Annotated in this window: 39 protein-coding genes (2 of these 39 running past the window's edge); 13 read left to right on the top strand and 26 right to left on the bottom strand. The window is 42.9% G+C overall.

What is annotated here, in order from left to right; all coding sequences use genetic code 11:
• Both L990_RS04965 and L990_RS04960 read right to left on the bottom strand, forming a co-directional pair.
• On the bottom strand, positions 1 to 1,926 hold the 5' portion of the coding sequence (locus L990_RS04965) for a SusC/RagA family TonB-linked outer membrane protein (RefSeq protein ID WP_052180743.1). The gene continues 1,176 nt to the left of window position 1, outside the view; the window shows 1,926 of its 3,102 coding nt (coding positions 1–1,926); its start codon is at positions 1,924 to 1,926; its stop codon lies off the left edge, out of view.
• Between the two features lie 237 nt (positions 1,927 to 2,163).
• Complete coding sequence (locus L990_RS04960) at positions 2,164 to 3,153, bottom strand: FecR family protein (RefSeq protein ID WP_052180742.1); 990 nt, start codon at positions 3,151 to 3,153, stop codon at positions 2,164 to 2,166.
• Positions 3,154 to 3,324: 171 nt separating this feature from the next.
• Between L990_RS04960 and L990_RS04955 the strand changes: the two genes are divergently transcribed.
• Positions 3,325 to 3,918 (top strand): RNA polymerase sigma-70 factor, encoded by a 594-nt coding sequence (locus L990_RS04955; RefSeq protein WP_047446095.1) that lies wholly within the window; start codon positions 3,325 to 3,327, stop codon positions 3,916 to 3,918.
• Positions 3,919 to 4,138: 220 nt separating this feature from the next.
• Here L990_RS04955 and L990_RS04950 read toward each other — a convergent pair whose 3' ends face one another.
• Both L990_RS04950 and L990_RS04945 read right to left on the bottom strand, forming a co-directional pair.
• Positions 4,139 to 6,409, bottom strand: a complete 2,271-nt coding sequence (locus L990_RS04950; protein ID WP_047446093.1) for a GH92 family glycosyl hydrolase — start codon at positions 6,407 to 6,409, stop codon at positions 4,139 to 4,141.
• Positions 6,410 to 6,860: 451 nt separating this feature from the next.
• Positions 6,861 to 7,643 carry a class I SAM-dependent methyltransferase gene (locus L990_RS04945; protein WP_047446091.1) on the bottom strand — a complete coding sequence of 261 codons (783 nt, stop codon included), beginning with the start codon at positions 7,641 to 7,643 and terminating at the stop codon, positions 6,861 to 6,863.
• 569 nt (positions 7,644 to 8,212) lie between these two features.
• Between L990_RS04945 and L990_RS04940 the strand changes: the two genes are divergently transcribed.
• On the top strand, positions 8,213 to 9,301 hold the full coding sequence (locus L990_RS04940; RefSeq protein WP_081981598.1) for a TolB family protein: 1,089 nt from the start codon (positions 8,213 to 8,215) through the stop codon (positions 9,299 to 9,301).
• 247 nt (positions 9,302 to 9,548) lie between these two features.
• Here the strand turns inward: L990_RS04940 and L990_RS20330 are convergent, their stop codons facing one another.
• From L990_RS20330 to L990_RS04905, 7 genes are all read right to left on the bottom strand, one after another.
• Positions 9,549 to 9,719: a hypothetical protein gene (locus L990_RS20330; protein WP_231562244.1), complete on the bottom strand. Its 171-nt coding sequence runs from the start codon at positions 9,717 to 9,719 to the stop codon at positions 9,549 to 9,551.
• A complete protein-coding gene (locus L990_RS04935) occupies positions 9,716 to 10,462 on the bottom strand; it encodes a DUF6261 family protein (protein ID WP_047446087.1) in 747 nt (248 codons plus the stop codon). Before L990_RS04935 ends, L990_RS20330 begins: the two co-directional genes overlap by 4 nt.
• Before the next feature lie 1,414 nt (positions 10,463 to 11,876).
• Positions 11,877 to 14,141, bottom strand: coding sequence for a GH92 family glycosyl hydrolase (locus L990_RS04925; RefSeq protein WP_047446083.1), 2,265 nt, complete (start codon positions 14,139 to 14,141; stop codon positions 11,877 to 11,879).
• A 732-nt stretch (positions 14,142 to 14,873) separates the two neighbouring features.
• Entirely contained in the window at positions 14,874 to 18,170 is a 3,297-nt protein-coding gene (locus tag L990_RS04920) for an alpha-amylase family glycosyl hydrolase (protein ID WP_052180741.1), read from the bottom strand.
• Positions 18,171 to 18,411: 241 nt separating this feature from the next.
• Complete coding sequence (locus tag L990_RS04915; RefSeq protein WP_047446081.1) at positions 18,412 to 20,016, bottom strand: SusF/SusE family outer membrane protein; 1,605 nt, start codon at positions 20,014 to 20,016, stop codon at positions 18,412 to 18,414.
• 21 nt (positions 20,017 to 20,037) lie between these two features.
• Complete coding sequence (locus L990_RS04910; RefSeq protein WP_047446079.1) at positions 20,038 to 21,657, bottom strand: RagB/SusD family nutrient uptake outer membrane protein; 1,620 nt, start codon at positions 21,655 to 21,657, stop codon at positions 20,038 to 20,040.
• A 10-nt stretch (positions 21,658 to 21,667) separates the two neighbouring features.
• Positions 21,668 to 24,670: a SusC/RagA family TonB-linked outer membrane protein gene (locus L990_RS04905; protein ID WP_047446078.1), complete on the bottom strand. Its 3,003-nt coding sequence runs from the start codon at positions 24,668 to 24,670 to the stop codon at positions 21,668 to 21,670.
• Positions 24,671 to 24,918: 248 nt separating this feature from the next.
• Between L990_RS04905 and L990_RS04900 the strand changes: the two genes are divergently transcribed.
• The 7 genes from L990_RS04900 (at position 24,919) to L990_RS04870 (ending at position 34,262) form a co-directional block, all read left to right on the top strand.
• Positions 24,919 to 25,923 (top strand): LacI family DNA-binding transcriptional regulator, encoded by a 1,005-nt coding sequence (locus tag L990_RS04900; RefSeq protein ID WP_047446076.1) that lies wholly within the window; start codon positions 24,919 to 24,921, stop codon positions 25,921 to 25,923.
• Between the two features lie 559 nt (positions 25,924 to 26,482).
• Positions 26,483 to 27,817: an MFS transporter gene (locus tag L990_RS04895; protein ID WP_047446074.1), complete on the top strand. Its 1,335-nt coding sequence runs from the start codon at positions 26,483 to 26,485 to the stop codon at positions 27,815 to 27,817.
• A 123-nt stretch (positions 27,818 to 27,940) separates the two neighbouring features.
• Complete coding sequence (pgmB, locus tag L990_RS04890) at positions 27,941 to 28,603, top strand: beta-phosphoglucomutase (RefSeq protein ID WP_052180740.1); 663 nt, start codon at positions 27,941 to 27,943, stop codon at positions 28,601 to 28,603.
• A gap of 88 nt (positions 28,604 to 28,691) precedes the next feature.
• Positions 28,692 to 30,992 carry a family 65 glycosyl hydrolase domain-containing protein gene (locus tag L990_RS04885; protein WP_047446167.1) on the top strand — a complete coding sequence of 767 codons (2,301 nt, stop codon included), beginning with the start codon at positions 28,692 to 28,694 and terminating at the stop codon, positions 30,990 to 30,992.
• 377 nt (positions 30,993 to 31,369) lie between these two features.
• A complete protein-coding gene (gene trmD, locus L990_RS04880; RefSeq protein WP_047446072.1) occupies positions 31,370 to 32,047 on the top strand; it encodes a tRNA (guanosine(37)-N1)-methyltransferase TrmD in 678 nt (225 codons plus the stop codon).
• A gap of 186 nt (positions 32,048 to 32,233) precedes the next feature.
• Positions 32,234 to 33,409: an MFS transporter gene (locus tag L990_RS04875; protein ID WP_052180739.1), complete on the top strand. Its 1,176-nt coding sequence runs from the start codon at positions 32,234 to 32,236 to the stop codon at positions 33,407 to 33,409.
• Between the two features lie 154 nt (positions 33,410 to 33,563).
• The gene (locus L990_RS04870; RefSeq protein WP_047446071.1) at positions 33,564 to 34,262 is read left to right on the top strand and encodes a head GIN domain-containing protein; all 699 of its coding nucleotides are present in this window, start codon (positions 33,564 to 33,566) and stop codon (positions 34,260 to 34,262) included.
• Between the two features lie 30 nt (positions 34,263 to 34,292).
• Here L990_RS04870 and L990_RS04865 read toward each other — a convergent pair whose 3' ends face one another.
• The 6 genes from L990_RS04865 to L990_RS20185 form a co-directional block, all read right to left on the bottom strand.
• Complete coding sequence (locus tag L990_RS04865) at positions 34,293 to 34,844, bottom strand: 2-oxoacid:acceptor oxidoreductase family protein (RefSeq protein ID WP_047446069.1); 552 nt, start codon at positions 34,842 to 34,844, stop codon at positions 34,293 to 34,295.
• A 29-nt stretch (positions 34,845 to 34,873) separates the two neighbouring features.
• The gene (locus L990_RS04860; protein ID WP_410488761.1) at positions 34,874 to 35,644 is read right to left on the bottom strand and encodes a thiamine pyrophosphate-dependent enzyme; all 771 of its coding nucleotides are present in this window, start codon (positions 35,642 to 35,644) and stop codon (positions 34,874 to 34,876) included.
• Between the two features lies 1 nt (position 35,645).
• Positions 35,646 to 36,734, bottom strand: a complete 1,089-nt coding sequence (locus tag L990_RS04855; RefSeq protein ID WP_047446068.1) for a 3-methyl-2-oxobutanoate dehydrogenase subunit VorB — start codon at positions 36,732 to 36,734, stop codon at positions 35,646 to 35,648.
• A 27-nt stretch (positions 36,735 to 36,761) separates the two neighbouring features.
• Complete coding sequence (locus tag L990_RS04850; protein WP_047446066.1) at positions 36,762 to 36,992, bottom strand: 4Fe-4S binding protein; 231 nt, start codon at positions 36,990 to 36,992, stop codon at positions 36,762 to 36,764.
• Between the two features lie 28 nt (positions 36,993 to 37,020).
• Positions 37,021 to 38,364, bottom strand: coding sequence for an aminotransferase class I/II-fold pyridoxal phosphate-dependent enzyme (locus tag L990_RS04845; protein WP_047446064.1), 1,344 nt, complete (start codon positions 38,362 to 38,364; stop codon positions 37,021 to 37,023).
• A 463-nt stretch (positions 38,365 to 38,827) separates the two neighbouring features.
• On the bottom strand, positions 38,828 to 39,028 hold the full coding sequence (locus L990_RS20185) for a hypothetical protein (protein ID WP_047446062.1): 201 nt from the start codon (positions 39,026 to 39,028) through the stop codon (positions 38,828 to 38,830).
• Positions 39,029 to 39,197: 169 nt separating this feature from the next.
• Between L990_RS20185 and L990_RS04835 the strand changes: the two genes are divergently transcribed.
• Complete coding sequence (locus L990_RS04835) at positions 39,198 to 39,566, top strand: helix-turn-helix domain-containing protein (protein WP_047446060.1); 369 nt, start codon at positions 39,198 to 39,200, stop codon at positions 39,564 to 39,566.
• 83 nt (positions 39,567 to 39,649) lie between these two features.
• On the opposite strand, the gene L990_RS04830 is transcribed toward L990_RS04835, so the two are convergent.
• Positions 39,650 to 41,266, bottom strand: a complete 1,617-nt coding sequence (locus L990_RS04830) for an ABC-F family ATP-binding cassette domain-containing protein (RefSeq protein WP_047446058.1) — start codon at positions 41,264 to 41,266, stop codon at positions 39,650 to 39,652.
• Between the two features lie 294 nt (positions 41,267 to 41,560).
• Here L990_RS04830 and L990_RS04825 point away from each other — a divergent pair, with 294 nt between their 5' ends.
• Positions 41,561 to 42,802, top strand: coding sequence for a hypothetical protein (locus tag L990_RS04825; protein WP_047446057.1), 1,242 nt, complete (start codon positions 41,561 to 41,563; stop codon positions 42,800 to 42,802).
• 62 nt (positions 42,803 to 42,864) lie between these two features.
• On the opposite strand, the gene L990_RS04820 is transcribed toward L990_RS04825, so the two are convergent.
• The 6 genes from L990_RS04820 to L990_RS04795 all read right to left on the bottom strand — a co-directional run bounded on the left by L990_RS04820 (position 42,865) and on the right by L990_RS04795 (position 52,882).
• Entirely contained in the window at positions 42,865 to 46,830 is a 3,966-nt protein-coding gene (locus L990_RS04820) for a Pls/PosA family non-ribosomal peptide synthetase (RefSeq protein ID WP_052180738.1), read from the bottom strand.
• A 273-nt stretch (positions 46,831 to 47,103) separates the two neighbouring features.
• Positions 47,104 to 48,153 (bottom strand): AMP-binding protein, encoded by a 1,050-nt coding sequence (locus L990_RS04815; RefSeq protein ID WP_047446054.1) that lies wholly within the window; start codon positions 48,151 to 48,153, stop codon positions 47,104 to 47,106.
• Between the two features lie 69 nt (positions 48,154 to 48,222).
• On the bottom strand, positions 48,223 to 49,263 hold the full coding sequence (locus L990_RS04810; RefSeq protein ID WP_410488760.1) for an o-succinylbenzoate synthase: 1,041 nt from the start codon (positions 49,261 to 49,263) through the stop codon (positions 48,223 to 48,225).
• A gap of 36 nt (positions 49,264 to 49,299) precedes the next feature.
• Positions 49,300 to 50,214: a 1,4-dihydroxy-2-naphthoate octaprenyltransferase gene (menA, locus tag L990_RS04805; protein WP_047446052.1), complete on the bottom strand. Its 915-nt coding sequence runs from the start codon at positions 50,212 to 50,214 to the stop codon at positions 49,300 to 49,302.
• Between the two features lie 118 nt (positions 50,215 to 50,332).
• Positions 50,333 to 51,391, bottom strand: a complete 1,059-nt coding sequence (locus L990_RS04800; RefSeq protein WP_047446050.1) for a mannose-1-phosphate guanylyltransferase — start codon at positions 51,389 to 51,391, stop codon at positions 50,333 to 50,335.
• A 144-nt stretch (positions 51,392 to 51,535) separates the two neighbouring features.
• On the bottom strand, positions 51,536 to 52,882 hold the full coding sequence (locus L990_RS04795) for an amino acid permease (RefSeq protein ID WP_047446049.1): 1,347 nt from the start codon (positions 52,880 to 52,882) through the stop codon (positions 51,536 to 51,538).
• Positions 52,883 to 53,213: 331 nt separating this feature from the next.
• Between L990_RS04795 and L990_RS04790 the strand changes: the two genes are divergently transcribed.
• Entirely contained in the window at positions 53,214 to 54,203 is a 990-nt protein-coding gene (locus L990_RS04790; RefSeq protein WP_047446046.1) for a zinc-binding dehydrogenase, read from the top strand.
• Positions 54,204 to 54,234: 31 nt separating this feature from the next.
• On the opposite strand, the gene hutH is transcribed toward L990_RS04790, so the two are convergent.
• Both hutH and hisS read right to left on the bottom strand, forming a co-directional pair.
• Positions 54,235 to 55,746 carry a histidine ammonia-lyase gene (gene hutH, locus L990_RS04785; RefSeq protein ID WP_047446045.1) on the bottom strand — a complete coding sequence of 504 codons (1,512 nt, stop codon included), beginning with the start codon at positions 55,744 to 55,746 and terminating at the stop codon, positions 54,235 to 54,237.
• A gap of 36 nt (positions 55,747 to 55,782) precedes the next feature.
• On the bottom strand, positions 55,783 to 57,141 hold the full coding sequence (gene hisS / locus L990_RS04780) for a histidine--tRNA ligase (RefSeq protein WP_047446043.1): 1,359 nt from the start codon (positions 57,139 to 57,141) through the stop codon (positions 55,783 to 55,785).
• 288 nt (positions 57,142 to 57,429) lie between these two features.
• Here hisS and L990_RS04775 point away from each other — a divergent pair, with 288 nt between their 5' ends.
• Positions 57,430 to 57,671 carry the beginning of a hypothetical protein gene (locus tag L990_RS04775; protein ID WP_047446041.1) on the top strand. Its footprint extends 433 nt past the window's final position, so only the first 242 of its 675 coding nucleotides appear in the window; the start codon lies at positions 57,430 to 57,432; its stop codon lies beyond the right edge, outside the window.

The following is a 57,671-nucleotide window of genomic DNA, read 5'->3' as shown; positions in this document are numbered from 1 at the left end:
AAAATCTAACCACTCTGGATTAAGGTTCATATTCTTCATTAGCTGCGAAAAAATCAAAGAAGTTCCCACAGAAGGGTAAAAGTAGCTTCTGTTTTTTGCAGGAAGCGTAGAAGACCAGTCGTTTCGTGCTGTAACATCTAAGAAGGCAATATCAGCATATCCCAAAGAGAATGTACCAAAAACAGATTGCAGCGTCTTATGCTCCTTCTTATTATTTACATTCCCTTTCCCTACAAAATTGCGAAGGTCAAATAAGTTAGGAATTGCTAAATCTCCTAGATCATTATTAACCACATACAGCTTTGTATCATTTACGCTTGAACCAAGAGTTGCATTTACAGAAAACTTGTTGATCTCCTTATTTAGCGACAACAACATATCTCCATATGCCTGTGTGTTAGAGTTTGTCTCATGGTTGTATCTTCCTCCACGACCAGCAACGGTAGTAATACCCGAATATACCTTACGCTCACTTAAAATATTTGTTTTGTCGTAGCTACCTCTAACCTGCAAATTCAGCCAATCTGTAAAATTAAACTTCACATTTGCCTTTGTAATAACCTTATCAACTCCCACTGAATATAAATGTCTATTTACCAACCAGTATGGATTTTTGTTTATATCACTTTCGTTAACCCAGTTTTGCTTCATCAAACCATTTCTGGATGGATCAGGAACTTCATAGGTGTTCTTATACGTATTAAAATCTGAAGCTCCATTAGGAAATAAGAAAAGACCAACTAGTGGGTTAAAATACTGACCTGGAGCAGCTGGTGCATTTTCGATATCCTGTTTTGTTAATGCAATACTACCATCTACCTCTACAAATTTATTGAAGAAGGTTGATGAGTTTCTCAAGCTAAAGTTATGCTTAGTAAATTCGTTGTCAGGCACAATACCTGAAGCAGAAGTATTTTGGTACGAAATAAAGTTTTGAGAAGTTTTATTTCCGCCACTAATTGAAATCCCGTTTTGGTACATCACTCCGGTATTGAAGAAATCGCTAACAAACGAGTTGCTTAAATCCTCTCCTGCACGTTTTGTCCCCCATGCATCGCTAGATGCTTTCTTTACACCATCGACACCCATAGTATACCTATCTTGAAACTTATAGGTCATGTATGGGATATCTGTTTGGATAGTAGAGGTAAAGTTCACCACTGTTTTCTCAGAGCTACCACGCTTAGTTGTAATTACAATTACACCATTAGAAGCTTGGCTTCCGTACAATGCAGCAGCTGTTGCTCCTTTTAGAACGTTAATACTTTCGATATCATCTGGGTTGATACCTGCAAGTCCACCACCTGCATCAACGCCACCACCGTAGCCACCTTCTGCTCCAGTCTGAGAGAAGTTTCCGCTACTAATTGGAGTTCCATCAACGATATATAAAGGTTGGTTATTCCCTTGGATAGAACGATTACCGCGTAGCACAATCTTCACTGAACTTCCGACACCAGAGCCAGAACTTGAAACCTGCATCCCCGATGTCTTACCAGCAAGATTACCCAAGAAGTTAGACGAAGGAACTGCGGTCAACTCCTTACCAGATAGCTTCTGAGTTGCGTATGCCAAGCTCTTTTCCGAACGTTTGATACCCATTGCTGTTACAACAACTTCATCAATCCCAACATTCTTGCTTTCGAGCTTAACTTCTAAGTACGTTTTCCCATTTAGAGCAACCTCTAATGTTTTCATTCCAACAAAAGAAAACTGTAAAACCGCATTTTCGTTGTTCACTTTCAATGCAAATTTCCCATCAAGATCAGTTGTTGCTCCCGAAGTGGTTCCCTTCTGAATTACAGATACGCCAGGGATCAGATTCCCATCGGTATCTTTTACTGTTCCACTCACCTTTATTTGTCCCATAGCGCTGGACAAAAAAGCAAGCAGTACAATCAAAATAAGACTAGTTTTTTTCTTCATAACGGTGTTGTTATTTAATTAACAATAAACAGAATGGTACAAAAGACCACCTGTATAGCTTCATTTTCGTAGCTACATTCACTTTCAAAAAAATATAAATGAGTTATCTAGAAGACTGGGAAAATGCCTGTCTCCCTAAAGAATCTTTAAACCGTGCTTGTTATTCCCATAGTTAGGTCCCTTTAAAAGTCCAACAAACTATTTTAATCTACCTGTAACATAATGTTCTTTCAATCGCTACTTACTAGGCCTGCTGATGTAAACGGTCTTCCCCTTTCTGATGTAATCAATGCTACGGGTCATCTTTAATATTGAAAGAATTTTACCCAAGCCTTCATCCTTATAAAAGTCGCAGGTAAAGCGCTCCGTTTTTAGGCTACTGTCGTTAAAGACGAATTTTACACCATAATACTTTTCGAGAGCCAGCGTTATCTCCAGCAGCGTAGTCTGCTCAAAGTGAAACTTACCCCTTATCCATATTGGGTATTTTTGCCCTGAGATAGACGAGAGTGCCACTGTTCTTGTCTTTGTATCCACCTCAATCCTATTTCCGGGTTTCAACAAGTACTCGCCATTTACCGCATTGGGAAGGCAAACAGAAACAGAACCACTATAGAGAGTCGTTGAAACTATCGCATCTTCCAACCTTGCCTTTACATTAAACTCAGTTCCAAATACCTTTGTACTAATCCCCTTGCTGTTAACAATAAAAGGAGAATGCTTATCCTTGGTTACGTTAAAGTAGGCCTCACCCGTTAGCGTCACATTTCTTGTAGACGAAAATAGCGATGACGTATAAGTTAAAACAGAGGAAGAGTTAACCCAGACCTTTGATCCATCTGGCAAGCAAACCTGAGATTGCTCTCCCGCATCCGTTATTACAGTATATTTCGACTGCCTATTAATCATTGTCAAGAAAAATGCGCTAGTCACTATTATCCCAACAAAAAGAGCAGCAACAGAGGCTACCTTACTGCCCCACCATTTTTGCTGTTTGCTCTTTCTATTTCTCCTCTCAAGCATCGTTTTAAAATCCTTCAGCGATTTCTCTACATCTACGCTTGCCATATCATTCAATCTATCACCTATAAAAACAGTATAGTAAAGCTGCTCCAGCAGCTTCTTATTATCAAGAGACTCGTCATACCATTTTTCTACTTCAGCATCCTCAAGCGGCGTCGTGTTTCCTCTTAAATACTGCAGAAGTAAAATTTCATCTATTTTCATACTATTTTCGACTAATCACAAGTTATACATTTCAGAATGCAAAGATACTAATACATCCTACTGTTAATTAACTCTATTTTATTTTTGAGCGTTTTGTTTTTATGATTTGTTAGCCTTCTTTTGTACCAAAATTAACTTCACCACAGTTAATAGACAAAAAAGCAAAACCGTATGGTAGCCAATACCCTATCAAAGGATAACACCGACAATCGGAAAATCGTCGAAATGCTAAAAAATGGCGACGAGGAGAGTTTTGATGCGGTATACCGGTACTATTTTCAAAAGTTATACGCCTTCTCTTGCCAATACTTATGTAAAGATGATGCCGAGGAGGTTGTACAAGACTCCATGATTTGGCTTTGGGAAAATAGGGATAAGCTAATTGCAGAGCTTAACCTCAAAACCCTACTATTTACCATCGTCAAGAATAAATCGCTCAACAAAATATCGCACTACAAAGTAAAGCAAAAAGTACATCAGGAAATTGTTGACAAGTTCGCATCCAAATTTGAATCTCCCGATTTTTACCTAGAAACGGAGCTCTTTGAGCTATACCAGGAGGCGCTAAAAAAGGTGCCCGAAGATTTCCGGCGTACCTACGAAATGCACCGTAACGATAACCTCACCCACAAGGAGATTGCCGAAAAGCTGAACGTATCGCCTCAACTCGTAAACTACCACATAGGCCAAGTGCTTAAGATTCTCCGCTCGGAGCTTAAAGATTACCTCCCAATTATGGTTGCACTTGGAATCATCAAGCTATAGCTGCTACAAGCATAAAGTATAGTGCCAACAACACCTGTTGGGTTTCATCGTTTACATACCTATCTACCATTGAATATAGGCCTCGCTCTACTCGCTATAATCGGATGCTGGGCGCATCCTCGCCTAGGCGCTGGCGTTTTAAGGAGCGAATCTGCAAGCAGCGGTCGCTGCCAATACAGCTATGCTAAAAAAGAAAGGGAGACCGAAGCCTCCCTTTTTGCTATTTCTTATCTAACGAATACGGTAAGTCGGAAACTTTTGTTCCTCTAGCCTTATTAGGCTTGCTCGACATCTTTACCTTTAAGGTTCCTCCATCCACAATCTGCTTGTGGGTTAGGAAGTTTTTGGTAAAGGTCTTACCCTTAAGCTGCGCCGATTCGATATAAACGTTGGCATTGCTATTATTGTCGGCCTCAACAACAAATTTCTTGCCGTTAGAAAGGCTTAGGGTCATCTTCCTAAATAAAGGAGAACCCATAACGTACTCTGGCTTACCTGGTGTTACAGGGTAGAATCCCATTGCGGTAAATACGTACCAAGCCGAAGTTTGTCCGTTATCCTCATCGCCACAGTACCCCCTACTTCCTGCATTGTACAGCTTAGCCATTACATCGCGGAGGTGGTATTGCGCCTTCCAAGGTTGTCCTACGTGGTTGTACAGATAAATGGCGTGCTGTATGGGTTGGTTACCATGCGCGTACTGTCCCATATTCAACGCAACCATTTCGGCAATCTCGTGGATTACAAAACCGTAGGTTCCCACCTTGTAGGTATTAGGAGCGGTAAACAAGGAGTCCAGACGTTTGCCCATAGCTTCATGTCCGCCAAATAGCTTCGACAAATCCTCCACGTTGTGCATTACGCTCCAAGTCCAATGCCACGAGCTACCTTCGGTAAATGGTCCACCCCACTCTACGGCATCAAATGGTTCTATCCATTTTCCATTCTTATCCTTGCCTCTTACAAAACCTAGCTTGGTATCAAAAACATTTCGGTAGCTGTAGCTGCTCTTTTCGAAACGCTTGCTGATATCCTTCTTGCCAAGCGATGCGGCAAACTGAGACAAGCACCAGTCGGCATAGGCGTACTCTAATGTTTTGGCGGTAGACTCGTTATAATCTGGGTAGGGAACGTATCCTAGCTTAAAGTAGGCAGGCGCTCCGTGGCGACCTACCGAATGAATTTCATTTTCGGTGGTAGCCTGATGTACCATTGCCTCCAACGCCTTATTCGCATCGAAGTTGCGGATGCCCTTCATCCAAGCATCGGTGATTAGCGAAAGGGAGTTGTTTCCAATCATACAGCCGCGATGGCCTGGACTTGCCCACTCGGGTAAAAAGCCGCTCTCGTTGTACACATTAACCAACGACTGCATAATTCTTTCCGATACTTCGGGGTAAACAAGGGTAAATAGCGGGTGAACGGCACGGAAGGTATCCCAAAAGCCGTTGTCGGTATACATGTAACCGCTATGAATCTTACCATCGTAGGGGCTATAGTAGGTAGGCATTCCTGCAGCATCAAACTCGTAGAATTCGCGAGGGAATAGCAGCACCCTGTACAGGCAGGAGTAGAACGTTCTAAGCTGCTCGTTGCTTCCGCCTTCCACCTTAATGCGTCCCATTAGCGAGTTCCACTTATCGGAGGCCTCCTTCCTTACGTTCTCAAACGACTTGTTGGCCACCTCCTTCTTAAAGTTGAGCTCCGCCTGCTCGGGCGAGATAAACGACGATGCCACACGAACGGTTAGCACCTCGCCATCCTTTACATCGGGTTGAATGTAGGCTGCCGTCTTAGCGGCCTCGGCTGAAAGCTTACCATCGGCAAGCACATCATCGGCAGAGGTTCCGCAAGCAAGGATTGGCTTGTCGAATTCGATAACAAAGTAGTTGGCAAAGTTGGCAGGAACACCGCCGCTATTATTTTTTACGTAGCCGGTAATGCGTCTACGATCCTTGCTGATGGAAATGGCACTTCCGCCATCGTAGGCATCAACCACCACATACTTCTTTTGCCCTGGAGCAAAACGAATGCTGAATATAGAGCCGCGCGAGGTTGCTGTAAGCTCGGTGGTAGTTCCATTATCGAAGGTTACCCTGTAGTAGTTGGGTTGTGCAAGCTGGTTGGCCTGCTTGTAGGTTGCGCCGCGCTCTTTGGCAACCATCTTTAGGTCGCCCGAGATGGGCATGATGGCGAATGTTCCGTAGTCGTTAATCCAAGGACTTGGCTGGTGCGTTTGACGAAACCCACGGATCTCCTTATCGTTGTAGGAGTACATCCATCCACTTCTATTATCTCCGGTTTGTGGGCTCCAAAAGTTCATCCCCCAAGGGACAGCCACCGCAGGATAGGTATTCCCATTAGAGAACTGGTAGGTCGATTCGGTTCCCATCAGCGTGTTAACGTACGAGATGGGCTCCTGTGCAAATGCCGATCCGCTTATCTCTGTTAAAGAAAGGGATAGCAGAAGCGCAATAGCTGCTTTCTTCATGGTTATGTGCTTAAAAGTAGTGTTTAAATTGCCCTTAAAGGTATAATAATTTGAAATATGAGCCACAACCGCCACCTATTAGGGAAATAGGATGGCAGGCCAAGCAGCGATATCCATAAAGCAGTACAACGATAGCTTAAACGACCACGAAGCTCGTTCTGGCACCATCAGCGGCAACAAAAACAGGCACACACTACATTTGTAATAAACTGATAACAAAAGCACTATAACCATTAATAATTCCATAAACGAAAGGTTTGCTTCCGGTATTTCGGAAGCAAACCTTTCCTATAAATACGGTATGGCTTGGGTTGGCATCAGCAATCTGCCGTCCTACGAGTAGGGTATATTTCGAAAAATTAACTTCACCCTACTAGTCGGATAGAATAATCCCCTCACTACAGCACCCTATAGCGGACCTTCGGCCAACCACCATTGCTATACAAAGCACCTAACCCAAAAAGTTTACCTTACCAATATAAAATACGTAGCCATAAAACTCCTTATACTTATGGTAGAGCTCGGCCTCGCGGCGTTCGTTGGCAACAAGATCCTCTGCGGTCTTATTCCCTTGGTGTCTACGCAAAAAGTCGGGCTGCATTGCTGCCTGAGGAACATAAAAATGCTCTATCCAGCAGCTTTCGGGCAGCGTAAAGCAGGCTACTGGCGTATAGCCAGCACGCTCCATCTGAGCAAGCTTATTCGAAATGGTATCTATCTCAGGGTAGGCATCGAGCCAAAACTGGTTAATCTCATCGGGACGCTCGTTAGTAAACCACGATGCCTCCGTAACGGCAATGTAGCCACCTACCTTAAGAAAACGTCGCCACTCGTTCAATCCGCGCTCAAAGCCAATGTTGTAGATTGCTCCTTCCGACCATATTAAGTCGAGCTCGCCATCGCCAAAAGGAAGGCTATCCATGTTGCCAACAGCACCGGTTACCCGACTATCTAGCCCCATCCTACGGGCGTTAGCGTTGAGCCCATCTACAAATAGGGGAAAAAGATCGATCCCGACTATGCTACCCGGGGCATTCTGCGCAAGTACAATGGTTTGACCACCTGTACCACAACCAACATCCGCAATGCGCGATTGGGGCGTTAAGCCATCTATAAAGCTTAATGCCTTAACGGTAACCTCCGGACTGCCGGGCCCTTGACGCTCTATACTCGAAAAGTATTCGCAGATTAGGCTGAAATCGAACTCGTGAATTGATTTATTTTCGTTACTCATGATATTTAATTTTAAAAGTCGAACTCGAAGCACAGGGATTTGATGTAGCCCCCTTTTTAGCCTCAAGCTATGAAAGATATGGACATGAAAAGAACTCGGGCAAAATATGCCAGAGCCTAACTAGGGGATAACCTTGGCAGAACACCAAAGGTTATTTACCTCACCAAATCCTTCTTTAAATTAAACATCCAACGTTTTTAGAGAGAGTAAAGGTAGCTACTTAATTTGAATTGCGGCCTATAAAACGATGAAAAATAGACGTGTAAATTCAACTTGTGTGGCTGTTTTGTTTATTAAAAATTGCTTGTAGCTTTAGGGAGTAAGTAAACCTACAGGTTTGAAGGTTTCGTAAAATATAAAGTAGCCAGAGCGAGCACCAAAACCATAGCGGCATAGTAACGGTCTGCCAACCTCGCAAAGATAGAAGCACCTTATGCGGCAGCGCAGCACTGCATGGAGAGGCGACCATCTTTCAAAACGTGACAGTACCCAACATGTAAGCGCTGGCAGGTGCCATGCACTCGTTAAGTACTAAATAAAACAAATTGTTGCCCACTAACTATCAACCAATGAAAGCCTACCCTATTCGTACCATCGCCCCCTGTAGCCATAGCACAGCACGGGCAACGACCAAGATTGCGCCATTTTCGGCAATGCTACTGCTGCCTATTCTGATATTTTGCCTCGCCTCCTGTACCAGCATGCCCAGCAGCTTGGGCAACCCATCGATACAACGGGGCGATTATCTTGGCGAGCATACCCCAACTGATAGCGCCCTGCTTTTTGCCCCGCATTTAGTGTCGACAGGTGCAAACGAGCGCGACTTGGTAGTAGCCCCCGATGGTAAGGAGCTCTTCTTTTGCCGCGAGGTGGGCGGCTTTAGGTATAACGCCATCCTCCACACCACCCAAACAAACGGAAAATGGACAAAGCCGGAGGTTCTTCCCTTCTGTAGGGATGCAGCATACAAATACCTAGAGCCTCATCTTTCACCAGATGGTAGCAGGTTGTACTTTGCCTCGAACAAACCGACAGGTACCAGCAAGGAGGAGAACTTTGATATATGGGTATCGGATAAAAAGGACGGACAATGGGAACAACCAACCAACATTGGGGCACCTGTAAATACCAGCAGCAGGGAGTTCTTCCCATCGGTAACTGCAGATGGCACCATCTACTTTACCCATTTAGACACTGCAGCAAAAGACGAGTACATATACCGCTCGCGCTACGTTAATGGCCGTTACCTGCAACCCGAAAAGCTGAGTCCTAATGTCAACATGGGTAAAGGCCGATTTAATGCGCTCGTAGCCCCAGACGAAAGCTACATTATTGTACCCGCCTTTGGCATGCCCGACAGCTACGGAGGTACCGACTACTACATCGTATTTAGAGATTCGCTAGACAGGTGGAGTAAGCCAATAAACATGGGCAACAAGGTAAACAGCGACGATGGGAAGGAGTGGTCGGCCTCGCTATCACCCGATGGAAAGTACCTCTTTTTTATGTCGGCACGCAGAGGTAGCAACCACATAGATGAGCTAAGCGCCGAAAGTATCGACCGCTTTTACCGCTCGCCACAAAATGGTAATACCGACATCTACTGGATAGGCACCGCCTTTATAGAGGAGCTTCGCAGAAAGGCTCAATTCGAGTAGCAAAAAAAGATGGTAAGCTGCTAGCATGGCAATATCTGCAGATACCACACACGCCCTAGCTCCCCTATCGCCTACACCTGTACATCCTACGGTTTAGGTATAGGGGTAGTAAAAGGAGACTAGTTACACCCTACTCCCCACAAGTAGCCACCAAAAAGGCAGAAGCATAAAGAACAAATACAGTTTCTGCGCTATTGTAATGGCAACGGTCTGCCATGCCAAGCCCCTCTTTAGTACATCCCCCTTTTCAATTAATCGGCAGTACCCCATCACCAAGTGGATTTACTCTCCCAATCCGTAAAAGGCGGCATTCGAGCACCAAAGCAGGTAGCCAACCTCCTGCAGCACCACCTTCAACGTAAAAAAGGGGGCAAAGCCCCCCTCTTCCTAAGTCCCCATTGCATAACATCTTGTTCACATAGATCGCTTTTTCTTTTCCTCACGTTTTTTCTTAAGGTTAGCCTGACGAACAGCCTCTGCCCTTTCGAACTTAGCATTATGAATAGCTACCTTACCATTCAGCTCGACCCACTTACCGCTTTTGTCCTCGCTAGCCTGCGTCTCTATAAAGGTGATAACGTTACGAGCTGCTGTAATAAAGTTGTTACGAATGCTGGAGGCCGATACGTGCTCGTCCTGCTCCATATTCTTAGCAATACACTGAAGGTAGCTAGCCTCGCAGCTGGCATCGTCGTCGAGGAGCTGCTGAACCTTGTTTTCCAACTTCAGAACAGCTATCGCATCCACATTCTGCTTCTGCTTTAGCTCCTGAATAAAGCTGGCTATCATACCTGTTGCACCGCTGTACGACGTTCTGGAGAACTCGGGGCTATACCTCAAAAATAGCATATTAAGCAGGGTAGCCGCATTTCGTTCAGCATCAATATTAGAGTTAAGATTGCTTTTAATGGCAAAATTTATAGCATGGTACGATTTACTGCGTGCGCGAACATTGGCGCCCAACTTCACAGTAAACGGATTCTTACGGGCCTGCATGTGCCCTTCGTCTAGTAACATGGAAACATCCAGATACCTCTTGTATGCGTTAGATGCTTCCAGCTCGGGAAGATTTGCTGCTTTAAGGATGCCTCTAAGGTCCTTATTAAAACCCACCAGGGAGTTTAGCAAGCATTTACGTAAAAACGACTGGAATTTATTCATTCGTCACGTTTTAAAAAGATGAATACAAAAAGAATGGTATACAATGGGAACAAAGTTGCAAACGAAAGCGGCATAAGCCCTTTTACATGGCGCCTGCACCTACGTGTAGGATACACGTGGCAGCCTATGGAGCAAATTTCCTCGTAGAGAAGAAATGGTAAGCTGGCCGTAAGGCCAACATCAGCTAACCGTACATTAGAAGCCATAGCACAAGCTCGACAATTAAAAGTTTATACCCAGTAAGACCATAACGGCTAGCGATGCGGCGGCATGCGCCAAGCCCTACGGTTTAGCGGTAGCCCAGGCAGAAGGAGCCTTCTGCAACAAAGCCCTTCGCCATGTAGAATCACCTTTAATGGAAATCTCCGGCTCCCCCGTTCGGAACGTACTACCGATGCCGGATCTACAAAAAAAGAAATTCCTTAACCGAGACTAACCAACGTCTTACTATATAAATAGCTGTTTTACCTCAATATGAGATGCAAATCAGACCTACTACATCACTTTTACCCTTAAGCAGCGTTGCAAGAGTACCTTGCTCCTTCTTTTTACCTACCTACACCGTTGCAAGTAGACATTTTGTCATGAATTGGCCATTTACTCTGTTGCAAATAGCCCGTTGGCTACCTATTTACCCATTTGCAACGTTGCAAATGGCGCAACCGCCTCCGTTTTTCGATTTGCAACGTTGCAAATCGTGCTTTTGCCTCCATTTTACCTATTTGCATTGTTGCAAACGGATATTTTGTCAGAGTTTATCCATTTGAACCGTTGCAAATGGCCCGTTGGCCATCCATTTACCCATTTGCAACGTTGCAAATGGTGCTACCGCCCCTCTTTTGCCTACTTGCATCGTTGCAAACCCCAATACAAGTAGTACGAAAGAACTTTGAACGCCTATGCTTGGATGCTTTTGCCTGCCAACCGTTCTTTGCTGGGTAACAAAACCATCTCCGACACCTCGGCTATGGGTAGGTAGCGGATAAAGCCTCACTCCTACCACTTCTAGCCTACAAAAGTTTGCTGCATTTAAGCGTTGCGGCAGCCAAATGTGCCCTTGCAATCCTGATAGTTGGCCTACTTACTGATATAAAAACCCAAGAATTTAAAAGATGGTAATTTTTGTTTTGTGAAATTTTATTAAACATATTATGCCCAAAGGTTCCTCATAAACCACTATTGCTGTAGGCATTATAAAAGCAGGCAGGCAGAACAAAAAGCTGTAAACAGCCGCATCAAAAGAATAAATTAACTGCCTTTTGGTATGCGAAGCTATTCGAGTAGCACATTCCCCTTTGCAGCGAGCCAAAATCCGGTGCCATAAAATACGACGAGAGGCTTTCGCCGCCAGCAAACGCTGACGAAGAAAGCCTCTCGCGGCTATTTGTACCGAGGCATACGCCTCGAAGTGTGGCTACTTAAAGGTTTGGTAGCTTGGCTGGCTTCCCATGGTAACCTCCAGCGTGCCTCCTGCAACCAAATCGGCATGGCTAAAGAATGGCTGGCTTAGCGGCTTGCCGTTAAGCGTTACCGACTGGATATACTTGTTTTGGCGGCTATTATTCTTGGTAACAACGCTAAACTTACGGCCGTTGCCTAAGTTGATGGTAACGTTACGAAATAGCGGGCGGCCAATGGAGTATACCGGCTTACCGGGACAAACCTGATAGAATCCGATGCTATTGAGAATGTACCACGACGACATCTGGCCGCAGTCCTCGTTGCCCGCCAACCCGTTTGGCGCGTTAAAGTATAAGCTCTGCATTACGCTATCGGCCAAGGCCTGAGTCTTCCAAGGCTGTCCCACGTAGTTGTACAGATGCGTAATATGGTGGCTGGGCTCATTACCGTGGGCATACTGGCCAATAAGCCCCGAAATGTCGGCCGATACGGCATGTCCCTCTATTTTTGATTTGGCAGCAAACAGGGAGTCGAGCTTACCAGCAAAGGCCTCCTTTCCGCCCATTAGCTGCACCAGCCCATCTACATGGTGAGGTACAAACCATGTCCACTGCCAGGCATTTCCTTCGCAGTAGTCGTCGTTGCGGTGGTTAGATGCGGCAGGATTGAATGGAGTACGCCAGCTGCCCTGCGAATCCTTGCCTCGCATAAATCGGATAGAAGGATCGAAGTAGTGCTTATACCCTTCGGCCAGCTTGGAGTACTTGCTGTGCACCTCCTTGTCGCCTAAGCTATCGGCCAAGACCGAAATACACCAGTCGTTGTAGGCATACTCCAGCGCCTTGGCAACCGACTCGTTATCCTTATCGCAGGGCACGTAGCCAACCTTATTTTTCCAGTACTTGGCCTGCGGCATCAACCGAGGAAGCACCAAACGGGGGCAGTTTATATTCGAGGTGTCGTATTCGGCAGTACGAACGCCTGCCTTTAGCGCCTCCTTGGCATCAAAGTTTCGGTATCCCTTAACGTACGAGTCGGTAATAACCGATACGGCGTGGTACCCAAGCATCTCGCCCGTTTCGTTACCGCCAAGCTCCCACATGGGGAATACTCCCTCCTCCTTATACTTCTGGATAAGCGAGCGAATGAACGCCTGGTTAATCTCCGGATCGATAATTGTTTTAAGCGGATGGAAAGCCCTAAAGGTATCCCAAAGCGAAAAGACCGTGTACATCGGATCGTTGGCATTGCTCTGGCGCACCTTCAAATCCATACCCAAGTAGCGGCCATCTACATCGCTAAACAGGTTTGGGCTTATTGCTGTATGGTATAAGGCCGAGTAGAATATTGTCTTCTTGTCGTTATCGTCTGTTTTAACATCCACCTTCGAAAGGTAGTCGTTCCACATGGCGCGGGCGGTTGTCTTTACCCCATCAAAATCCCAGGCAGGGATCTCTGCCTCCAGGTTCTTCTGCGCTCCGTCCATGTCAACCGCCGATATGCCAATCTTGGCATACACCACCTCATCCTTCGAGGTGTTGAAGTGCAGCAGCACCTTGGCCGTAGGAAGCAGGCGTCCGCCCTTGTCTAAGGGCATAGAGTCGGTAACCATGGTATAGGTAAACGGCTTCGAGAACTTTATGTAGAAGTTGATATACTGGTCAAAGGCCCAGTACATTGTTTTCTTTCGGCCCCTAATCTCGGTATCGCTAATCACCTCCAAGGTCATTTCCTTGTTGGTTTGGCGCTGTAGGCTGTAGTCGAAGTCGAGGATAAAGCCGGCATCCTTGCTGGCGGGGAAGGTATAGCGGTGGATTGCCGCCCTCTTGGTGGCGGTAAGCTCTGCCATCACCTTATACCTATCGAGGAATACCGAGTAGTATCCCGGTTCGGCCTTCTCGTTGTTATGCGAGAAGGAGGAGGCGTAGGCCATCTGCTGGCTTTGCGAGCCCATCGAGTGGTACTCCTGCTTCCCAACGGTGGGCATCAGCAGCACATCGCCGTAGTCGCAGCAGCCCGTACCGCTTAAATGGGTATGCGAAAATCCGTTGATGGTGGAGTCGGGATAGTAGTAGCCCGAGCAGGAGTCCCACTCAAAAATACGCGTATCCGGACTAGGTTGAATCATTCCGTAGGGAACCGTAGCCCCCGGAAAGGTGTGCCCATGCCCGCCCGTCCCGATAAACGGGTTGACATAATCGGCATACTCGCTCTTAACTCCGGCGCATGCGCTCAGCGCAACAACCGTGGCAGCGACATATAGTCTTCCAAACTTCATGGTATATAGATAAGTATTATTTCAATCTACTAGTAGTACATATATCGAGCTATTGCTACTAACGTGAAAGAGGTTTTTATTTCAAAAAAATCAGCAGAGGCTTGCCCTGCATGCACAAGCAAGGCATAAGGCCTTGCATAGCGAGCTTAAAGATATCCATTACCACAAAAACTACAATAACATAAGTTCGATCTTATAAAACATGCGCAAAACAAACGCTACCATACCCGCGAAAGCGAATAGCCCATTAGATTAGCAGTGCCAAGCCTTATGAGATCCCGGCCTTCGCCGGGATGACAAGCAGTAGCTGCTCCCAGAATTTTCAATATCAAACTCGATCTATAACAACAAGCCCCCAACATGCGGCGGCAGCAGAAACCACAGCCCTCAGCAGTAGCACAAACGTAGCATCACCACATTAGATGGGCAAACCTACGTAACCTATAGAAATGCAAGAGATTGAAATAAGGAGAAGGTAAAAAAATTGGGAAACGTAGCTCTATAAGTATCGTATTAATTTAAGGAGCATAAAAGGGAATACACCTAAGATGAATAAGATTAGCAATAGCGAATTTCGAAAAGCAGCTCTGATATATCCTACTATAATAAAGCAAAGGGAAGCCTCCGCAGTGGTAAACGCATTGCAATGCTCCATACCACCTTAAAGACTTCCCTCGCCCCTATTTTTGCTCTAATGTATGTTTAACGATAAGCCATCGAATGGCTATCCGTTTAAAGAATTACCAGCTTCTCCTTTAGGTTAACTCCGCATCCTGAAATGCGAATCAGGTATATTCCACCACCTGCTGCCAGCTCTGCCGTATTTAAAGGAACCAAGTTATCTCCCTTAGCTACGCTTACCTTTTTATTGGCAATAACGCTTCCGTTGGTATTAAGCACCTGTATGGTTACTGCACCACCCTCGGCTGCAACAATGTTGAAGCTAACGACGCCCCCTGCAGCTACTGGGTTTGGACCAAACTTGTTGGGCAGCATCTTATACTTCACCTTAACAGTAATGGTAGAATCTACCACCAAAGTGGTGTTTGATGCCACAAAGCGAAGCTTTAGCACCTCGGCTTTAGTGGTGTTATAGGTGTAGGAAATGCTACTTACACCTGTAGCCACCTCTGTTCCATTTAGAGATAGCGCTATGGCCGAAGAGTTGGCCGATGCCGCCACCTGAATCTGATCTCCAACAAAAAACTCCTGCTTATCAGCTGGCGATACAATCTTCAAGTCGACAGGATTATCGGTTACGGTAATGGTACGCGTCTTTTCTTCGACGTTACTACCCAACGTGGCCACCACCTTTATGGTGTAGGTCCCTGCCTTAACTACGGTGTAGCGGTAGTCTACATTTGCACCAAAATCGGCCACCTTAACATCATTCACAAATAGCGTTACCTTCGATGCGCTAGAGGTTGCCTTGATGGTAATAACGTCGTCTACCTTGTACGACGAAGCCTCGGCAGGCGATAGTATTGACAGCTTTAATGGAACAAACAACCGCTTGCTAGTAAGCACATGGAACTGCCCTGGCTTTAGCATAGTGGTAATCCGACCATTTGCTATTTGAATAGAATCCTTTGCAAAATGGCTGTAGTAGTAACCGCTGCCAGCAACTGCCACCTGAATTGGACGCTCCACCACATCGAAGTTAGCCATGGTGATAACATCCATATCGCTATCATTCAGCTTTACGTACTTAACAGCCCCAGCTAGGCTATCCTTAAAGCTGCTAGTCGAGAATGCGGGGTAGGTATTTCGAAGCTGATTCATCTGCTCGAATACCGACTTAAGCTCCATTCGTGATTTGTTCTCAGCATTCTGGTTGTACTTTGTCCAAAATGTAGGTTTTGGGTTAGTTCTACAATCGTTGCTTATAGAACCATTTTCGCAGGTATTAATCGAATAGTCATAGCCCAACTCCTGCCACTGCCAAATCATTTTGGGCCCGGGAATGGAGAGGAATATGGCCGCTAATGCGGAATGTCTTTGGTTGGCTGTTGCCAAATTCTTTACGTTGTAAGCACCGTTGGTTGCCCCATAAGCCTGCTGCTTAAAGGAGACGCGCTCCTCGTCGTGGCTTTCCATATAGGCAACAACGTTAGGTTTACTCCATCCTCTTTTGGCATATGATGCCCACGAAAGATCAGACTTTGTGCCCTCGTTATACCCCATAGCCGCCTCGCACGAGCTGTTATTCATATTTCCCCAAAGCAGAATGCCTGCATTTGCCAGCTCCTTTTCCTCCGAGTTGTCGGTTAAATGCTCCAGTATCACAAAGGCATTAGGGTTGCGCTTCTTGATCTCGGCATCCATTCTTTTTAAAATGGCAATACGAGAGGCATCGTAAGCCCATCCGTCACCCGCCTTTTGCGTAAAGCCCTTTGTGAAGTCGAATCGGAAGCCATCTATCTTAAATTCCCTCATCCAGTAGGCGTTAACCGAATCGACAAAATTTTTGGTATACTGGCTTTCGTGGTTAAAGTCGTACCCCCAAGCGTAGGCGGTATTGGGAGAGTCGACATTATACCAAGGGTTATTTGGGGTAACCTTGTTGGTTGTATTATCGTAGTAAAGCTGCACAAGCGGAGATAATCCGAAGCTATGGTTCAAAACCATATCCATTATAACGGCTATTCCCTCTTTGTGGCATTCGTCAACAAATCGCTTAAGATCGTTTGCTGGCCCATAATACTTATCGACGGCAAAGTAGAAGCTTGGGTTGTACCCCCAGCTGTTGTTTCCTTCGAACTCATTAACGGGCATCAGCTCTATGGTATTTATGCCTAGCTTTTTAAAGTAGCTAATTGTATCGGTAAGCGCCTTAAAATCGTGCTTGGCTAAAAAGTCCCTCAAATGCACCTCGTAAACATTTAGCTTAGCAGCTGCTGAAGGGGTAAAGCTCTTTGTTTGCCAGGTATAGCTGGCTGGATTCATCCTAAAAGAAGAGACGATGCCGCTAGTTAATCCTGCTGGATATGCGGGCATATTGGGGTACGTTTGGCTGTCGATATACTTATCGTTCCAAGGGTCTAGCACTAAGCTTGAGTAGGGATCTGCAATCTTCACCTTTCCATCAACCAAGTACTGGTAGCTGTAGTCCACATTATTCCTTAACGTATCAACTGAAATCCAGAACTTGGTCCCATCTGGGGTTCTTTTCATCGCAAAATTACCTGTTGCAGCAAAGCCGTTGAAACTGCCAATTAAAGAGCAGAACTTCTTATAGGGAGCTTCGAGCACAAAAGTCGCCTTTCCATCGGCAATATTTAGCCCCGGACGGCAACCCGCAGGCAGCTCCTCTACCACCGGCTGACCTACCACATTTACAGAAATAGACTTTTCTTCGGTCAAGTTCCCTTCCTTAGCAACCGCCTTTAAGCTATACTGCTTTGCGGCATTAGGAATAAAAGAGTAGGACAATGAAGATGTAGAAGAGGATTTTACAAGCATATTATCCACAAATAGATCGATAGATGATGCATTGGCCGTTGCATTCACGGCTATTGACTCCCCCACTAAGAAGGTTGCCCCGTCGTTCGGATTGCTCAACTTGAGGGCTATCGCATTTGTAAAGACATCTACAAAAATATCTCCACCAGAGCTAGTCTTTCCAGTTTTAGAACCATCGGTACTTCGAAACACTATTGCCACCTGCTTAATCTGCTCTCCTGCAGGAACCCCAAAAAACGAACGAATGGAAGGTGCTATATCCAAAGAGTAGGTAGTAGAGCCAGTTCGTGTCATCTTGCACTCTGGCTTATTGGTTGCCCAATCAGCCTTCACGTACTTCCAATCCGATCCGCTAGTACTCAGGTTGGTGATTACACCAATATGCGCGTATACATCGCCAGCATAGCCATTAAGGCCACCGTTACCTTGCGATGCATCAAACACTATTTTCACCCCTTGAGATTCGATGGCTGGTGTAGGAATAGTGGTAACCTGACCAGATGCTGCCTTAACCAGTACAACAAGTAGGGCAAGCACTAAAAATCTGATTCTAAAACAATATTTCATAGTTGATAGAAAATGTAAGTCCGCGTTTCAAATGAAAATTGCAATGCAGCAGCAAAGATGCTGCAAGTACAACTTGTGCATCAAATTGTACGTCATAAAGTGTAAAAGAGGCCAATGTTGTAAAAAAGTACAGGCAGCCCATTACATGACTGCCTGTGATAGTTTTTTTACATTAAAATGTTTACCTGCAAAAAATATGGAGTTAGATATCTAAAAGACATACCATTGCAGCTCTATTTATTTACTTTTTAGTAACAGTTGCCGTATTATTGGCAGGATTAAGTACTACGGTATAAGTACCTGCTGTAATTTTTAGATTATCGCCTCCTTGAGTTAAGCCTGAAAGTGCACCACCTAGATTTATCTCCCAAGATGCATCCCAACGGAATTTAAACTCGCCATCAGTAAGCGTAATATCTATACTCCACAACTTGGTTACAGGATCGTAGTTCATAATAGTACCCTTATCCCAACTTCCAGGAGTTGCACTACCAATTATTTCCCAACCTGACTTCACAAAAGTGCTAGTCAACTTCTTTGTATCAACATTAACATGATACCAACCAGCGTAAGCGATGGTAATATCTTTAGAATCCTTAGCATTGATAGTAAACGAAGCATTAGAATGATCTGCGTTCCAAGCAACATCTGTTGACGATGGAATACCAATCCATGTACCACCATCAAAATACTTAAACTGAGTATTAGCAGGGAAGTAGAATACACCACTATAGGTAAAGTCCCTAGCAGGAGATGTTACCTTATAGCATGTAGCAGCAGCAGGATCCCAACCTTGGTAGCTACCAGGTAAAAACATCTCTGCACTAGATTGCTCTACGGTGGTTTCTACAAGCGTATAGGTAGGCTTATCGGCATTACATAAATCAAGAGTTACAATGTAAGCGTGAGCTTTCATTACTTTGATATTAGAACCATTAGGAACAACGGCTCCTGCAATTTCTCCTTCTTTATCTTTTAATGCACCTAAATTAATCCCCCAGTTAGAATTAGCTCTAAACTTAAACTCTTTATTTAGAAGCGTAGTAACCACCTTCCAAACACGGGCATTGGCATCATAATCCATCTTAGTATCACTACTCCAACCTCCTGAAGTCGCATCTCCAATAATAGCCCAAGATAGTGGTTCAGATTGAGTCAGATTACCAGAAGCATCAACAGTAATTTCGTAAAATCCCTTCTTTGCAACAGTACCTGTTGTTTTAGAAAGCACTTTAGTAACATCCTTACCATCTACAACCTTATAAGATAAACGGTCAGCATCAAAATAAGCGTAACCATGATAAACTCCATCGGCATCTGGATCACCAATCATGAAGGCAGACGTATAATCCCAATCAGGGTGGGAAACTGCTATATAGGCAAAATTCCAATCGACAGCTTTAGGATCGTAAGGTTTCGCTTTAAATGACAAACTATTAGAGGCAGGACCATTTGCATAGTCGTAAGCCTTAACATCTAAAGAAATAGTAAAGTTGTATGTTTGACCGGGGTAACCACCAACCTTTGCCATCCATGCATTCATCTGAGCATTAGTAAGCTGAAGTTCTGCATTACCAGTTTCTCCAATTACCACGCTTTTTTTGCTATCGGTATTAGTTAAAACAACGCTGTAATTCACCACAGCAGAAACCCCAAAATCGGCACGAGCCCACTTTATAGTTGGAAATGCTTGGGTTGCATTATCTTTATTAAAAACAAACTCCGTTTTTGCTAGAGGCTGAAACTCTGCAGCCTTTCGAAGCTCCAAGATAGGATTAGTTTCGTCATCACAAGATGCTAGGGCAAACAACCCCAACATAAGCGTATATAAAAATATCTTCTTCATTTCTTGTTCTGAATTGTGTTATTAATTGTACCCTTCGTTTTGAGTCAAATTGGTATTTGTACCCATGTCGTCAGAAGGAATTGGGAATACCTTAAAATAAGACTCTACGGCTTTCCCGTTTTTAACTCCACCCTTCCAAGGCCATAGATAGTCTGCAGAAGTGTATAGACCAAAACGAACCAAATCAGTACGACGCTGAGCTTCGAAAAACAACTCACGGCCACGCTCGTCTATAATAAAATTCAAATCAAACTGAGAGTCTCCAATAGGAGCGGCAAACTTATCGGTATACGCTCTTTTACGAAGATCATTTACGTATCCAAGAGCAATTGCTCTACTACCACCTTGTCCACCTCTTAGTACAGCCTCAGCATAGTTTAAGTAGATCTCACCTAGACGGAACAGCGGAAAGTCAACGTAAGCTTCTTTTGAAGCAGGTAGTGACTTATCCTTATTTACATTATAGAATTTAGTTACAGGAATACCATTATTCTTGAAGGTATTCTCATCGTCTATTTCAATGTTAGTTGTATGCTCTACGCGAAGCATTGCCATACGAGAGTCAGATGCGCTCGCATCCTCTTTTGTAAACAAACGGTATAATGACGACTTTGCGCGTACCCCTTGCCAAGCACCTTTTGCATTGGTTTCTTCTTGGGTAGCAGCAGCACCCCAACATAAGAAGGCTGTCATCCCCCCCCAAGTCATCGTTTGATCACCATCGTAACGAATAGGGAAAATCATCTCCTTCGAAAGATGGTTGTCGGCCTTAAACATATCGCCATAAACTGGCTCTAGAGCATAACCTACCTCAATTACTTTCTTTGAATAGGTAATACTTTCTGTATACTTATCAACACCTACATAGGTTTTTGCATTTAAGTATAAGCGAGATAGCAAAGCCCAAGCAGCAGCCTTATTAGCATGCCCGTAGTTTGAGTTAAAACCAACTACTGGATCACGAAGATCTTTTTCGCAAGCAACCAGCTCCTTTTCTATCCATACAAAAAGATCAGCCGCCTTAATTTGCTTAGGAAGAATACTCCCAATAGGACTATTTTCATCCACAAAAGGAACGTTACGGTACAGATCTAATGCATACTCATAAGTCATTGCACGAAGAAAACGAGCTTCAGCCCTATACGTTTTAATTGTAGCTTTAAGTTCATCACTACAACCTCTAGAGTTCAACTTATCGTCGCTTGTTTCTCGAAGAAAAGCGTTAGCAACATTGATTTGATAGAAAAGACGATAATAAGATCCCTTAATCCAAGGGCTAGAAGAACTCCATGTTATATGATTAAACTCAGGAATTCCAACATCGTTCCATGCACAATGCGCCATATCAGATGACAGTTCCTGCATATTCCAAAGCACACGTAAAAACGATGCTTGGCTACCACCATCAATTCCTGCTACATCTTGATCTGCATCTCCGCCACTGTTTCCTCCTATTGCCATGCCTGCATATATTTTAGCAAGACTTTGATCGTACGCACTCTGCGTATTACCGAAAACAACTTCAGAAACTAGTTCGTCTTTATCAAGCGGAATTGTATCGAGATCGTTCACGCAAGAAGAAAATCCCATCATTACAAGTAATGCACCAGGAATAAAATATTTAGATTTTATAGTATTCATGTTCTACTGATTAGAAGTTAAGATTAATCCCAAGTAGGAATACACGAGGACGTGGATAAATGTTATTATCAAGACCGCTACCACTGATTTCAGGATCTAATCCGCTATATTTAGTAATGATGAATGGATTTTGAACCGTAGCGTAGATACGCGCACGTTGCTTATCATTAAATAACTTTGTAAAGTTATAGCCCAATGTGATATTATCCATCCTTACAAAAGAGCCATTTTGAACATAATAGCTCGAACGATACTGAACATTTTTAAAGTTAGTTGATGATGCTGAGTTGAGACGGTTCTTTAGGAAACCTGTTTGATCGTACATATTAGCACCTGAATAAGCTTCACGATTTGACTGAACATTATTGTAAACATAATTTCCAATGCTTGCTCGCACAGCAAATCCGAGATCCCAGTTTTTGTAAGACAACTGAGATGTTATCCCCATGTAAACATCTGGAGCAGATTTCTTAAAGGCAATAAGGTCTTTATCATCAATCTTATTATCACCATTCTGGTCTACATAAGCACCTTCTATTGCTTTTCCATCTTTTGAATAGAGTTGTTCAAATACATAGAACGAATTGAAGGGCTTTCCTACTGAGTGAATCATTACATTCGTGCCTGTTGCACCATCGATTCCGCCATGAATAACCCCCACATAATTAGGGTCATCATTTCTAGTCATCTTTGTAATTTTGTTTTTGTTATAAGATATATTATAACCGATAGTCCAGTTCAACTCCTTCGAGTTAATGGCATTCGCATTCACAGTAAATTCGACACCTTTATTTTCTAGTGTACCAACATTTGTTAGCAGTTGATTACTAAAGTTTGTTCCAGCAGGAGCTGTTACTGTATTTAAAAGATTGTCCGTTTTACGGAAATATACATCCAGAGTACCAGAAACACGTCCCTTCAAAAAGCCATAATCCACTCCTACGTTATAGGTTGTAGTTTCTTCCCATTTAAGATTTTCATCAAAAGCCAATGGAGCTATTAATGGATATTTTGTATCTCCAAAATAGTAGTTTGCACCAGCTTTAGAGTACATATAACGAGCCATATATGGATAGTCTCCATTACCTAAGTTTTGTTGACCTGTAATACCATAACCTAAACGCAACTTTAGATCTGATAGAACTGATACATCTTTAAGGAACGATTCTTCATTAAGTTTCCAAGCTAAAGCTGCTGAAGGAAACAAACCCCATCTATTATCTGGGTTAAAGCGAGAAGAACCATCATTACGAACCGTAACTGTCAAAAGATATTTACTTAACAATGTGTAATTTAGGCGTCCAAAGAAAGAAACAAGGTAACTTTCACTCTTATAATCATCACCCAACTTGTAAACCTCTTTACCTTTTGCTTCAGCCATAGCTGCAGAATATGGGTAGGTATTATCTGTTGAATTGTAGAAATGCTGCCAAGAATAGCCTGCCATTACATCTACATTATGTATCCCGAACGTGTTAGCATAGTTAAAGTAGAAATCGAGTAGCGTATTGCGCTTCGACTGAGAATAATGACTATTCTCTCCAAATCCTGTTTTAAAATTACCAGATGTCCAAGTCATTGGTGCATTATCATCAATAATAATATCGCCTTTACTCTTTGACACATCGTATCCCATATTAAGATTAGCTCTCAATTCTGGAAGAAAGTGGAACTTATAGTCAGCCTGTATATTTCCAATACTTCTATAAACAGTTGATTCATCGTGCTTCTGCTCAAGCATGGAAACTGGATTTGTTAAACCAATATCAATTGGAGTTCCATCCTTTTTCAGATACATAAAAAAGCCATTACCATATTTGCTGTTATCCACACGAATAGGCTGTGTTGGATCAAATTGAGTTGCAAGTCCAATAGCACCTTTATCTGCAAAACGATTCGTGTTGTAAACTCCCTTAGCGTTTACTTGAATATTAAGCATCTTGTTAAAAAAGCTAGGACTTAAACTTACTGCTCCGGTCACACGCTCCATATTAGACGTTCTAAGAATACCATTATCATTGGTATAGGCAACTGAAACTCTATAAGGCATTTGAGGAATCGATCCAGAAAGGCTAACATTATGATCAGTACTATAAGCAGTACGGAATATTTGATCTTGCCAATCTGTATTCTCAGCACCTAGCGCTTTTGCTTGAAGACTATTCGCACCAAATTTTTCTACAACAAATGATCGAAATTTATCAGCGCTCATAACATCTACCGTATTCGACTTTGTACTAATTGAAAAATTTCCACTATAATCTACCTTTACTTTTCCACTTTGCCCTTTTTTAGTTGTGATAATAATTACACCATTAGATGCTCTAGATCCATAAATAGCAGTTGCAGAAGCATCCTTTAATACTGTAAATGTTTCGATATCGTTAGGATGCACTGTAGCCAATGGGTTTGCCATCCCGCTAATTCCTCCATTATCAACAGGAACACCATCAATAACAATTAATGGGTCATTACTTGCAGACATAGAAGAACCTCCACGAACACGAATGGTTGCTCCCGCACCAGGAGCACCTCCATCTGTAATAACACTTACACCAGCAACCTTACCTACAAGCATGTCAGAAGCAGAACTAGCAGCCCCTTTAACCATCTTGTCAGCACTAATTGCCGTTACCGATCCTGTAACATCATTTTTCTTTACCTTTCCATAACCAATCACCACAACCTCATCGATTGTCTTAGAGGCCTCCACCAACCGAATATTCAACGTTGCTCCCTCAGCCTTTGCTGTTGTAGTTGTATAACCTACAAATGAAAATTCTAAAGAAGCACCTTTAGGCGCATTAATAGAGTAAGCCCCATTAATGTCTGTCGCGGTACCATTTTGGGTACCTTTTACTATCACACTTACCCCTGGAAGACCTTCTCCAGTTTTACTGTCCGTTACTTTTCCCGTTACCTTTACAGTTTGTGCTAGAGCACTTACGGTAAATAGGGAAACTACCAGTAAGGTCATAAGGGTTTTCCTTAATGCAGAAATGGGTAGTTCCATAATTCAAATGTTAATTTACGTTTTAGAAATTGACCTTTTTGCTGCGCTAAATTACCATAACTTTAGTTACATTAACACATATTATTGATACACTGCAGGTAGCAATCGATTGTGCAATCGATTGCGGTTGTGTAAAAATGTTATACAACATATTTTTAACTATTTTTATTCTCTCAAATTGAAACAAGTTGCCATCATATTTTTTATTTTGGTATCATTGCAAATCGCAAATAAAATATTGTATAACAATGAAAAGCAACCGAGTAACCATAAAGGATATCGCAAGAGAGCTAGGCTTATCTGCGTCAACTGTATCCAGAGCGCTAAAAGACCATCCAGACATTAGCATCGAAACAAAGAAGGCGGTTGTAGAATTATCGCAAAAACTTAAGTACAAGCCAAATATGATGGCTCTAAGCTTAAAAAACAGCAAAAGTAACGTTGTTGGAGTCATTATACCCGAATTAGTCCACTACTTTTTTTCGTCAGTAATTGCGGGAATTCAGGAAGTGGCAGACAAGCATAAAATACGCGTAATCGTACAGCAGAGTAATGAAAGCTATATCAAGGAAGGGGAAGCGCTAGACGCTTTTGCTGATGGGTGGATTGACGGTTTGATAATTTCGATATCTAAAGAAACCTCCTCATACGAGCATTTAGACGAATTGGAGCTTGATGGGATACCAATTGTCTTTTTTGACAGACCAATTGAAAGAGAAAACGTGGACTGCGTCGTTTTTGACGATTTTAAAGGTGCCTACGACGCCGTTGAATACCTAATAAAGCAAGGTCGACAATCTATAGCCCATTTCGCGGGTCCTGCATCTACCCATGTGGGAAGAGAGCGACTAAAGGGCTACAAAAAGGCATTAGAAAATAATGGTATCGCCTTTAACGAAAACCTACTCCTACATGCTGACTCTTTTGAAAAAGGATTTTCGGGAGTAGAAACTTTGATTAGCCAAAACATCCCATTCGATGCCATCTTTACATGCAACGATTATACGGCAATTGGAGTACTAAAAGCGCTTAAAAAAGAAGGACTATCAGTTCCGAACCAAGTCGCCGTTGTTGGCTTCGGAGATGAGGATGTATCAAAGATGCTAGACCAACCGCTAACCACGGTTAGGCAACCAGGAAAGGAGATGGGACGAGTCGCAATGCAAACCTTACTCGATAAAATAGGCAAAAAATCGACCCAAGAGCGGGAGCATAAGCTTGAAGCGAATATCGTCGTACGAGAAACTGCGTAGGAATTTAAAAAAGGGGCTACAGATATGGTAGTCCTTTTTCATTTTCCCAACTCCGAAACAAAATTTTAATATTGGCTCTTTCTTACCAAGTTTCTCTCTTCAACTCCTTCCCTTCGAAATAACATCAAAGGCTTACATATCGTCACAAAAATCTACGAATCGAGACTTTTTACGCTTTTTTTAGCCTTTTTAGATTTCAACTACCTCCCCTTTCATTTTTCAAGGTCTATCTTAAACATCCCTTTTTAGACGTAATTCACAGGGCAAAAATACAAGGATAACAATCTCATTTTATTGAAATTATCACAACAAAACAAACCCGTATAAATACAGAGGTTAACATCCTTTTGGTTTTAATGAGCTTCTTTAAAATTTAGATGTTATATAACATGGATTTTGTTTTTTTTAGTAAGATTTGCACGATCGCAAACGTTTGATTTGCCCAAAGTGCTTTTAATCTACTTTTTATAGCATGATTCTTGTTGCTATTCCGATACTCTTTTTCCTATTTTTGGAGTTAGTTTTAAGCAATTTTAACGTACCATAAAGCAACGATATAATGAAGACGAAACCAAGACTGTCTTTTTGGCAAATTTGGAACCTAAGCTTTGGATTCTTAGGAGTTCAGGCTGGTTTTGCATTACAAAACGCAAACGTATCGCGCATACTCTCCAACTTTGGAGCAGACCTTCATCACCTCTCCTTTTTTTGGCTATTGGCTCCCATTATGGGGCTAATAATACAACCATGGGTTGGGGCCGCTAGCGATAGAACGTGGAATCGTTTAGGACGAAGAAAGCCTTTCATTTTTGGAGGCGCAATTGCTGCTGCCATAGGAATGTTTCTTATGCCAAATGCCAACTGGCTAATCCATATTATCCCACCAATTGCATTTGGTGCTCTAATGCTCGCACTGATGGATGCTTCGTTCAACGTAACCTTCCAGCCATTCAGATCATTAGTTGCTGATATGACGCCAGATAGCCAAACCAATATTGGTTACTCAGTCCAAACTCTTCTTATTAACCTTGGAGCAATAATAGGCTCACTTCTACCATATATTCTCACCAATGTTATTGGAATAGAAAATACAGCCGAACCTGGGCATGTTCCACCTTCTGTTATTTGGTCATTCTATATTGGAGGTGCAATTCTACTCGTATCTGTACTTTGGACCGTTTTCAGGACGAAGGAGTATGCCCCCAAAGAGTTCGCAGAATATCAAGGAAAATCACTGGAAGAAGAAAAAGTTTCGGAAAAAATCAGCTTCTGGAAAACGCTAGCAAGCATGCCTCTAGTCATGCGTCAGCTCGCCGTTGTTCAATTTTTCTCATGGTTTGCCCTCTTTATTATGTGGGTCTACACCACTCCTGCCGTAGCACAGCACATTTGGGGAACAGCGATCGGAGACTCTTCATCAAGTGCATACAACGATGCAGCAAACTGGGTAGGCGTACTATTTGGCCTTTACAGCGTTTTTGCAGCCGTATTTGCCATATTTATGAATAAGATTGCAGATAGCTTAGGCCGAAAAAAAACCTACGCATTTGCATTAATAATGGGAGCTTTAGGATTTCTTTCGATATACCTATTTAAGGGTGAGTACGCGCTGATTCTATCTATGGTCGGAATCGGAATTGCATGGGCTGCCATACTAGCCATGCCTTATGCCATTTTATCACGCTCGCTACCAGCCGGTAGAACTGGCGTTTATATGGGAATCTTTAATATTACCGTAGTAGTGCCTCAAATTATCAGCGGACTACTTACCGGACCTTTACTAAAATACCTTTTCAACGACCGTGCTATCTATATGATAATCCTTGCAGGCATTTCGATGCTCATTGCAAGCTTATTTGTATTCGTTGTAAAGGATCAAAAAACTACGGCCTAAATCGTTTGCGTATACATAATTAACGAACGCAAAAGAACATTAACTAACAACTTGTTATTCAATCAATTTAGAGGCTGTATATTGCAGCACTCCAGTAATTGTTTTATCTAGATTTACGACAAAATGAAAGATGTTAAAGCCTGTATTTTCGACTTAGATGGTGTAATAGTCGATACCGCAAAGTATCACTATCTAGCGTGGAGAAGATTAGCCGAAATGCTTGGTTTTGAATTCACTGAAAAAGACAACGAACGTCTAAAAGGCGTGAGCCGCATGCGTTCGCTCGAAATCCTGCTTGAAGTGGGAGGTAAAAGTGCCTCTAACGAAGAGATGGATACGTGGGCTCGAATGAAGAATGAGTGGTATGTAGAGTATATCACCAAAATGGGAAAAGAAGAAATTCTTCCTGGGGTAGTTTCATTCCTATCTCAAATTAGGGAAAAAGGAATTAAGACTGCTCTTGGTTCTGCAAGCAAAAATGCTGACTTAATTTTAGATCGATTGGAGCTAAAATCTCTCTTCGATGTAGTTGTTGATGGCACAAAAGTTAGCGCAGCAAAGCCAGATCCGGAGGTTTTCATTACCGGAGCTCAAATGCTTGGAATTGCTCCAGAAAATTGCGTTGTATTTGAAGATGCAGAGGCAGGCATAGAAGCCGCAAAAGCAGGAAATATGTTTGCTGTTGGCATTGGAAATCAGGAAATGCTCAAAGAAGCAGATGTTGTAGTTGAAGGCCTATCAGTGCTAGATTACAATAAGTTCGTGAGTTTGTTGAATTGTAAATAACATAGTAAAGGAAGCCCACATTTTAGAAAGCCAACAGGCAAAATATAATATGGGGGATACATCCAACCTTTTTAAAATATTTAGTCGGATGAAAAAATATAAAGTTGACGAGTGGAAAATTGTAGAAGAAGGTTTTGATCCACATAGGGTTGAAGGTTCTGAAAGCATTTTCAGCATTGGCAACGGAATGATGGGCCAACGGGCCAATTTCGAGGAAGATTACACAGGCGAATCGCTTAGAGGAAGCTACATCGCGGGGGTCTACTATCCAGACAAAACCCGCGTGGGTTGGTGGAAAAATGGATATCCAGAGTATTTTGCAAAGGTACTTAACTCTGCCAACTTCGTCGGTATTCGTGTAAAAGTTGATGGAGAGAGCATTAACTTAGACAAGAACAAGATTGTTAGCTTTAGCCGAGTTCTTGACATGCAGCATGGTTTGCTTCAACGTAATTTTGTAGTCGAACTTACAAATGGAAATAAGATAGAGGTTATTGCAGAACGCTTTATGAGCATGGCTCGTCCCGAAGTGGCTGCAATATCTTACTCTATTCGTCCTTTGAATTCTGATGTCAAAGTAGAAATTGAGGCCTACATCGATGGTGATGTTGTCAACCAAGATTCGAACTACAACGAAAAGTTTTGGGACGAAGTTTCGAAAGGAACCACAACAAAAGGTGGCTTTTTGACAATGAAAACCAAAAAGTTGGACTTTAACGTATGCTGGAACATGGAGGTTTGCTACAGCATCAACGAAAAGAGTACCAACACAAAACTTGTTTCTGCTGAGCACGAAAAATACGTGTCTAACGCCACAGAGGTTGCTGTAGCAAAAGAAGAGACGCTAACTATTCACAAGTATGTTGCCGTAACCTCTACGCTTAACCACGATCTTGACAAGCTGGTTGAAAACTCATCTGAAATTCTAAGTAAAGCTGTTGCCGCTAAATATGCCACTCTAAAAAGCGAGCATACCAGCAAGTGGCTCGAAAAATGGCAGCATGCAGATATTATCATAGAAGGCGATGCGGAAGCTCAGCAAGGAATTCGCTTTTGCACCTTCCAGCTATTCCAAACTTACACCGGTGATGATGCCCGTTTAAATATTGGCCCCAAAGGGTTTACTGGTGAAAAATATGGTGGATCAACTTATTGGGATACCGAAGCTTACTGTCTTCCTTTCTATATGGCAACCGCAGGAGAGCACGTGGCAGAACAACTCCTCATCTATCGCTATCGCCAACTAGACAGAGCAATAGAAAATGCTGCTAAACTCGGATTTAACAACGGAGCAGCGTTATATCCAATGGTAACCATGAATGGAGAAGAGTGCCATAACGAGTGGGAAATTACCTTCGAGGAAATTCACCGTAATGGCGCCATCGCATACGGTATCTACCGATACATCGGCTACACTGGCGATAAAAGTTACTTAGCAAAATATGGACTAGAAGTACTTATCGGGATCGCCCGATTCTGGTCTCAGCGTGTAAATTGGTCGGAAAAGCGCCAAAAATACGTTATGCTCGGAGTTACCGGACCAAACGAATACGAAAATAACGTAAACAACAACTGGTACACCAACTATATTGCAACCTGGACTATGAAGTATGCTGCAGAATGCATTGCATACGTTAAGGAAACAGATGCGAATAAATGGGCTGAAATCCAAGAAAAAATTTCGTTTAACGAAGCCTCCGAGCTTTCTAAATGGGCGGATATTGTTGAAAAAATCCATCTGCCATACGATGAAAAGTTGGGCATTATTCTACAGCAAGATGGATTCATGGACAAGGAGCAGATTCTCGTTAAAGATTTAGATCCAAGTCAGCGTCCTTTAAACCAAAAATGGAGCTGGGATCGCATCCTGCGCTCAGTTTACATCAAGCAAGCAGACGTTCTTCAAGGAATTTACTTCTTCGAAGAAGATTTTGATATGGAAACCATTGCCAAAAACTTTGACTTCTACGAACAACGCACGGTGCATGAATCTTCGCTATCACCATGCGTACACTCCATCCTTGCTTGTAAAATAGGAGACATGGAGCGTGCCATGAAGATGTACCTACGTACGGCACGTTTAGATCTCGACGATTACAACAAGGAGGTTAATGAGGGGCTTCACATTACCTCAATGGCAGGGAGCTGGATGTCTGTTGTTGAAGGATTTGGAGGACTTCGTATCAAGGAAGACACCTTATACTTTAATCCATTTATCCCTCAAAACTGGAAGAGCCTTTCGTTTAAGACAATCTTCCGTGGACGTACCATCAAGGCCAAATTCGAAGGAAGCAAAACCACTCTTACCAACGAAAGCAACGAGCAGCTTACAGTGCTTGTAAGGGATGCAAAAGTGACCATTCCGGCCAACGGAACCGTAGAGGTTTAAAAATCTAGTAAACCAAAATAAGGAAAGTCTGGATCAATAAATCATCCAGGCTTTCTCTTTTTTATAGATTTTTATGCTATATTCGTGAGTTATGCCTGCTCAAATTCTTTTTATCGAACAGGATGACGCAGCAGAGATGATTTCTGTTATCTTTGCAGCCTACTAAATTTGAATTGCTTAGCAATTGATATACGTTTTTTTATGTGGTTTTAGAAAAATCGGCCATTGCTGTGAAGCTCTGGCCGATTAACTTTTACAAAGCGCATATTGCCAAGAACTACTCTAGCAGCAGCCTATTTTAACAGGTTTTACTCCTGCATTATTCCTCCTTTTTGCCGATTTCGCCGAGTCTATTAACTTTGCAAAAAATTCATCCAATGAGAATTGACATTCTAACCATTCATCCAGAACTTCTCGAAAGTCCCTTCAACCATTCCATCATAAAAAGGGCAAAGCAGAAGGAGTTGGTAGAAATACACATACATAACATCCGCGACTACAGCACCGATAAGCACAAGAGTGTGGACGATTACGCATTTGGTGGCGATGCAGGAATGGTTATGACATGCGATCCGATTTTTCGCTGCATCGAAAAACTAAAAAACGAACGAACCTACGACGAGGTAATCTACGTAACACCCGATGGGCAAACCCTAAAGCAAGGCATCTCCAACCGCATTGCCACTTTAGATAATATTATCATACTCTGCGGTCACTACAAAGGTGTCGACCACCGTATTCGTGAACATGTAGTTACAATGGAGCTTTCTATTGGCGATTTTGTACTTTCGGGAGGAGAACTCGCGGCGGCTGTTATTGTAGATAGCGTTGTACGCATCGTTCCAGGCGTTATATCCGATGAAACCTCAGCCCTAACCGACTCCTTTCAGGACGGGCTTTTAGCACCTCCTGTATATACACGCCCTGCCGTTTACAACGGATGGGAAGTACCTCAAGTTCTAATGTCTGGAAATTTTAAGGAAATATCCAAATGGCAGGAAGAACAAGCCTATGAGCGAACAAAACGCCTAAGACCAGATCTTCTTGATGAATAGTATCGCATAAGTCATCTCCGTAGATGGCTTATGATGCCCTTATAAGCTATCTATCAAACATTTTCACGCCATCTCATTACGGCACATCAATCTTAGTAACGTTAATATTTGTCGACTGGTATTTTATATTTCTTAGGGTTATTTATCTTCGTACGTTATATTTAACCTTAATAAAAAAGAAACACCATGGGACAAGCCACTAAGGCAAACAAACTTGCAGCTCTTCCGATCTTTTTTGCATTCCTGTGCATGGGATTTGGAGATGTTGTAGGGCCGCTAACAAGCCAAGTTCAAGAAGCATTTAAACTATCAAATTTCGCAGCAGGTCTACTAACCTTTATGGGTTTTATCATGTTTGGTCTGCTTTCAATTCCAATGGGTCTTATCCAAGATAGAATTGGGAAGAAGAAGGTTCTAATCTACGGATTGGTAATCGCCCTAGTAGGGCTTATCCTTCCTATTATCGGACAGTTCTCTAGCTTTGTAATTCTGCTAGTTTCTATCCTGCTTTTAGGTGCAGGAGCAACCTGCCTTCAGGTAGCTGGAAATCCTATCATGCGAGATGTATCGCCAGAAGGAAAGTATTCGCGCAACCTTTCTCTTGGACAGTTTGTAAAGGCTATCGGTTCTCTATCTGGATCGCTCATCCCTCTAGTTGCTGGCCGCTACTTTGGATTAGACTGGAAAGTTCTTTTCCCAATTTATGCCGTACTTATAGCACTAACCATCGTGTATATCCTTCTCACTAAGGTGGAAGAAAAAAAGAGTGATGAAAATGCAAAACCAGCAACTCTAAGTTCTTGCTTGTCTCTTCTTACTAACGGATACATACTTGCAATGGTAATGGGGATCTTCCTTTACGTGGGTGCTGAAGTTTCAATGTCATCTAAGCTACCGAACTACCTAGCAGATGTATTTAACTACGACATTACCAAATTAGGACTTCTGGGAACCCTATTTTTCTTTATTTCTGTAATGGCTGGCCGCTTCTTTGGCTCTATCATTCTAAACTGGATGTCTCCAAAGAAATTTTTAGTACTTACCACCATTTTATCTATTGCAGGAAACCTGCTGCTATTCATTGCCCCAAGCGAGATGGTTGCATTTATTGCCATTTTCATTGTTGGATTTGGATTTGCAAACATCTTCCCGCTTATTTTCTCCATTACCGTAGACTCACTACCCGAAAAGGCAAATGAAATCTCAGGGCTTATGGTTACCGCAATTATAGGTGGAGCATTTGTTCCGTTGGCATTTGGAGTGGTAGCAGATATGACAAACAATATTGTAGCCGGATTCGCGGTTCCTCTAGTTTGCCTCCTTTACATCTTGGCTATCGCATTCAACAAAAGAAAAGCCTAACTTTTTTTGCTATATTTGCAAAACCAATTTATACCCCTGATATCTTAGGATATCGATCTTGCAAGCCCGAATACCTAGTCCGTATTCGGGCATTTTTTTCACCATTAGCTTTTCTAGTATCCTTTTTTTACTAAATTTAAAAAAATCCTTAGCCATGAAAAGGATACTATCCATACTGCTAATTCTGTCAGCAAGCCAGCTACTTTGGGCTACAAAACCGACTACCAAAATTTTCAAAACATTACCTTTTGAAAAGGTTGCTATTACCGGAGGGTTTGAGATTAACATCAGCCAATGTAAAAATAGCGCTCTACAAATTATCGGAATGCCATCCGTTGTAAACAGGATTAAGGTTGCCGTACGGGAAGGGCTGCTGACTATCGAAATGGCGAAAGATCGAGACCGTAGGCTTCATCTAAGAAACGATGAAATTCCAACAATAAACCTCTACGTAACCAACCTAAACAACCTCCAGATTGACGGGTATGCCAACCTAAAATCGCAAAACGAGCTGAAAGTAAAAGCGCTATCCGTAAGGTTGAGCGGCTCTAGTAAAATTGATTTAGCTTTAATCTGTCAAACCTTTGATATAACATCGGGAGGTGCCTCCTATATAAGGCTAAAAGGGGAAAGTGAGAAAGTCAAGCTTACGATGAATGGAGCCGGAATGTACGACGGATTTGGCCTAAACACGAGCAATACAAACGTCGTTATCAACGGAACAGGAAAAGCCCAGATAAGCGCAAAAAAGCAGCTTATTGGCAGCATTAATGGGTTTGGAGCAGTTTACTATAAAGGAAAACCCACCGTCGAGATCAAAAAAGAATTCGGAGTTGTGAAAAGAATACCTTAAAATAAAAAAGCGGCACTAGGCCGCTTTTTACTATAGAGCATTTAATGTAACTACCTTTTCCATTCCCTTTTTGATTGCCTCCTCATTCATTGGAATTAAATGATGGTGACGCTCAGGAAGCGATTTTTCCAAACCTTTACGGATATTTTCCATCTTCACAATTGGCTTAACGCTCAAGAAAGCACCTAGCACAATCATGTTAAATGCCTTCGCATTATTCATGTTTGCAGCCTCTTCGGCAGCCTCAATCTTGTAGATATTGATATCAGTACGTGTAGGATGGTTTATTATACCATTTGGATCGTAAATAAGCACACCACCAGGCTTTACATTGGCAGCAAACTTATCCATTGATTGTTGATTTAGGATAATCGCCGTATCGTACTCATGTACAATTGGGGAGCTAATCCTATCATCGCTTAGTATTACGGTTACGTTAGCGGTACCACCACGCATTTCGGGACCGTAAGATGGCATCCAAGTAACTTCTTGTCCCTGCATAATGCCAGAGTAAGCAAGAATCTTGCCCATTGATAGAACTCCTTGTCCTCCAAATCCGGCTATAATGATTTCCTCTTTCATTGCAATTCTCGTTTTGATAATTGGTTAGGCTATTCGTCTTTCAAATCACCAAGCGGATAGAATGGGAACATATTCTCCTCCATCCATTGGTTAGACTTAACGGGAGACAGTTTCCATCCAGAGTTACATGTTCCCACAACTTCAACAAAAGAAGTACCCTTGCAGTTAGCTGCATTTTCGAATGCTTTACGAATGGCCTTCTTTGCCTTACGAACAGCAGCTGGTGTTTGAGCGCTCTGACGAGTTACAAACGAAGCACCTGGAAGCTGAGCAATAAGTTCAGTAATACGCAATGGGTGTCCATTCAACTCAACAGTACGTCCGTAAGGAGTCGTAGCCGTCTTTTGTCCGATAAGCGTAGTTGGAGCCATTTGCCCCCCAGTCATACCGTAGATAGCGTTGTTTACAAAAATTACCACGATGTTTTCACCACGGTTGCAGGCGTGTAGGATTTCGGCTGTACCAATAGAAGCCAAGTCTCCATCACCCTGATAGGTGAACACGTGCTTTTCTGGGTTTAGACGCTTTGCTGCTGTTGCCAACGCAGGAGCGCGACCGTGTGCAGCCTGTAACCAGTCAATATCAAGGTAGTTGTAGGCCAACACAGAACATCCAACAGGTGATACCCCAATGGTATCTTCCTGAATATTCATCTCCTCAATTACCTCAGCAATCAATTTATGAATAACGCCGTGGGTACATCCAGGGCAGTAGTGCATTACATTATCAGTAAGCACTTTTGTTTTTTGGTAAACCAGATTTTCTGGCTTTACAATATCTTCTAGTAAAATTTCAGCCATACTATTTTCCTCCTAAGAAGTTAGCCTTAATTGCATCAACCACTTCATTTGGTGATGGAACAATACCACCGTAACGTCCAAAATGGTGTACTGGAATCTTTCCGTTTACAGCCAAACGAACATCTTCAACCATCTGTCCTGCGCTCATCTCAACGGCAAGCATACCCTTTGCATGAGAAAGATGCGAAATGATTTGCTGAGTTGGGAAAGGATATAAGGTAATTGGACGAAGCATACCAACCTTAATGCCTTCAGCACGGCAAAGTTCAACAGCTTTAGAAGAGATACGAGCAGAAGAACCGTATGCAATGATGATGTAGTCAGCATCCTCGCACATCATTTCCTCAAAACGAACCTCATTCTCCTTAATTACGTTGTACTTAGCCTGAAGCTTGTGGTTGAACTTTTCTTGACGCTCAGATTCTAGCTCAAGTGAGGTAGAGATATGACGCTCACGGCTGGCTGGTTTGCCAACACAAGCCCATTCACCATTCAGCTTAACAATTTCTTCCTTTGTCCAACGTGGCTTAAATTCGCTTAGGTAAACCTTTTCCATCATCTGACCGATAACGCCATCGGCAAGAATCATAGCTGGGTTACGATACTTAAATGCGAGCTCAAAAGCTAGGTCTACAAAGTCGTACATCTCCTGAACAGAAGCAGGGGCAAGAACGATTAGATGGTAATCGCCATGTCCACCACCTTTAACTGCCTGAAAGTAGTCAGACTGTGCAGGTTGAATTGTTCCTAAACCGGGACCTCCACGAGAAACGTTCACCACCAAGCAAGGAAGCTCTGCTCCTGCCAAGTAAGTCAAGCCTTCGCACATCAAGCTCACCCCTGGAGATGAAGATGAGGTCATCACTTTTTTTCCGGTTGCTGCTCCACCGTACAGCATGTTTATTGATGACGTTTCGCTTTCGGCCTGCAAAACAACCATCCCTGTTTCCTCCCATGGCTTACGAACCATAAGAGTTTCCATAATTTCCGATTGAGGGGTAATTGGGTATCCAAAATAGCCATCGCAGCCACAACGAATCGCAGCTTCAGCGATAGCCTCATTTCCCTTCATTAGTCTTAGCTCTTTCATATTGCAATGCTATTCTAGTTAGGGTTATTAGGCCTCTAGTTTGACCTTGTACACAGTAATTACACTATCAGGACAAACTAATGCGCAGTTAGAACATCCTATACAACTCTCGGGATTCACCATTCGAGCAAAGTTATAGCCTTTGCCATTCACCTCATGCGCAAGGCCAATGGTTTTAGTTGGACAAGCAACCACGCAAAGAGAACACCCTTTGCACTTTTCGGCGTCAACAACTATCGCTCCTCTAATTTTTGCCATATGCAGTTATGTTTTGATTCCTTTGATTTTAAACTAATGATGCCGGCTTAATTTTTTTATTCGCCTGATGATGCGCGTGGAAAACCTCCAATCGCTCTCTTAGTACCTCAAACTGTTCGGGCTTAACCTGCGATACGCAAGCTCTGATCCCCTCTTTATCACTCCCCGTAGTACTTAGCGAAATAGCGCTTACACCATAGTACAGCAGCTCTTCCACCAGCTCTTCGCCTGTAAAAGAAGGGTAGTTTACGGTAAAATAGAATCCATCAGCCAAAATTTGATCTTCATCCCTATCATAAACGATCTCAAATCCATTTTCGGTAAAGATCCTCTTCAGCACTTTTGCTCGCTCTCCGTAAACCTTCACATCGCTTACAAAGTTATACTTTCCGTCGTTTACAGCCTTAAGCAAGGCCGCAAAACCGTACTGTACCGAATGAGCAACACCTGAAGATAAGCCATAAATTGGTCCGAATATTACGGCCTTCCCAAAAATATCGTTCATGAAATAACGCTTCAAGTCGGGAAACTGACGTTTAAACAAAGCGTTAGAAATAATCATACTTCCGATACGTTGTCCTGCGTAGCTAAAAGCTTTTGACCCAGAAACCAGAAGCATGTAGTTATCGGTATACTTTGCAACCGTAGGCTGAAATGCGGGTTTCCCGGGCACCGACATATCTTTTCTAAAGTCCATTGCAAAGTAGGCTAAATCTTCAATTATGATAGCATCGTACTTTGTGGCAAGCTCTCCGATAATCTGCAGCTCCTTTTCGGTAAAGCAAACCCACGAGGGATTGTTCGGATTAGAGTAGAGAATGCTTGAGATATTGCCCTGTTGAAGGTACTCCTCCAGCTTAGCACGCAGCTTTTCACCCCTATAGTTGTATACATCAAACGACTCATAGCTTATCCCCAGCATCTTAAGCTGAGTTTTCTGAACAGGAAATCCGGGATCGATAAAAAGAATCGTATCGCGATCTTTATCGTATCGGCTAGTAACCATAAAGGCGGCCATTCCACCCTGCATTGAGCCTACCGTCGGAATACACCCCTCCTCTGCCACTTCAATATCCAGAAAATTCTTAACAAAACGCGAAAGTTCGGTTTTTAGGGAGGGAATACCTTCTATAGAAGGGTAGATTGAGGCAACACCACTTCTTAAAGCTTCAATTTCGGCATCAATTGCAACCGACGGGGTCTTTAACCCAGGAACTCCCATCTCCATTCGCACAAAGCTAGAGCTAGTTGCAGCCTCTATCTGGCCAACCAACTTAACCAATTCACGTATAGAGGCTTTTCCAATACCAGCAATCCCCGATTCCGTCTTCAATCGATTTACCGTATTAAAGTCAATAGGTGTTTGTCTCATCGTTGTAGGTTGATTTTTTACAATGACAATTTTACTGATTTTTTCAATACATAAAAACAATTTGATAGTTTTTTATCCCAAGAACAGATAATTTATAAACATTTCAAGTAAATAAAGTTTCAACCTGTAGTCTAATAAGGCAATGCCATTAACAATATATCAAAATTTAAAAGAGGTAAAGTTTCGAATTGCAAAACACGCCGCCCTTTAAGTTTCAATCTATAGCTTTTACACCCTATTTTCGCTCCATGTAATAAGATTATCGAGATAAAGAACTTGGCGAATAAGTGACAGATCCTTCCAGCAGCCTTTTTCACCTAGCAGTAAACCTACCAATCAAAAGTACTAATTTTACTCGGTAGCCCATCCCTATATATGCGACTTCGCCCCCTTAACCAGCAGAAATTAGCACGAGGGCAAGGTAGTTCCTTTGTTCTGATAGACTTCGGTACGCTTAACCTTACTAACAACAGCTTAATGCTACCATTTTTGATACACCCAAGCTCTTCCGAAGGGCTTGGGTTACCATTTTATAGGCCAACTTGCTCTTCCAACCAACGTATGATACCAACACCAGCTTAGCTATGCTCTTCCGAACAACGTCGGTTATCCCAACTGACCGATAGTAGCTCTTCTGCGCAACGTCGGCTATCAATACCGGCATCCATTAGCTCGTCCGACCGTAAAATACGACTAAAAGATTTCCCGTTTGAGCCATCTTCCGGATTAAAGTTCTCCATATTAAAGAAAAGTGATGCTACTTTTTAAGGGAAAACAGCATCTCGAAATAAAGAATGCCATAAATTAGCAGAAGCAACCAAAAACGGAACGCTATGCTGAAGCTAAACATCTCGCGCGTGCTTGCCCTAAAAGGGATCGATAACGCCTACTCCTTCCTGAAGGCGCATGGCTACAAGCACAACAAGGCCTACCATCTATCCCGAAGCCTCACCCAAAAGATTGACTTGAGCAACCTGGAGGAGATATGCCTAAGCCTAAACTGCACGCCCAACGATCTCTTTGAGTGGACGCCATCGAAGCCCAACACCGATATTGAAGGGCACGCGCTGCAATCCATTCGGCGCAAGGATGCCGCCGTTGGGCTCGTGAAGCTGGTACAGGGGCTGCCGGTTGAGCAGATGGACGAGATTGAAAAGCTGATTTTGGAGCGAATGAGGAAAACAAAGGTGCAGGAAGGTTAGCGGCCTCCTATAGGTGAAAGGAGACGCGATAAGTCGCATCTCCACAAACAAAAAAAAATCCCGCACGGTGGCGGGATTCATTGCTATTGGTACATGCTATCGCGTAGCTCCTTAATCTTGTCGCTGGTGATGTAGTCGTCGTAGTCCATCTGCTTATCGATAATGCCGTTTGGCGTAAGCTCGATGATACGGTTACATACCGTTTGAATAAACTCGTGGTCATGCGAGGACATCAGCACGTTACCCTTAAAGTTGGTAAGGGTGTTGTTGAAGGCCTGGATCGACTCCAAGTCGAGGTGGTTGGTTGGGTTGTCCAAGATCATCACGTTGGCGTTTCGGAGCATCATGCGCGAGATCATGCAGCGCATTTTTTCGCCTCCCGAAAGCACGTTCGACTTCTTGTAAATCTCCTCGCCCGAGAAGAGCATCTTACCGAGGTATCCACGTAGGAAGCTCTCGCTGGTATCCGAAGAGTACTGGCCAAGCCACTCCACCAGGTTCATGTTATTTTCGAAGAACTCGCTATTTTCGAGCGGCAGGTAGGCCGTGGTAATGGTGATACCCCAGTCGAACGAGCCAGCATCTGGCTGCAGGTGCCCATTCAGAATTTCGAATAGGGCGGTCATCGCCAGCGGATTCTTCGATAGGAATACGATCTTTTCGTCCTTCTCCACCGTAAAGGATACATCCTTTAGCAGCACGGTACCATCGTCGGCCACCTTGTTGATGTCGCGCACCTCAAGGATGGAGTTCCCAGTTTCGCGCTCGGGGGTAAAGATGATACCGGGGTAGCGGCGGGTAGATGGCTGGATCTCCTCCACGTTAAGCTTTTCGAGCATCTTCTTACGGCTGGTCGTTTGCTTACTCTTAGCCACGTTGGCGCTAAAGCGCTGGATGAACTCGAGGAGCTCCTTCTTGCGCTCTTCGGCCTTCTTATTTTGGTTGGCCTGCTGGCGAAGGGCCAGCTGGCTACTTTCGTACCAGAAGCTGTAGTTACCGGGGAATAGCTTCACCTTACCAAAGTCGATGTCCACAACGTGGGTACACACCGAGTCGAGGAAGTGTCGGTCGTGCGATACCACCAGCAGGGTGTTGTCGAAGTTGGAGAGGTAGTTTTCGAGCCACATTACGGTTTCGAGGTCGAGGTCGTTGGTAGGCTCATCGAGCAGCAGGTTGTCGGGCTTGCCGAACAGCGCTTGCGCCAGCAGCACCTTCACTTTTTCCTTACCGCTCAGCTCCTTCATAAGCTTAAAGTGCTTATCCTCCTTAATGCCTAGGCCGCTAAGCAGCGATGCGGCATCGCTCTCGGCGTTCCATCCGTCCATTTCGCCGAACTTCTCCTCCAGCTCAGAGGCACGAATGCCATCCTCTTCCGAGAAATCGGGCTTTGCATATATGGCATCCTTCTCCTTCATGATACCCCAGAGAACGGTATGCCCCATAAGAACCGTATCGAGTACGGTGAATTCGTCAAATTCAAAGTGATCCTGCTTAAGTACCGAAAGGCGCTCGCCAGGTCCAAGCTCGATTTTACCACGAGTGGAGTCCTGATCGCCGCTAATCATACGAAGAAAGGTGGACTTACCAGCACCGTTGGCGCCAATTATCCCGTAGCAGTTTCCGGGGGTGAACTTAAGATTTACGTCTTGAAAAAGAATGCGTTTACCAAACTGAATGGCCAAATTAGAGACTGTAATCATCCGATTTATCTACTCCTTAATTATTGTAATGCATGCACAACTGCAAAATTGGGGCAAAACTAGCTCTTTAATGGCGAATAGCAGGTATGATGAAGAATGTTTAGCTGAAATTCACGCATAAGTGATGATTATTTGTTGCTTCTTCAACGATATGTACTCGAATATAAAATAACCATTGGCATGCGAATGACACTTTTACGCAAAAGTTAATTTAAACAGCCCTAAACCCATAAATCTAATGCCTATGGAATATATATATTTATTTTGCAACAAATTTTTAAATTACATTTCTAAATGAAATTACTATCAAAATCTTTCATGCTATTTTTTTGCTTAATATCAACAGCTGTCTTTTCGCAAAAAAATGATGTCCCTGGGTATATATTGGATGTAAAAGGAGATACAGTTAAGGGATACATAGACTACAGAAACTGGCTTTGCAACCCCAAAGAAATTAAATTTAAGCTTTCGCTAGATGGTGTGTATCACACACACACACCATTAACAATTAAAGGATTCGGAACTGACGATGATAGATACGAAAGCGCCATCGTTGAGGTAGAGACTAGCACAAACAACAATTACTTTATAGATTACGACAGCAGTATAAAATTACAACAGGATACCGTATTCCTACAAGTTATTGTCGATGGTCGGCAAAAGCTTTATCTTAACAATACTGCCATCAAGCCAAACTTTTATATCAGCATAGACTCTACAATTAACTTACTTGTCTATAAAAAATATATAGATGAAAACAAAACAGGCACAGTTAGAGGAATTGCTGAAAACAACAAATACAAAGGACAACTAGCATACTACTTTAGAGACTGCCCTAAAATAAGAAGTAAAATCAACAATTTGAAGTACGAGACGTCGGATCTTAAAGCGATTTTCAAATTTTACCAGCAATGTACAAACTCACAAATTGCATTTGAAAAAAAAGAAATCAAAATAAAGCCAGAATTTGGAATTATTGGAGGTTTGACTGTAACTAATTTCAATGTTAAAAACAGTTCTGTAAAATTTTCAAATTCTAACAATCTATCTGGGGGTGTATTCCTTAACATCATCTTACCTAGAAATCTTAGCAAATTTTCCATTTATAATGATCTAAGAATGACATCGTATAATGCTAAAGGAACCTCACATACAATTACCAGTTCAGAAAAAGAAGAAAAATTTATTCAATTAAGCCTTACATATATTAAACTACAAAATTTAGTTCGAGCCAAGTTTCCATTAAAACACTACTCAATCTTTTTTAATATAGGGGTTTCAAATGGACTCGTAATCAAAGAGAACAAAAACAAACAAATCGTAAAAACAGAATACTCCTCAACAATTACGCACACACGTGAATCTACAGCTTTTGCAATTAGAAAACATGAGCAAGGGCTAGTTGTAGGTAGTGGTATTAATTACAATAATTACTCCGTTGAATTTCGGTATGAAATAGGGAATGGCATGTCGGATGCGGTATTCGTTAAAACGTTTACAAAAAACTTTAACTTCTTGCTTAGTTATAAGTTATAATTAAAAATGCCGAGGACAACTCCTCGGCATTACAACAACACTAGAAATGTTTGTAGACAGGGCTACCTTAAAGGCTTAGCGGGCGCCCCTACAAAGGTGTTGAAGGCGGGCAGCCTCTCCCCCTTCATCAGCACGGAGAGGTTTTCGATCTTCGAGCCATCCTCCATTTGCGAATCGTAAAGAACAACAGCCATTCCCCCCACCGTACACTCCTTTCCTATGTCCACGTAGGACATCTTCATTACTCGATCTTCAAAAAGGTGCGTTTGGATGGTACAGTTGTCGTTTAAAACAGAGTGATCGCCCACCTTCACCAAGTCGAACTCTGTAATTTGTGTGGTGTATATACAGGTTCGCTTACCAATCTTGCTTCCCAAAAGCCAAAGTGGGAATTTTATAAATGGAGAACCTGTTAGCATATTCATAAAAAACAGCACCCCGAAGTTTTCGTAAAAGCCCGTTACCAGCTCGCTACGCCAAACAAAACCACTCCACAACGGACGATTCATCGGCTTATACCTCCCTATAACCAGCCATTTTAAGGTAGCCATAAAGGCAAAGCCAACAATGCTTGCTCCAATATACAGCAACGGAAATAGAAGGAATAGCTCCACCAAGTCCTTTTCGGCCTGCAGATAGCTGGTTACGTTGGTTATCATCGAAGCAAGAACGATGAACATCGTTACCGGAAGCGTAACCCTAAAAAACTCGATAAAGTAGCGTAGCATAAAAAGTTTTCTAGATGGCTTGTAGGTGCGACTCTCGCTAAAATCGTGGTTAACATCGCGCCTTGGAAGAAAAACTGCTGGCGAACCAAACCAGGAGGTATCGTTAGGTGTCGGTACATGCTCTGGTTTCATCTTAGAGAGCACCCCCAACAGCACGTCGTTCCCCAAAATAGTACCAGGACTAACCACGGCGCTGTTACCGACAAAAGTTCTATCGCCAATATGCGTTTTGGCAATGCTGATATAGCCATTGCGTACATGGGAGGCCCCTACCGAGACAGAATCTGCAAGGAAGCACTCGTCGCCAGCCACAAGAAGATCGGGAGATATAAACTCAACAGTCGAAATCTCGCTCCTTTTGCCAATCTTTACCCCCAGCAGCTTAAACCACTTTTGAAGGTAAAGCGTGGTGTAGAGCGTACCTATAACCTGTAAGCTTAACCTCATCAGCTGATCAAAAAACCATTTTTTGTAGTAGAATGTGCTGCTGAGCCTATATCGCCCCTCCTTTATATTTCCGAGCATTACCCATTTCAGGAATGCTATAATGATACAAAGCATAAATACAAATGAAACGGCCACAACAATTGTGAGCGCAAGAAATCCGTAATCACCACGAGAGTAGTCGAGGTGGGTAATTAGCATCATGCCTGGAAAGTAGGCCAACATGGTAAGAAGAGGAAATACGAATACCCCAATCAAGTAGGCCATAAAATGGGAGCTATTCCAAACCTTAGTACGCTCGGGAGTGCTATTGGTGCCCACCTTTTGCCCTGGAGATCCTTGCCAACTTTCATTTGCAGGAACAACAGCTCCGCTTAAAAGCATTGTCAAGTCGTCGAGCGAAGAGTTACGCTGCATCTTGGTATTCTCTGATATGCAGCAACGGGTACCCACAAAGCAGTCGTCCTCGATTTCGATGCTGCCAATAATTAAATATCCATCCTTAATGATAAATCCCCGAAGGTGAGAATCGGTACATATACTCACGTTCTCGCCCACCTTAAGCAAGTCAAAAGCAGAAATAGAGTGCGTGTTGATGTACGAATTTTTCCCAACTTTTGCACCAAGCAGCCTCAGGTAAAGGTTCATGATGGGCGTTCCTGAGAAATAAATCACAGGAGTGATGTTGATAATCTTATCTACCAGCCAAAATCTAAAGTAGTAGAAGCTCCAAAGCTTATACTTCCCAGCTTTAATTTTACCAATTATTAGCCACTTCAAAGCCAGCGAAAGAACCGACAATGTGGGTAGCAATGCGAAGTACATAACGAGCATCATCATTAGAGAGTAGGCAATCCCCTGATCGGCCTGATAGTAGTACGAGTAAACGAAGAATGGACCAAGCCATTCAATCCCAAAAAGGAACGCTAGGAATATCATTGATAGACCTTGGAAAAACCAGCAGGTATAGTAGCTTAACCTCGATGGCTTGTAAAAATCGCGCTCCACCTCTACCTTGTTCGTCTGCTCCGACTCCTGATAACGCTGCTCCAATTCTGCGGCCAGCTTCGCTATTGTTGGATTCTTGTAAATGTCCACAACAGACATTGTCTCGAACATTTTCTGCTTTCGCAAATCGGAAACAATGAGCGCAGCCAGCAACGAGTGTCCTCCAAGGTCATCGAAAAAATTATCCCCCATCGAAACATCTGTACGAGCGAAATGGCTTTTCAACATATCCACAAGAGCAGCCTCGAGTGGTGTAGATGGCTCGATAATCGTTCTCGAAGCATTTACGGCCAGCGGATTTTGAGGTTTGGGCAATCTGTTCCTATCAACCTTTGAGCTGGTAGTCATCGGAAGCGCATCAATCTCATCGAGCGTTGCAGGAATCATATAGTAGGGGAGCTTGCTACGAAGCAGTAGCGCTATTTGCTCCCTTTTCACAACCTCACCATCTCGGACCACCACGTATGCGGCGAGCTGCTGCGTTTCTGTGTCTAAAGCAACCACCGAAGCTTTTACCCCATCACACTTCAAGATGAGCCCTTCGATTTCGGAAAGTTCTACCCTAAAACCACGAACTTTTACCTGAGAGTCCGCTCTTCCTACAAATACGATTTCCCCTTTTTCATTGTATCGTCCTAGATCGCCCGTTTTATAAAAACGAACTGGCGATCCTGTAAATCTATCAATGGTAACAAACTTTTGGGCTGATAAATCGTCCCTATTCAAGTATCCACGAGCAACAGCCTCTCCTCCTATATAAATTTCGCCCTCCTGCTCTACCCCAACTGCCTCCATGTTTTCATTGAGGATGGTTACCATGTAGTGAGGCATTGGACGACCAATGGTAACCTCGGCTAAAGGTTCGAGCTTGCTGTAGGTGGCAATAACCGCCGCCTCTGTTGGCCCATAGGTGTTAAAAACGTCGCGCTTACCTCTACACCAACGGTAGGCAATATCTGGAGTGCAAACCTCGCCTCCAAAAATCAAAGTCCTCAACGACGGAATGTCCCCGTCGACCATCGAAAGCAGAGTTGGTGCGCAAGAAAGAAACGAGATGTTCAGCTGGCTAAGAATATCAGCAAAACGATCGCCCGAGCGCATTATTTCAAAAGTGCCAACAACAACGGTTGCACCAACCGAAAATGGCACCCAAATCTCCTCTACCGATGCATCAAAGGCTACAGAAAACCCTTGTAACGCACGATCGTTTTTACCTATAGAGTAAATCTTTTGGGCAGAAGCAATATAGGTTGCCACATTTCTATGTTCAAGAAGTACGCCCTTGGGTTTTCCGGTTGTACCCGAAGTATAGATGATATAGCAAAGGTTGCTGGGAGAAAGACCTAAAACTTCATTTTTAGTTAATTCGTACCTATCTAGCAGCGATGCATCAACATCCACATTGAATACACTATGCGCTGAAAGATCGTCGCTTATTCTATCAATAATTTGCTGAGCGGTAATAATAAGCGTAGCCTTAGAATCTTCGAGAATATAAGCAACTCGTTCGCCAGGAATTTCAGGATCGAGCGGAATGTAGGCACCACCAGCCTTTAGCACACCTAACATGGCAATGTACACAAAAGGCGTACGCGGTAACATTATGGCAACCTTACTTTCTAAAGAGACGCCTTGCTCAGAAAGATAGCGTGCAAACTGGTTAGCTCGCTCGTCCACCTCCTTGTAAGAGATTTTTACACCATCATACTCTATAGCGATGCCATTCGGATCGTGAGCAGCAGCCGCTTCAAAAAAATGATGAAGTAGCAAGCCTTGGGGTGCCATATCGTACTCAGCCATTCCGCTCCATTGCAAAATCAGGGCTGCATTTGCTTCTTCTTCTAACATACCAGTTGCTTTTATTCTATTATTTCATCAACTAAGTAAGGCAAAGAAAAAGACATAGTAATTTTAATACAGCTCATTTTTCGCTGCTTGCAGCATTTCTAATCCTGCACTAATATCAACCTTAAAATGGCCTTAAAAACATACAGAAAGCCTTAGAAATGGTTTAAAGAGAGGTTTGCTCGCTTCACAAAAAGGGAAGAAAAAACTTCTTTTAAAGCATTTCATCAAAGGGGGAAAAGAGAAGCTAAGTTCAGCCAAAATGATCGGAAGTTATTACAGCGTAGCAAGAATTTCTCGCAAAGCAACACGGTTTATTTTACCGTTGGGCGTTAGCGGAATTTTATCGACATAGACGATGCGACGAGGGCGTTCGTAAGGTGTTAGCACATCATCGAAATAGAAAAGGCATTCCATCCCTCCCTCAATAACCAGCACGACCTTCTCGCCCAATCGGGCATCAGGCTGCGAGGAGATGGCGTAAGAATGGGTAGTACATCCTCCTATTTTTAACTCGACCTCCTCGGGGATCACCTTAACCCCTCCTGTGTTAATAACATTGTCTAGCCGACCCAATATTCGGAACGAACCATCTTCTTCAATCTCGGCAATATCGTTGGTTACTAAGCGAGATGAACAAACGCTAGGAGCATCAATTACAAGACATCCATTTGAGTTAAGAGAAATGGTAACTCCTTGAAAAGGATGGTAAGAATGCTGCTTATGGAGCCCATTGAGCCTTCGAAGCGCAATATGAGATACCGTTTCGGTCATCCCATAGGTTGAGTAGCATTCAACCGTTAATTGCTCTATCTCCTGCCGCAAATCTGCAGAGATAGGGCCTCCGCCAATAATCAATTTTCCCACTTGGCTAAGCGAAAACATACGCTCCGAGGAGGTAAGTATGTTATAAACTTGCATGGGAACCATTGCGCAAAAGGCGTAATCTTTGTCAATATACGGAGTTCCACAAGGTTCAATAACGGTAAGATTTAATCCAGCCACAATTGCTCGGACAACCATCATCTTCCCTGCAATATAACCGGTAGATAAGCATAGAAGAGCATTATCATCATGCTCCAACCCCAACGCGCTACAAGTCATATGGGCACTATTTACCATATGCTGTTTAAGAACCTTAAGTTGCTTTGGTTTGCCAGTAGATCCCGATGTAGAAACGACAACATAATCGTTATCATTATACCACTCCCCAATAAACGACCAGAAGTCTCGAAGGTAACCCTCTCTTAAATCAGAACTCGTCGAAACAAGCACTTTTAGCTCCTTGGAGGAGTAGGTTACACCATTAAGCGTTAAGGAATCCATAATAAGTAGTCCCAAATTATTAGCAGCCCTCAATTTAGCAGCTAATCGTCAAAAAATATTCTAAAAAGGCTAAAGAATTTCGCTAAAATTCCACGAAGAAGAAGCATCGTACCATAACTCCTGCCCTTTAATGCTTAAAGGAGATTCGATGTTGTTGGTAAAAAGCATTCCTGTCCCCAATCCCTGAGGCATGGAAACCGGCAACGAAGCGCACCACTGCGCAATGGCGTTAAGGCCAACGTTCGATTCCAAAGCCGAGGTTATCCACCATCCTATTTTATGCTCATTGGCAAGCTCTATCCATTCGGTAGAACCCAGCAGCCCTCCATGTAAGCTTGGTTTCAATATTATGTAATGCGGATTAATCTCCTCTAGCAACTCCAGTTTCTGGGAATATGCATTAATTCCGATAAGCTCCTCATCAAGTGCTACAGGGATTGGTGCATGCTTAACCAACGACGCCATATCAGCAATTTGACGAGCCATAATCGGTTGCTCAATGGAGTGGATATGGTACTTTGAAAACTTATCCATCTTTACAAGCACTTCGTTAGGCTTAAAACCGCCATTGGCATCTAAACGAATCTCTAGATCAGATGCAGAATAGCGCTCGCGAATATGTTGTACCAAACTTAACTCTTGGTCAAAATCAATAGCACCAACCTTCAATTTTAGGCACCTAAAGCCCGCCGACACCTTAGTATCTATCTGGCTTAGCATATAATCGTGCGAGCCCATCCATATTAAACCATTTATCGGAATCCCCGATTCGCCTCTAGAAAAGGAGGTGCTCCAAAATATATGCTCATCAGCGCTAAGGTCTCGTAACGCCGTTTCAAAACCAAAAAGAATGGAAGGGCACGAGCGTAACTCTTCAAAATCAATCCCTTTACCCGTATTAATAAACTCACAAAAATGCTCTATACGCTCCTGATAGTTGGGTATATCATCACAACTCAAATTCGGTAACGGCGCACACTCTCCGATCCCAACCCTATCGTCAGCACGAAGAACGATATACCACGAATTTCTGGTTTGATAAACGCCTCGCGAAGTCCCTGCAGGGCGAGCAAACATTAGCGTATATGGTTTTACAGCCGCTGTAATCACAATTGTAGTTTTAGAAGTCGCAAAAAAAGAAAAGGTCTAAATTGCAACGCAAGCTATAAATGCAACGCTATGCAACACGACAAATATAAGCGTCGAAATCGAAAGTTTCTTAAGATATGGATCTAAGAGTTTGGGATCTTTTGTAAGCAAGATTGCCTTCAAATCTTTAGCGAAAAGATACAGCGAAAGATAAGGTAGAAGCATCCATATATTCTGAAAATAAAATGCCGTAAACAGCATTGAGCACAAGAATCCACCTCCAATCAACCCTAGATGGTAAAGTTTAGACTTATTAAACCCAAGACGAACAGGAATGGTATACTTCCCCGAATTAAAATCGTTGACAATGTCGCGCATATTATTCAGGTTAAGCACCCCCGTACTAAACAATCCTACAGCGGCCCCCAAAAGCCAAGCCCCCCAAAACAGATGCTGCGTATGTAAAAAGAAGGTTCCAACAACACCCGTTAAGCCAAAGAAAAGAAAGACAAACAAATCTCCAAGACCACGATAACCATAAGCCTTCTCTCCTACAGTATACTTAACAGCGGCCACAATGCAGGCAAGTCCAAGAATTATAAAAAGCAAAGTTTTCCAAATAGGAATCCCAATGGTACCAACGAAAACTAGTGCCAATCCAACCACCAACGCCAACGATGCTGCCACCACCATTCCTTTTCTCATCTGGACAGGCGTGATTTCGCCACTTTGAACGGTTCGTGTCGGACCAACCCGGTGCTGATTGTCAGTCCCTTTTTCCGAATCACCATAATCGTTGGCAAAATTCGATAGCACCTGAAGAAACAGCGCAGTTACAACCGAAAGAAGTAAAACCGTCCAATGCATTCGATACTCAAATGCGGCTAAAGTACTTCCCAGTATGATGCTGGATAAGGCCAAAGGAAGCGTACGTAAACGAGCCGCCTTGATCCAAGAGTTAATGCTTGCCAATGTGTTCCATTTTTATTTGGATGCCAAAGGTAGAAATTAACTATAATAACAAAAAAGAATTCCTACAAAGAACAGTAGCCGCATATAGCGGCTACTGCATATCTTGTCAAAAAAAATACTATTTGTTTAGCTGCTCCAATATCTTTTTGATATTTTGTGCTTCAGCCTTGCTACATACCAGCAGCGAGTCCTTAGTATCCACAATAACCAAATCACTTACTCCCAAAGTTGCAATAACCTTTCCCGACATCCCCAAGACAATATTATCGGACGAGTTTACCTCTACAACTCGACTTCCTTGTACGACAGAACCTTGCTCAGTCTTTTCAAAAACCTCATCAAGCGCCGGAAAACTACCAATGTCGTTCCAGCCAAAGTCAACTGGAATAACCATTGTATTGTGGAACTTTTCCATAATACCAAAATCGATAGATATCTTCTCAAACTTGCTGAATAGGTCGTTCAATTTAGCGTCCGAATAGTTACGCTTTGCATCTCCCAACTTTGCTATTTGCGTTAGCAACGCGGCATGCTTGGGAAGATATGTTTCGAAAGCCTGATTCATGGTGGCAATATTGAAAATAAACATGCCACTATTCCACAAATACCTTCCTGATGCCACATAGCTTTCCGCACGCTGTAGGTTGGGCTTTTCCCAGAATCTCACAACTGGAGTTGGCTCCCCAATATAGCACTCTTCGGTCTCCAAGTAGCCGTAACCGGTTTCTGGACGGCTTGGTTTAATACCTAAAGTAACAATAGCACCTCTATCCTCTGCGACCTCTGCCGCCGTTAGAATTCGCTTACAGAAGTTCTCTTCGTTCTTAATAAGATGGTCGGAAGCAAGAACAACCATTGTTGCATCAGGGTATTTCTCTCCGATTACAACAGAACCAAAGCCTATAGCGGCTGCCGTATCCTTAAACTGAGGTTCTATAATAATATTCTCAATAGGAAGCATTGGAAGCTCCTCCGCAATTCCTTTTGCCTGTATTGCGTTTGTACCAATAAAAATTCGCTCGGCAGGAACAATCGGAAGAACTCTATCCACCGTCATTCTAATAAGGCTACGCTCCTTATCAACAAGCTTAAGCAGCTGTTTGGGTTTTTCGCGGGTAGATAGCGGCCAAAAGCGCTCACCAGAGCCCCCTGCCATTATAAATACAGTTAATTGCATGGCATATAAATTTTGAATATCAAAAATAGAGTTGCAAGTTAATGAAGTTACCGCAAAAAAGAGAAGCCTTTCCCTTGATAATTTTAAGTTGGCTACCCATATGGCTAAAACGAGAAAAGAGAGGAGTTCCTCTCTTTTCTCGTTTTATAGTACTTTCATTTTTTGGAGCCTCATTACAATATAAATGGGAATGCCAAGAAGCATCAAGATAAAACCATACATTACCACCTCGCCTCCAGCAGCATAAGTTGCATAAATGCAGTATGCAAAAGCAAATATTGGGATTAAGGCAGCCTTTAACATTGTTCTCCACGACTGTCCCTCTTTGCTTGTTAGTATAACTTGTGCCGCAGCGGTAAAGCTATAGGCAGGCATAAACGCCAACGTTGCTAGCAAAATCATAAAATCAAAAGCAGCCGTTAGAGACAAAACATAGTTAAGTACAAGAAGTAGGTTTGCTAGTACACCTGAAATAATCAAGGATACGTGAGGCGTAGCAAAACGAGGGTGGACTTTTGCAAAAAAAGTAGGAAAAAGGCCTTGCTCGCCAGCAGCATAAGAACTTCGAGCTGTGGTTAGAATCCATCCAGAAGTAGCGCCTCCTGCTGCAATTATCACTCCAATAGCAATAAACCATCCGCCCCAAGATCCTCCCGTTACAGAATTAATCACATCCGACATAGGCGCAGGCGAAGTTGCCAGCTGACTTTGTGGAACTGTCCCCATTACAGAAATGCTGGTAATAATGTATATAAAGGCGGTAACAACAAAACCGATTATGGTGCTTAACTTAATATTTCGCTTTGGATTGCTGATTTCCCCACCTGTTACCGATGCACTTTCTAGGCCAATAAAAGACCATAACGTAATAGCAACAGCAACCGGAATAGTAGAAAAACCTTCGAGAGTTGGAGACGATGCAGCCTTAAGATGCTCCACATTAAAGCCCATTAAAGCAACAATAATTATAACAACTAGCACAGCTATTTTTGCAATGGTAGTTACAACCCCAACAAAGCCAGCCTCCTTTACCCCTTTTAAATTTATGAATGTAAAGATCCAGAGTATTCCAGACGAAATAAAGAACGCAAGCATTCCGCTCTCCTTAATTGCAGGGAAAAAGGTTGTCAGATATCGAACAATTGCTGTAATTATCGCGGCATTTCCAACCCACATCCCAATCCAAAATGTCCACGCAATTAGAAATGCAGCAAAATCGCCATACACCATTTTAGTGTACACAATTGGACCTCCAGAGCGAGGATATAGCGAACCCAAATGAGCAAACACCAAAGCCAAAAACAAGGAACCAATGGCGGTAATTATCCACGCAATGATTGATGATGACGGATTCGCGCTTGCTGCGAGCGATTGAGGCGCGGTAAATATTCCCGAACCGATCATATTACCAATAACAATTGCAGTGGCCGCTCCTAACCCCAAATTTCTCTTTAACGGATTAGCCGTTGTTTCGTTTTGTTGCTCTTTCATTCTCTTTGTTTGTAGTGTTTATCGCTGTAAAATAAGCAATTCGATCATTGTATTCAAACGATCGGTATGATTATTTACTTTTTTTCAACAAAGTATAAGGATCAACAACTCCTCCATAATTAAATAAAAAAGCCAATACCCTCCAGAACTATCGCAAAAAACAGTAGGAAAAAGGGCTCTCCCAAAAACCTTATTGGTCAACCAGTAAAAGTACTTGCCCCTATTTTAAACAATACTCCTTAAAATAAGGTTAGAACAAGTAAAAGAAAGAGCAAACCAGCTAGCAAGCGTCTACCATATTTCGTAACTTGAATCAAAATAACTACACGTCATGAAAGCTGTAACATTCAATCCTTCCAATAACGGATTTTCGGTTAGCGATCTTCCTTTCCCTCGCCTAGAAAATCACGATGTTATGGTAAAAGTAAAAGCATGCGGCCTTAATCCCGTTGACGCAAAAATATCGCTATGGAAAGGCTTAGTCCCAGATATGAATAGCAGTTGGGTTCCTGGCCTTGATGTTTCGGGGGTTATTGTCGAAGTTGGCAAAAAAGTGACCAGATGGAAGCCTGGAGATAGAGTTCTATACCACGGCTACATGCTCCGCCCTCATGGAGGATTTGCCGAATATGCCATTCAGCACGAAGAAGCAATTCTTCCGAACCACCGATTACCGCATGACATTGCTGCCGCCACTCCTTGTTCGGGTTGGACGGCCTATCGAGCCTTAATTGACAAATTGAAGCTAAAAACTCACGACAACCTTCTTGTGGTTGGCGGTGCTGGCGGCGTAGGAAGTTTTGCCCTTCAAATTGCCAAATATGTGGGAGCCCATAAGATTATTGCCACCTGTTCCGAGAAAAATTTTGCATTTGTACGCGAAATGGGAGCAACACATATTATCGATTATCAAAAAGAGAATATTGCACAAAAAGTATTTGAATATACCGACGGAATTGGAGCAACCAAAGTTTTAGACGCCGTTGGTCCTGACACCGATATTGATGCAGCCGCAGCAATGGCATTTAACGGACAAATGGTAGAGCTAGTAGGGCATGCACGCCCAGCAAAATACAAAGATGCCTTTATGAAATCGCTCACATTTCATCAGCTAAGTCTTGGTGGCGGCTACGGATACGGCGAGCGAGGAATTAGCAGCATAGTGGAAACTGGCAGAATATTTACGGATATGGTTGAAAGAAGTTTGATTGATGTTCCACTAAAAAAAATTATTTCGTTAGAACAGGTTCCCGAAACGCTAATAGAGATGCTAAAGGGAAAAACCGTAGGTAAAATTGTTATGGAAATTAAAGGTAAGTAATAAAAAAGAGGCGCTTTCAGCGCCTCTTTAACTATGCAGTAACAGATTCTCTTACAAAATCTCCCTGTCGAATAAAATCAACAGCACGATCTATAGCCTGATACATAATAATATCCTCCTCTACAAAAGGAACAACCTTTCGGAAGCTGGCTAAGAAATCTTCAAGGTATGGCGATGTTTTTGCAGGACGACGGAACTCAATTGCCTGAGAAGCATTCATCAGCTCAATAGCAAGAATTCGTTCGATATTATCAACCACCCTAAGTACTTTGGTGGCGGCATTTCCGCCCATGCTCACATGGTCTTCCTGTCCGTTTGAAGAAACGATAGAATCAACAGAAGCAGGAGTACACAGCTGCTTATTTTGGCTTACCATCGAAGCTGCAGCATACTGAGGAATCATGTAACCTGAATTTAATCCAGGATTTGCCACAAGGAATTCAGGTAGGCCGCGTAAACCTAGAATAAGTTGGGCTACACGACGCTCCGAAATGTTTCCAAGCTCAGCAAGGGCTATTGCTAGGAAATCGAGGGCCAATGCAAGAGGCTGACCGTGGAAATTTCCCCCAGAAAGCACCAAATCCTCGTCAGCAAATACGGTTGGATTGTCAGTAACCGAATTTACCTCTGTTAGAAGCACGCTAGCAACATAAGCAATGGCATCTTTAGATGCCCCATGCACCTGAGGCATACAACGGAACGAATAAGGATCCTGAACATGCTTCTTTGGACGAGCAATCAGCTCACTACCTTCTAGTATTGTGCGAATATTTTGGGCTGTTTCTAATTGTCCTTGGTGAGGTCTGATGGTGTGAAGTAGCTCATTAAAAGGCTCAATACGACCATCAAATGCTTCCAAAGATAGCGCACCTGCAACATCTGCAAGCTTCACAATGCGAAATGCCTTTATCAAGGCAAGCACTCCATGAGAACTCATAAACTGCGTTCCATTTAGCAATGCCAAACCTTCTTTAGACTGCAGCTTAATGGGCTCCCATCCAAACTCTTTTAAAACATCGGCCGCCTCTCTCTTCACGCCTTTATGACGCACCTCTCCTTTACCAATTAATGGCAAAAACAGGTTCGAAAGAGGAGCTAAATCGCCCGAAGCGCCAAGCGACCCCTTGTCGTAAACAATTGGAAGAACGTCGTTATTATAAAAATCAATAATTCGCTGAACGGTTACCACCTGAACTCCACTTTTTCCCAACGAAAGAGCGTGAGCCTTAAGGAAAAGCATCAAACGAATAATTTCAGGTTCAACCTCAGCCCCTGTACTACAGGCATGAGACATTACCAGATTCTCCTGCAGCTGATTTAATGCTTCGGGAGATATGGAACGGTTGCAAAGAGATCCAAATCCGGTAGTAATACCATAAATTGGCTCCTTCTGCGTTTTCATTTTATTGTCGAGGTAGTCACGGCACTTTTGAATTAAGTCTACTGCCTCTTTCGAAAGCTCCAGCTTCAACATTCCCTCCGAAGCGCTTTCTAGCACATCATACGTAAGCCGGTTAGGTGAAATTGTGTATACGTTAGCCATTTGTCTGTTAAGTAGGTTTTGGGGATGATGCTTTCGCTACAAATGGTTGAATAGCTCGGTTACAGCCACCTCCTTTTGCTCCCCTGTTATCATATTTTTTAGAGAAACGACCTGCTTCTCCATTTCATTTTCGCCAACTATAGCCACAAATGGAATATTACGCTTATTGGCGTAGTCCATCTGCTTTTTCATTTTTGCCGATTCGGGATAAATCTCCACTGCAATGCCTTTTGCGCGCAACGAGGCCAAAACAGGCAGGCAAAATTTTTCTTCTGCTTTTCCGAAGTTGATAAAAAGAAGTTGCGTACCCACCGTCGAGTTATCAGGATACTTTTCGAGGGTATTTAGCACATCATAAATTCTGTCTGCGCCAAACGAAATTCCAACACCCGAAACATCTTTTAGTCCAAAAATTCCTGTTAAATCGTCGTAGCGACCGCCACCGCAGATGCTTCCTATTTGAACATCTTTTGCCTTAACCTCGAATATTGCACCGGTATAGTAGTTTAATCCGCGGGCAAGCGAAAGATCTAACTCCACCTCCTGTACTATATTTAGCGAGTTGGTGTATTCAAAAATGGTAGCGAGCTCTTCAACCCCCTTCATGCCCACTTCAGAGGCGGCGAGCACTTCTCTAAGCTTTGCAAACTTTTCTTCGGTAGTTCCGCTAAGCGTAATAATAGGCTGAAGCTTTTCTATGGCGCTTCGTTCTATCCCACGCTCTTCGAGCTCGGCATTTACGGCATCAATTCCAATCTTATCAATTTTATCGATGGCAACCGTAATGTCAATGAGCTTATCGGGATGGCCAATTACCTCCGCTATTCCGCTAAGTATTTTACGGTTGTTTATTTTAATAAGGACGTTTATTCCAAACTTATTGAATACGGAATCGATAATCTGCACCAGCTCCACCTCGTTTAGAAGCGATTTGCTTCCAATAACATCGGCGTCGCACTGAAAAAATTCGCGGTAACGTCCCTTTTGCGGACGATCAGCACGCCAAACAGGTTGAATTTGGTAGCGCTTAAACGGAAATGTTATTTCATTTTGATGCTGCACCACGTAGCGAGCAAACGGAACGGTAAGATCGTAACGCAGCCCCTTTTCGCAAATTTTGGTGCTCAGCAAGGTGGCCTTCTCCGAGTTAAAATCGGCCGCATTTGCGCCTAAAGTAAAATCGCCAGAATTCAGAATTTTGAAAAGCAGCTTATCCCCCTCTTCGCCATACTTACCTAGTAACGTAGAGAGATTCTCCATTGCAGGAGTTTCGATAGGTTGAAATCCATACGTTTTGTACACCGCCTTGATGGTGTCAAAAATGTAGTTACGCTTCGCCATTTCTTCGGGCGAAAAATCTCTCGTACCTTTTGGAATACTTGGTTTCTGTGCCATTTTATTGCTTATTATTTCTTCGAAACGCAAAGATAAGCATCACAATCGAGAATTTTGAATTCTTCGATACGGGTCAAATTTGGTAAAAATCTTTCAAATTATCATCAAACACACCAATTTTAATTACGATTTATTCGATTTCAATCTTCGAAAAGCTATAAACGCCCCATTTTTCACCGAAAAGCAGGTAGAGTTTCAGTAAAAGATATATTGTAAATCAACACTCTTTATGGTGGTAACTTTACTTTAGATTTGTCGTTATATCTTTATAAAATAATTAGGATAAAAATGAAAGCAATTAGTACCACCCTCCTTTTACTGCTCTGCATGGCATCATACGCTCAAAACCGAGGCTACCTAGAGTCGGCCTATGTGGTAACCTACCAACTTGATACGATTTGGGGAGAGTATGCTGGATCTTCGATCGGAAAATATTTTAACTCCATCAAAATGAAGGATCCGCGCGGCATAAAAACGAAGTATCGGGAAGATAGAATCGTTGCGGCTGGCTTTATTGAACCAGATAGCGA

The organism is Alistipes sp. ZOR0009 (genome assembly GCF_000798815.1).
Lineage (GTDB): Bacteria > Bacteroidota > Bacteroidia > Bacteroidales > ZOR0009 > Acetobacteroides.
The sequence above is the reverse complement of the archived record's forward strand: the minus strand, read 5'-3'. Positions and strand labels throughout refer to the sequence as shown.

What these genes read in the sequence shown, in the direction of transcription:
- L990_RS04960 (WP_052180742.1), bottom strand. Translation starts at nt 3,153, where the DNA reads ATGAAAATAGATGAAATTTTACTTCTGCAGTATTTAAGAGGAAACACG.
- L990_RS04955 (WP_047446095.1), top strand. Translation starts at nt 3,325, where the DNA reads ATGGTAGCCAATACCCTATCAAAGGATAACACCGACAATCGGAAAATC.
- L990_RS04950 (WP_047446093.1), bottom strand. Translation starts at nt 6,409, where the DNA reads ATGAAGAAAGCAGCTATTGCGCTTCTGCTATCCCTTTCTTTAACAGAG.
- L990_RS04945 (WP_047446091.1), bottom strand. Translation starts at nt 7,643, where the DNA reads ATGAGTAACGAAAATAAATCAATTCACGAGTTCGATTTCAGCCTAATC.
- L990_RS04940 (WP_081981598.1), top strand. Translation starts at nt 8,213, where the DNA reads ATGAAAGCCTACCCTATTCGTACCATCGCCCCCTGTAGCCATAGCACA.
- L990_RS04935 (WP_047446087.1), bottom strand. Translation starts at nt 10,462, where the DNA reads ATGAATAAATTCCAGTCGTTTTTACGTAAATGCTTGCTAAACTCCCTG.
- L990_RS04925 (WP_047446083.1), bottom strand. Translation starts at nt 14,141, where the DNA reads ATGAAGTTTGGAAGACTATATGTCGCTGCCACGGTTGTTGCGCTGAGC.
- L990_RS04920 (WP_052180741.1), bottom strand. Translation starts at nt 18,170, where the DNA reads ATGAAATATTGTTTTAGAATCAGATTTTTAGTGCTTGCCCTACTTGTT.
- L990_RS04915 (WP_047446081.1), bottom strand. Translation starts at nt 20,016, where the DNA reads ATGAAGAAGATATTTTTATATACGCTTATGTTGGGGTTGTTTGCCCTA.
- L990_RS04910 (WP_047446079.1), bottom strand. Translation starts at nt 21,657, where the DNA reads ATGAATACTATAAAATCTAAATATTTTATTCCTGGTGCATTACTTGTA.
- L990_RS04905 (WP_047446078.1), bottom strand. Translation starts at nt 24,670, where the DNA reads ATGGAACTACCCATTTCTGCATTAAGGAAAACCCTTATGACCTTACTG.
- L990_RS04900 (WP_047446076.1), top strand. Translation starts at nt 24,919, where the DNA reads ATGAAAAGCAACCGAGTAACCATAAAGGATATCGCAAGAGAGCTAGGC.
- L990_RS04895 (WP_047446074.1), top strand. Translation starts at nt 26,483, where the DNA reads ATGAAGACGAAACCAAGACTGTCTTTTTGGCAAATTTGGAACCTAAGC.
- pgmB (WP_052180740.1), top strand. Translation starts at nt 27,941, where the DNA reads ATGAAAGATGTTAAAGCCTGTATTTTCGACTTAGATGGTGTAATAGTC.
- L990_RS04885 (WP_047446167.1), top strand. Translation starts at nt 28,692, where the DNA reads ATGAAAAAATATAAAGTTGACGAGTGGAAAATTGTAGAAGAAGGTTTT.
- trmD (WP_047446072.1), top strand. Translation starts at nt 31,370, where the DNA reads ATGAGAATTGACATTCTAACCATTCATCCAGAACTTCTCGAAAGTCCC.
- L990_RS04875 (WP_052180739.1), top strand. Translation starts at nt 32,234, where the DNA reads ATGGGACAAGCCACTAAGGCAAACAAACTTGCAGCTCTTCCGATCTTT.
- L990_RS04870 (WP_047446071.1), top strand. Translation starts at nt 33,564, where the DNA reads ATGAAAAGGATACTATCCATACTGCTAATTCTGTCAGCAAGCCAGCTA.
- L990_RS04865 (WP_047446069.1), bottom strand. Translation starts at nt 34,844, where the DNA reads ATGAAAGAGGAAATCATTATAGCCGGATTTGGAGGACAAGGAGTTCTA.
- L990_RS04860 (WP_410488761.1), bottom strand. Translation starts at nt 35,644, where the DNA reads ATGGCTGAAATTTTACTAGAAGATATTGTAAAGCCAGAAAATCTGGTT.
- L990_RS04855 (WP_047446068.1), bottom strand. Translation starts at nt 36,734, where the DNA reads ATGAAAGAGCTAAGACTAATGAAGGGAAATGAGGCTATCGCTGAAGCT.
- L990_RS04850 (WP_047446066.1), bottom strand. Translation starts at nt 36,992, where the DNA reads ATGGCAAAAATTAGAGGAGCGATAGTTGTTGACGCCGAAAAGTGCAAA.
- L990_RS04845 (WP_047446064.1), bottom strand. Translation starts at nt 38,364, where the DNA reads ATGAGACAAACACCTATTGACTTTAATACGGTAAATCGATTGAAGACG.
- L990_RS20185 (WP_047446062.1), bottom strand. Translation starts at nt 39,028, where the DNA reads ATGCCGGTATTGATAGCCGACGTTGCGCAGAAGAGCTACTATCGGTCA.
- L990_RS04835 (WP_047446060.1), top strand. Translation starts at nt 39,198, where the DNA reads ATGCTGAAGCTAAACATCTCGCGCGTGCTTGCCCTAAAAGGGATCGAT.
- L990_RS04830 (WP_047446058.1), bottom strand. Translation starts at nt 41,266, where the DNA reads ATGATTACAGTCTCTAATTTGGCCATTCAGTTTGGTAAACGCATTCTT.
- L990_RS04825 (WP_047446057.1), top strand. Translation starts at nt 41,561, where the DNA reads ATGAAATTACTATCAAAATCTTTCATGCTATTTTTTTGCTTAATATCA.
- L990_RS04820 (WP_052180738.1), bottom strand. Translation starts at nt 46,830, where the DNA reads ATGTTAGAAGAAGAAGCAAATGCAGCCCTGATTTTGCAATGGAGCGGA.
- L990_RS04815 (WP_047446054.1), bottom strand. Translation starts at nt 48,153, where the DNA reads ATGGATTCCTTAACGCTTAATGGTGTAACCTACTCCTCCAAGGAGCTA.
- L990_RS04800 (WP_047446050.1), bottom strand. Translation starts at nt 51,391, where the DNA reads ATGCAATTAACTGTATTTATAATGGCAGGGGGCTCTGGTGAGCGCTTT.
- L990_RS04795 (WP_047446049.1), bottom strand. Translation starts at nt 52,882, where the DNA reads ATGAAAGAGCAACAAAACGAAACAACGGCTAATCCGTTAAAGAGAAAT.
- L990_RS04790 (WP_047446046.1), top strand. Translation starts at nt 53,214, where the DNA reads ATGAAAGCTGTAACATTCAATCCTTCCAATAACGGATTTTCGGTTAGC.
- hutH (WP_047446045.1), bottom strand. Translation starts at nt 55,746, where the DNA reads ATGGCTAACGTATACACAATTTCACCTAACCGGCTTACGTATGATGTG.
- hisS (WP_047446043.1), bottom strand. Translation starts at nt 57,141, where the DNA reads ATGGCACAGAAACCAAGTATTCCAAAAGGTACGAGAGATTTTTCGCCC.